The 56550-nt window shown below is 63.9% G+C and carries 51 protein-coding genes, 7 tRNA genes and 2 pseudogenes (1 of these 60 only partly in view); 44 read left to right on the top strand and 16 right to left on the bottom strand.

What is annotated here, in order from left to right; translation table 11 throughout:
• The 3 genes in view from rluC to ABE459_RS09630 are tightly spaced (at most 3 nt apart) and all read left to right on the top strand, a layout consistent with a single transcriptional unit that may run on beyond the window.
• Nucleotides 1-310, top strand: partial view of a 23S rRNA pseudouridine(955/2504/2580) synthase RluC gene (gene rluC / locus ABE459_RS09640; RefSeq protein WP_125463224.1) — the 3' portion only. The gene continues 647 nt to the left of window position 1, outside the view; only the last 310 of its 957 coding nucleotides appear in the window; its start codon lies beyond the left edge, outside the window; the stop codon is at nt 308-310.
• Nucleotides 311-313: 3 nt separating this feature from the next.
• Nucleotides 314-994 carry an HAD family hydrolase gene (locus tag ABE459_RS09635; RefSeq protein ID WP_125463225.1) on the top strand — a complete coding sequence of 227 codons (681 nt, stop codon included), beginning with the start codon at nt 314-316 and terminating at the stop codon, nt 992-994.
• 2 nt (nt 995-996) lie between these two features.
• Entirely contained in the window at nt 997-1980 is a 984-nt protein-coding gene (locus tag ABE459_RS09630; protein ID WP_323833285.1) for a S49 family peptidase, read from the top strand.
• Nucleotides 1981-2063: 83 nt separating this feature from the next.
• Here the strand turns inward: ABE459_RS09630 and ABE459_RS09625 are convergent, their stop codons facing one another.
• Nucleotides 2064-2642 carry a nucleoside triphosphate pyrophosphatase gene (locus tag ABE459_RS09625; RefSeq protein ID WP_323833287.1) on the bottom strand — a complete coding sequence of 193 codons (579 nt, stop codon included), beginning with the start codon at nt 2640-2642 and terminating at the stop codon, nt 2064-2066.
• A gap of 95 nt (nt 2643-2737) precedes the next feature.
• Between ABE459_RS09625 and ABE459_RS09620 the strand changes: the two genes are divergently transcribed.
• The 12 genes from ABE459_RS09620 to ABE459_RS09565 all read left to right on the top strand — a co-directional run bounded on the left by ABE459_RS09620 (nt 2738) and on the right by ABE459_RS09565 (nt 12639).
• Nucleotides 2738-3265 (top strand): YceD family protein, encoded by a 528-nt coding sequence (locus ABE459_RS09620; RefSeq protein ID WP_110995683.1) that lies wholly within the window; start codon nt 2738-2740, stop codon nt 3263-3265.
• 13 nt (nt 3266-3278) lie between these two features.
• A complete protein-coding gene (gene rpmF, locus ABE459_RS09615; protein WP_008096416.1) occupies nt 3279-3461 on the top strand; it encodes a 50S ribosomal protein L32 in 183 nt (60 codons plus the stop codon).
• Nucleotides 3462-3464: 3 nt separating this feature from the next.
• On the top strand, nt 3465-4475 hold the full coding sequence (gene plsX / locus ABE459_RS09610) for a phosphate acyltransferase PlsX (RefSeq protein WP_125463228.1): 1011 nt from the start codon (nt 3465-3467) through the stop codon (nt 4473-4475).
• Between the two features lie 186 nt (nt 4476-4661).
• Complete coding sequence (gene fabD / locus ABE459_RS09605; RefSeq protein ID WP_323833294.1) at nt 4662-5600, top strand: ACP S-malonyltransferase; 939 nt, start codon at nt 4662-4664, stop codon at nt 5598-5600.
• A gap of 16 nt (nt 5601-5616) precedes the next feature.
• Nucleotides 5617-6357 carry a 3-oxoacyl-ACP reductase FabG gene (gene fabG, locus ABE459_RS09600; protein WP_125463230.1) on the top strand — a complete coding sequence of 247 codons (741 nt, stop codon included), beginning with the start codon at nt 5617-5619 and terminating at the stop codon, nt 6355-6357.
• Between the two features lie 204 nt (nt 6358-6561).
• Nucleotides 6562-6798, top strand: a complete 237-nt coding sequence (gene acpP, locus ABE459_RS09595; protein WP_010223225.1) for an acyl carrier protein — start codon at nt 6562-6564, stop codon at nt 6796-6798.
• Between the two features lie 174 nt (nt 6799-6972).
• Nucleotides 6973-8217, top strand: a complete 1245-nt coding sequence (fabF, locus tag ABE459_RS09590) for a beta-ketoacyl-ACP synthase II (RefSeq protein WP_110995679.1) — start codon at nt 6973-6975, stop codon at nt 8215-8217.
• A complete protein-coding gene (gene pabC / locus ABE459_RS09585) occupies nt 8217-9032 on the top strand; it encodes an aminodeoxychorismate lyase (RefSeq protein WP_125463232.1) in 816 nt (271 codons plus the stop codon). Before fabF ends, pabC begins: the two co-directional genes overlap by 1 nt.
• A 3-nt stretch (nt 9033-9035) precedes the next feature.
• Nucleotides 9036-10205 (top strand): endolytic transglycosylase MltG, encoded by a 1170-nt coding sequence (gene mltG / locus ABE459_RS09580; protein WP_125463233.1) that lies wholly within the window; start codon nt 9036-9038, stop codon nt 10203-10205.
• A gap of 9 nt (nt 10206-10214) precedes the next feature.
• Entirely contained in the window at nt 10215-10847 is a 633-nt protein-coding gene (tmk, locus tag ABE459_RS09575) for a dTMP kinase (protein ID WP_125463234.1), read from the top strand.
• Complete coding sequence (locus ABE459_RS09570; protein ID WP_323833298.1) at nt 10840-11826, top strand: DNA polymerase III subunit delta'; 987 nt, start codon at nt 10840-10842, stop codon at nt 11824-11826. Before tmk ends, ABE459_RS09570 begins: the two co-directional genes overlap by 8 nt.
• A 30-nt stretch (nt 11827-11856) precedes the next feature.
• A complete protein-coding gene (locus tag ABE459_RS09565) occupies nt 11857-12639 on the top strand; it encodes a TatD family hydrolase (protein WP_323833299.1) in 783 nt (260 codons plus the stop codon).
• Between the two features lie 238 nt (nt 12640-12877).
• Here ABE459_RS09565 and ABE459_RS09560 read toward each other — a convergent pair whose 3' ends face one another.
• Nucleotides 12878-14011: an aminotransferase class V-fold PLP-dependent enzyme gene (locus ABE459_RS09560; RefSeq protein WP_323833301.1), complete on the bottom strand. Its 1134-nt coding sequence runs from the start codon at nt 14009-14011 to the stop codon at nt 12878-12880.
• Nucleotides 14012-14084: 73 nt separating this feature from the next.
• On the opposite strand from ABE459_RS09560, the gene ABE459_RS09555 reads away from it, so the two are divergent.
• The 5 genes from ABE459_RS09555 to ABE459_RS09535 all read left to right on the top strand — a co-directional run bounded on the left by ABE459_RS09555 (nt 14085) and on the right by ABE459_RS09535 (nt 17583).
• Nucleotides 14085-14720: a TetR/AcrR family transcriptional regulator gene (locus tag ABE459_RS09555; RefSeq protein WP_110995672.1), complete on the top strand. Its 636-nt coding sequence runs from the start codon at nt 14085-14087 to the stop codon at nt 14718-14720.
• Between the two features lie 129 nt (nt 14721-14849).
• Nucleotides 14850-15818: a radical SAM protein gene (locus tag ABE459_RS09550; protein ID WP_125463238.1), complete on the top strand. Its 969-nt coding sequence runs from the start codon at nt 14850-14852 to the stop codon at nt 15816-15818.
• A gap of 66 nt (nt 15819-15884) precedes the next feature.
• Nucleotides 15885-16490: a DUF4823 domain-containing protein gene (locus ABE459_RS09545; protein WP_125463239.1), complete on the top strand. Its 606-nt coding sequence runs from the start codon at nt 15885-15887 to the stop codon at nt 16488-16490.
• A gap of 11 nt (nt 16491-16501) precedes the next feature.
• Nucleotides 16502-17062, top strand: coding sequence for a DUF1285 domain-containing protein (locus ABE459_RS09540; RefSeq protein WP_125857906.1), 561 nt, complete (start codon nt 16502-16504; stop codon nt 17060-17062).
• Nucleotides 17063-17160: 98 nt separating this feature from the next.
• Nucleotides 17161-17583 carry a cupin domain-containing protein gene (locus ABE459_RS09535; protein WP_323833303.1) on the top strand — a complete coding sequence of 141 codons (423 nt, stop codon included), beginning with the start codon at nt 17161-17163 and terminating at the stop codon, nt 17581-17583.
• Nucleotides 17584-17605: 22 nt separating this feature from the next.
• Here ABE459_RS09535 and ABE459_RS09530 read toward each other — a convergent pair whose 3' ends face one another.
• From ABE459_RS09530 to ABE459_RS09520, 3 genes are all read right to left on the bottom strand, one after another.
• Complete coding sequence (locus tag ABE459_RS09530; protein WP_323833305.1) at nt 17606-18862, bottom strand: nucleoside deaminase; 1257 nt, start codon at nt 18860-18862, stop codon at nt 17606-17608.
• A gap of 266 nt (nt 18863-19128) precedes the next feature.
• A tRNA-Asn gene (locus tag ABE459_RS09525) sits at nt 19129-19204 on the bottom strand.
• Between the two features lie 61 nt (nt 19205-19265).
• Entirely contained in the window at nt 19266-20462 is a 1197-nt protein-coding gene (locus tag ABE459_RS09520) for an amino acid aminotransferase (RefSeq protein WP_125463243.1), read from the bottom strand.
• Nucleotides 20463-20751: 289 nt separating this feature from the next.
• Here ABE459_RS09520 and uvrB point away from each other — a divergent pair, with 289 nt between their 5' ends.
• Nucleotides 20752-22767: an excinuclease ABC subunit UvrB gene (gene uvrB, locus ABE459_RS09515; protein ID WP_125463244.1), complete on the top strand. Its 2016-nt coding sequence runs from the start codon at nt 20752-20754 to the stop codon at nt 22765-22767.
• 515 nt (nt 22768-23282) lie between these two features.
• Here uvrB and ABE459_RS09510 read toward each other — a convergent pair.
• The 3 genes from ABE459_RS09510 to ABE459_RS09500 all read right to left on the bottom strand — a co-directional run bounded on the left by ABE459_RS09510 (nt 23283) and on the right by ABE459_RS09500 (nt 27103).
• Nucleotides 23283-23972 (bottom strand): outer membrane beta-barrel protein, encoded by a 690-nt coding sequence (locus ABE459_RS09510; RefSeq protein WP_223277183.1) that lies wholly within the window; start codon nt 23970-23972, stop codon nt 23283-23285.
• A 535-nt stretch (nt 23973-24507) separates the two neighbouring features.
• Complete coding sequence (locus ABE459_RS09505; RefSeq protein ID WP_323833319.1) at nt 24508-25998, bottom strand: MDR family MFS transporter; 1491 nt, start codon at nt 25996-25998, stop codon at nt 24508-24510.
• A 49-nt stretch (nt 25999-26047) separates the two neighbouring features.
• Complete coding sequence (locus ABE459_RS09500; protein WP_125463247.1) at nt 26048-27103, bottom strand: HlyD family secretion protein; 1056 nt, start codon at nt 27101-27103, stop codon at nt 26048-26050.
• 143 nt (nt 27104-27246) lie between these two features.
• Here ABE459_RS09500 and gltX point away from each other — a divergent pair, with 143 nt between their 5' ends.
• From gltX to ABE459_RS09440, 12 genes are all read left to right on the top strand, one after another.
• Entirely contained in the window at nt 27247-28728 is a 1482-nt protein-coding gene (gene gltX, locus ABE459_RS09495) for a glutamate--tRNA ligase (protein ID WP_125857910.1), read from the top strand.
• Between the two features lie 324 nt (nt 28729-29052).
• A tRNA-Ala gene (locus ABE459_RS09490) sits at nt 29053-29128 on the top strand.
• A 71-nt stretch (nt 29129-29199) separates the two neighbouring features.
• Nucleotides 29200-29275 (top strand) — tRNA-Glu (locus ABE459_RS09485).
• Between the two features lie 53 nt (nt 29276-29328).
• Nucleotides 29329-29404 (top strand) — tRNA-Ala (locus tag ABE459_RS09480).
• Nucleotides 29405-29445: 41 nt separating this feature from the next.
• A tRNA-Glu gene (locus ABE459_RS09475) sits at nt 29446-29521 on the top strand.
• A gap of 66 nt (nt 29522-29587) precedes the next feature.
• Nucleotides 29588-29663 (top strand) — tRNA-Ala (locus ABE459_RS09470).
• 41 nt (nt 29664-29704) lie between these two features.
• Nucleotides 29705-29780 (top strand) — tRNA-Glu (locus tag ABE459_RS09465).
• Between the two features lie 170 nt (nt 29781-29950).
• Nucleotides 29951-30490: a TetR/AcrR family transcriptional regulator gene (locus tag ABE459_RS09460; RefSeq protein WP_323833309.1), complete on the top strand. Its 540-nt coding sequence runs from the start codon at nt 29951-29953 to the stop codon at nt 30488-30490.
• 25 nt (nt 30491-30515) lie between these two features.
• Nucleotides 30516-31349, top strand: a complete 834-nt coding sequence (locus ABE459_RS09455; protein WP_125463249.1) for an alpha/beta fold hydrolase — start codon at nt 30516-30518, stop codon at nt 31347-31349.
• 44 nt (nt 31350-31393) lie between these two features.
• A complete protein-coding gene (locus ABE459_RS09450) occupies nt 31394-31828 on the top strand; it encodes a thioesterase family protein (RefSeq protein WP_125463250.1) in 435 nt (144 codons plus the stop codon).
• Between the two features lie 52 nt (nt 31829-31880).
• Nucleotides 31881-32852 carry a tRNA-dihydrouridine synthase gene (locus tag ABE459_RS09445; protein ID WP_323833311.1) on the top strand — a complete coding sequence of 324 codons (972 nt, stop codon included), beginning with the start codon at nt 31881-31883 and terminating at the stop codon, nt 32850-32852.
• A gap of 184 nt (nt 32853-33036) precedes the next feature.
• A complete protein-coding gene (locus tag ABE459_RS09440; RefSeq protein WP_110996452.1) occupies nt 33037-33480 on the top strand; it encodes an Hsp20 family protein in 444 nt (147 codons plus the stop codon).
• 174 nt (nt 33481-33654) lie between these two features.
• On the opposite strand, the gene ABE459_RS09435 is transcribed toward ABE459_RS09440, so the two are convergent.
• On the bottom strand, nt 33655-36951 hold the full coding sequence (locus tag ABE459_RS09435) for a PAS domain S-box protein (RefSeq protein WP_125463252.1): 3297 nt from the start codon (nt 36949-36951) through the stop codon (nt 33655-33657).
• Nucleotides 36952-37013: 62 nt separating this feature from the next.
• Nucleotides 37014-37892, bottom strand: coding sequence for a LysR family transcriptional regulator (locus ABE459_RS09430; RefSeq protein ID WP_125857912.1), 879 nt, complete (start codon nt 37890-37892; stop codon nt 37014-37016).
• 130 nt (nt 37893-38022) lie between these two features.
• On the opposite strand from ABE459_RS09430, the gene leuC reads away from it, so the two are divergent.
• The 5 genes from leuC (at nt 38023) to asd (ending at nt 43319) form a co-directional block, all read left to right on the top strand.
• Nucleotides 38023-39456: a 3-isopropylmalate dehydratase large subunit gene (leuC, locus tag ABE459_RS09425; protein ID WP_125463254.1), complete on the top strand. Its 1434-nt coding sequence runs from the start codon at nt 38023-38025 to the stop codon at nt 39454-39456.
• Nucleotides 39453-40097, top strand: coding sequence for a 3-isopropylmalate dehydratase small subunit (leuD, locus tag ABE459_RS09420; protein WP_125463255.1), 645 nt, complete (start codon nt 39453-39455; stop codon nt 40095-40097). Before leuC ends, leuD begins: the two co-directional genes overlap by 4 nt.
• 148 nt (nt 40098-40245) lie before the next feature.
• A complete protein-coding gene (locus ABE459_RS09415) occupies nt 40246-41010 on the top strand; it encodes a class I SAM-dependent methyltransferase (protein WP_323833316.1) in 765 nt (254 codons plus the stop codon).
• Nucleotides 41011-41063: 53 nt separating this feature from the next.
• A complete protein-coding gene (gene leuB / locus ABE459_RS09410; RefSeq protein WP_110996458.1) occupies nt 41064-42146 on the top strand; it encodes a 3-isopropylmalate dehydrogenase in 1083 nt (360 codons plus the stop codon).
• A 60-nt stretch (nt 42147-42206) separates the two neighbouring features.
• On the top strand, nt 42207-43319 hold the full coding sequence (gene asd, locus ABE459_RS09405) for an aspartate-semialdehyde dehydrogenase (protein ID WP_125463257.1): 1113 nt from the start codon (nt 42207-42209) through the stop codon (nt 43317-43319).
• A gap of 1059 nt (nt 43320-44378) precedes the next feature.
• Here asd and ABE459_RS09400 read toward each other — a convergent pair.
• From ABE459_RS09400 to ABE459_RS09375, 6 genes are all read right to left on the bottom strand, one after another.
• On the bottom strand, nt 44379-45692 hold the full coding sequence (locus tag ABE459_RS09400; RefSeq protein ID WP_323831052.1) for a hypothetical protein: 1314 nt from the start codon (nt 45690-45692) through the stop codon (nt 44379-44381).
• Nucleotides 45693-45842: 150 nt separating this feature from the next.
• Entirely contained in the window at nt 45843-46610 is a 768-nt protein-coding gene (locus ABE459_RS09395; RefSeq protein WP_323831053.1) for an SDR family oxidoreductase, read from the bottom strand.
• Nucleotides 46607-47398, bottom strand: coding sequence for an SDR family oxidoreductase (locus tag ABE459_RS09390; RefSeq protein WP_323831054.1), 792 nt, complete (start codon nt 47396-47398; stop codon nt 46607-46609). The genes ABE459_RS09395 and ABE459_RS09390 overlap by 4 nt, the downstream gene beginning before the upstream one ends.
• Nucleotides 47395-48213, bottom strand: coding sequence for a molybdenum cofactor biosynthesis F family protein (locus tag ABE459_RS09385; RefSeq protein ID WP_323831055.1), 819 nt, complete (start codon nt 48211-48213; stop codon nt 47395-47397). Before ABE459_RS09385 ends, ABE459_RS09390 begins: the two co-directional genes overlap by 4 nt.
• A 76-nt stretch (nt 48214-48289) precedes the next feature.
• Nucleotides 48290-48946 carry a LuxR C-terminal-related transcriptional regulator gene (locus ABE459_RS09380; protein ID WP_323831056.1) on the bottom strand — a complete coding sequence of 219 codons (657 nt, stop codon included), beginning with the start codon at nt 48944-48946 and terminating at the stop codon, nt 48290-48292.
• The gene (locus ABE459_RS09375; RefSeq protein ID WP_323831057.1) at nt 48943-50430 is read right to left on the bottom strand and encodes an aldehyde dehydrogenase family protein; all 1488 of its coding nucleotides are present in this window, start codon (nt 50428-50430) and stop codon (nt 48943-48945) included. The genes ABE459_RS09380 and ABE459_RS09375 overlap by 4 nt, the downstream gene beginning before the upstream one ends.
• A gap of 326 nt (nt 50431-50756) precedes the next feature.
• On the opposite strand from ABE459_RS09375, the gene ABE459_RS09370 reads away from it, so the two are divergent.
• The 6 genes and pseudogenes from ABE459_RS09370 to ABE459_RS09345 all read left to right on the top strand — a co-directional run bounded on the left by ABE459_RS09370 (nt 50757) and on the right by ABE459_RS09345 (nt 56437).
• Nucleotides 50757-51926 (top strand): p-hydroxyphenylacetate 3-hydroxylase oxygenase component, encoded by a 1170-nt coding sequence (locus tag ABE459_RS09370; RefSeq protein WP_323831058.1) that lies wholly within the window; start codon nt 50757-50759, stop codon nt 51924-51926.
• 196 nt (nt 51927-52122) lie between these two features.
• Nucleotides 52123-53049: a p-hydroxyphenylacetate 3-hydroxylase reductase component gene (locus ABE459_RS09365; protein WP_323831059.1), complete on the top strand. Its 927-nt coding sequence runs from the start codon at nt 52123-52125 to the stop codon at nt 53047-53049.
• Nucleotides 53050-53151: 102 nt separating this feature from the next.
• Nucleotides 53152-53820, top strand: a pseudogene (locus ABE459_RS09360) (PAS domain-containing protein); the annotation flags it as partial.
• A pseudogene (locus ABE459_RS09355) lies at nt 53803-54111 on the top strand (methyl-accepting chemotaxis protein); the annotation flags it as partial. The pseudogenes ABE459_RS09360 and ABE459_RS09355, both read left to right, overlap by 18 nt.
• A gap of 264 nt (nt 54112-54375) precedes the next feature.
• Nucleotides 54376-55875, top strand: a complete 1500-nt coding sequence (locus ABE459_RS09350; protein ID WP_110993868.1) for an APC family permease — start codon at nt 54376-54378, stop codon at nt 55873-55875.
• Nucleotides 55856-56437 (top strand): DUF3156 family protein, encoded by a 582-nt coding sequence (locus tag ABE459_RS09345; protein WP_323831060.1) that lies wholly within the window; start codon nt 55856-55858, stop codon nt 56435-56437. The genes ABE459_RS09350 and ABE459_RS09345 overlap by 20 nt, the downstream gene beginning before the upstream one ends.
• Nucleotides 56438-56550 lie beyond the last annotated feature (113 nt).

Here is a 56550-nt window from a genome sequence, read left to right as displayed (position 1 = left end):
GGAGGCGTTGACGATGTTCCGCGTGCTGCGCCGTTTCGGCGAATTCGCCACCATCGTCGAGGCTCGGCCGATTACCGGTCGCACCCACCAGATTCGTGTGCACACCTTGCATGCCGGGCATATGATCGCCGGCGACAGCAAATACGGCGATGAAGATTTCAGTCGCGAGATTCGTGAGCTGGGCGGCAAGCGCCTGTTCCTGCATGCCTATCAACTCACGGTGCCGCTGCCTGACGGCGGTGAGCTCAAGCTCGAAGCGCCGGTGGATGAAGTGTGGGCCAAGACCGTGGAGCGCCTGAGCGCGACCTGACCTATGAGCAAGCGTTACGAGCTGCTGATCTTCGACTGGGATGGCACCTTGGCCGACTCCATCGGGCGTATCGTCGAGGCCATGAATGTGGCGGCCGGGCGCGCCGGTGAGGCGTCAAGCAGTGATGAGGCCATCAAGGGCATCATTGGCCTGGCATTGGACGAGGCGATCGCCACGCTGTACCCGCACCTGGATACTGTGCAGGTGCAAGCTTTCCGTCAGCATTACGCCGATGTCTACACGGCGCTGGATCAGCAGCCTTCGCCGCTGTTCGAGGGGGTGGTCGAATCCCTCGAGGCCTTCCGTGCCGAGGGTTATCGCCTGGCGGTGGCCACCGGCAAGGCGCGTCGCGGGCTGGATCGGGTGCTAAAGGCCAATGGCTGGGAAGGCTACTTCGATATCACTCGCGGCGCCGACGAGACCCGTGGCAAGCCGCACCCGTTGATGCTCGAAGAAATCCTCGCCCATTGCCGGGTCGAGCCAGGGCGGGCGCTGATGGTGGGCGATTCGGCATTCGACCTGCAGATGGCCAGCAATGCGGGCATGCACTCGGTGGCGGTCGGTTATGGCGCGATGCCGCTGCAGGCCTTGGCCGAGTTCGGGCCGCAAGTATGCATCGAGCATTTCTCTCAATTGCGCGAATGGCTGGCGAGTGGCGCGCAACTCAATTTCCAGGGTAGGTGAGCATGGTTGACGAGTGGAAAGCACCCGAGTCCGAAGACAACGAAGAGCGCAAGAGCTGGAAGCTGCTGGAGAAAACGCTGCTGGCAGGCGTCCAGGAGCAGCGTCGGGCGCGGCGTTGGGGCATCTTTTTCAAGCTGCTGACCTTCGTCTACCTGTTCGGCATGCTGGTCCTGTTCACGCCGCTGCTGGATGTGGACAAGGCCGCGTCACGCAGTGTCAGCCACACGGCGCTGGTCGAGGTGCGCGGGATGATCGCCGATCAGGAGCCTGCCGGCGCCGACAATATCGTCAAGGGCTTGCGTGAGGCATTCAAGGACTCGAAAACCAAAGGTGTGGTGCTGCGTATCAACAGTCCGGGCGGCAGCCCGGTGCAGTCGGGCTACATCTATGACGAAATTCGCCGCCTGCGCGCCGAATACCCGGCCATCAAGCTGTATGCGGTGATCACCGATCTGGGTGCCTCCGGTGCTTATTACATCGCCAGTGCCGCCGATGAGATCTACGCCGACAAGGCCAGCCTGGTCGGCTCCATTGGCGTGACGGCTGCCGGTTATGGCTTCGTCGGCACCATGGATAAGCTGGGCGTCGAGCGTCGCACCTACACCGCGGGTGAGCACAAAGCCTTCCTCGACCCGTTCTCGCCGCAGAAGCCGGAAGAGACCGCGTTCTGGCAGGGGGTGCTGGATACCACGCATCGCCAGTTCATCGCCATGGTCAAGCAGGGTAGGGGCGAGCGCCTGAAGGACAAGGAACATCCTGAGTTGTTCAGTGGTTTGATCTGGTCCGGCGAGCAGGCCAAGGAGTTGGGGCTGGTGGATGGGTTGGGCAGTGCCAGCTATGTGGCTCGCGAGATCATTGGTGAGAAGGAGTTGGTGGATTTCACCGTGCAGGAGTCGCCGTTCGATCGTTTCTCCAAGCGTATCGGTGCCAGTGTGGCCGAGCGGTTGGCCCTGTACATGGGCTTCCAGGGGCCTTCGCTGCGTTGATCTGAAATCGGCGTGACATTCATCGCGGGGCAAGCCTGCTCCCACGAGCAATTCGTGGGAGCGGGCTTGCCCCGCGATGCGTTTCAGGGTATCTGCACACCTTCTTTGTGCAGCATGTCCACCAGGCGAATCAGCGGCAGCCCGATCAGGCTCGTGGCGTCGCAGCCGTGGGTGCTCTGGAACAGGCTGACGCCCAATCCCTCGGCTTTGAAGCTGCCTGCACAATCCAGCGGCTGCTCGGCCTGCACGTATCGCTCCACGTGCGCCCGATCCAATTCGCGCATGGTGACCGTGAATGGCACGCAATCGACCTGGCACTGGCCGGTGGCGCTGTTGAGCAGTGCCAGGCCGGTGAGGAAGGTGACCTGCTGGCCGCTCGCTTCCAGCAGTTGCTCGCAGGCGCGTTCGAAGGTGTGAGGCTTGCCGAGAATCTGCTCGCCGAGCACCGCCACCTGGTCAGAGCCGATGATCAGATGCCCTGGGTGGCTGTTCGCGAGCGCTTCGGCTTTTTGCCGGGCCAGGCGGCGAACCAGTTCGACGGCGGGCTCATCGGCCAGTCGCTGCTCGTCTAGATCGGGGCTTGCCCAGCTGAAGGGCAGGCGCAGGCGGGCGAGCAGTTCACGCCGGTAGGGGGAGCTGGAAGCCAGTAACAGAGGAAGCATGATAGACTCCTGGTCAATTGCCCCGAATTCTAACATGCGAGATGTGCCGAATTTCCTTTGACAGGGAGGGGGTGCATCCCTAGAATGCTGCGCCTATGTTGAATGACCCGATTCCACCTCACGTTGACCCGCGCAAATTAGCCGATCGAGGCGTAACCCTGAGTGGTTCGCTGCAACTCGCTGATTTGGAAAGACTCTGCGACCCGCTTTCCGACACTGTCGGTATGGTGCAGGCGAAGTTCGATTTTGAACGAGACGAACAGAAAGTTGTGGTTATCCACAGCGAGCTGGATGTCGAAGTCAAAATGGTTTGCCAGCGTTGTCTTGAGCTGGTCACCCTTCCAATCCACAGCGAATCTACTTACGCCGTGGTGAAGGAGGGTGCGAATACCCAGTCGTTGCCGAAAGGCTATGACGTGCTGGAACTGGGCGAAGATCCTTTGGATCTGCAGGCCCTGGTCGAGGAAGAGCTGCTGCTTGCCCTGCCGATCGTGCCTGCTCATCATCCGGAAGAATGCCAGCAGCCGGCGGGCGCAGATGAGCCCGAACCGAGCAAGGACGAGGTAACGCGGTCCAACCCGTTCAGTGTATTGGCGCAGTTAAAGCGTGACCCAAACGTTTAGGAGTTAATCAATTATGGCTGTTCAGCAGAACAAAAAATCCCGCTCTGCCCGTGACATGCGCCGTTCGCACGACGCCCTGTCGGAAAACGCCCTGTCGGTAGAGAAGAGCACCGGTGAAGTACACCTGCGTCACCACGTTTCGCCAGAAGGCGTATACCGTGGTCGCAAAGTGATCGACAAGGGCGCTGACGAGTAATCCTTGTCCGCTCAGATCATCGCGATCGACGCAATGGGCGGGGACTTCGGTCCCCGCAGCATTGTCCAGGCTAGCCTAGCCTGCCTTTCGGCTACTCCCTCGCTGCACCTGACCCTCGTCGGTCAACCCTCCCTTCTTGAAGAGCTTGTCAGCGGTCAATCGGCTGCGGATCGCGCGCGCCTGCAGATTGTTGCGGCCAGTGAAGTGGTGGGCATGGACGAGCGGCCGTCGCAGGCGTTGCGCGGCAAGCCCGATTCGTCGATGCGCATCGCCCTCGAACTGGTGCGGGACGGCAAGGCCCAGGCCTGCGTCAGTGCCGGCAATACCGGCGCGCTCATGGCGTTGTCGCGTTTCGTGCTCAAGACCTTGCCCGGTATCGATCGCCCGGCGATGGTGGCGGCGATCCCTACCCAGGCAGGCTACTGCCAGTTGCTCGACCTGGGCGCCAATGTCGACTGCAGTGCCGAAAACCTCTACCAATTTGCGGTGATGGGTTCGGTGGCTGCCCAGGCTCTTGGGGTTCATCGCCCACGGGTGGCGCTGCTCAATATCGGCACCGAAGACATCAAGGGCAATCAGCAGGTCAAGCTGGCCGCCAGCTTGTTGCAGAATGCGCGAGGCCTGAACTACATCGGTTTCGTCGAGGGCGACGGCCTGTACCGCGGCGAGGCGGACGTAGTGGTGTGCGACGGTTTTGTCGGCAACATCCTGCTCAAGTCCAGCGAAGGCCTGGCGACCATGATCGCCGCGCGCATCGAGGCGTTGTTCCGTGGCGGTGTGCTGGCGCGGGCTGCCGGGGCCATGGCCATGCCATTGCTCAAGCGCCTGCAGGCCGACCTGGCGCCGGCGCGACACAATGGCGCAAGCTTCCTCGGGCTCCAGGGTATCGTCATCAAGAGCCATGGTTCGGCGGGCGTGCAGGGTTTCCAGAGCGCCATCCAGCGTGCGCTGATCGAGATCCAGGAGAACCTGCCGCAGCGCCTGCACGGGCGCCTCGAAGACCTGTTGCCCTGAGTGTCGTGGGGTGGGCTTGCCCTGCGATGAGGCGGGTGCTGGAAAAACAAAGACTTTGGGCATATCGCCCATGAAGTGCTTAAATGTGACCGCTTGGTCCGCCGTTCCATCCAAGCTTTCAGATTTCGCGCTCGGCCTGTGGCCCGGCGCACCCTATCCGACGACAAGATCATAAGGGCTTGTTCAATGTCTGCATCCCTCGCATTCGTCTTTCCTGGTCAAGGTTCCCAATCGCTGGGCATGCTCGCCGAGCTCGGCGCTGAAAAGCCGGTAATCGTCGAAACCTTCAAGGAAGCTTCCGAGGCTCTGGGCTACGACCTGTGGAAACTGGTCCAGGAAGGTCCGGAAGAACAACTCAATCAAACCGACAAGACTCAGCCGGCCATCCTGACCGCCTCCATCGCCCTGTGGCGCCTGTGGCTGGAAGAGGGCGGTGCGCACCCGGCCTTCGTTTCCGGCCACAGCCTGGGTGAGTACAGTGCCCTGGTCGCTGCCGGCAGCCTGTCGCTCAAGGACGCCGTCCGCCTGGTCGAGCGCCGTGGCCAGCTGATGCAGGAAGCCGTGCCGGCCGGCCATGGCGCCATGGCTGCCATCCTGGGCCTGGACGATGCAGTTGTGGTCGAGATCTGCGCCAAGGCCGCTGAAGATGAAGTGGTCAGTGCGGTGAACTTCAACTCGCCGGGCCAGGTGGTGATTGCCGGTAACAAGGCTGCGGTCGATCGCGCCATGGAGCTGTGCAAAGAGGCCGGCGCCAAGCGTGCTCTGCCGCTGGCGGTCAGCGTGCCGTCGCACTGTGCGCTGATGAAGCCCGCTGCCGAGCGCTTTGCCGTGTTCGTCAACGCCATCGAGTGGAAGGCCCCGCAGATTCCGGTGGTGCAGAACGTCACCGCCGCCATCGCCGCCGACCTCGATGCGCTCAAGCAGGACTTGCTGGCACAGCTGTACCAGCCTGTGCGCTGGGTTGAATGCGTGCAGGCCCTGGCCGAGCGCGGCGCGGTGAACCTGGTCGAGTGCGGGCCGGGCAAGGTGCTGGCTGGCCTGAACAAGCGTTGCGCCGACGGTGTGACCACTTACAACCTCAATACCCCTGACGCCGTCGCCGCCACCCGTGCGGCGCTGGCCTGAATCTGGAGACGCTTGCATGAGCCTGCAAGGTAAAGTTGCACTGGTTACCGGCGCCAGCCGTGGCATTGGCCAGGCCATCGCCCTTGAGCTTGGCCGCCAGGGCGCCATCGTCATCGGCACCGCCACTTCGGCCTCCGGTGCCGAGCGCATCGCCGCCACGCTCAAGGAGCATGGCGTTGCCGGTACCGGCATGGAATTGAACGTGACCAGCGCAGAATCCGTGAATGCGGTGCTGAGCGCCATCGGTGAGCAGTTCGGCGCTCCGGCTATCCTGGTCAACAACGCTGGCATCACTCGCGACAACCTCATGCTGCGCATGAAGGATGACGAGTGGTTCGACGTGATCGACACCAACCTCAACAGCCTCTACCGTCTGTCCAAGGGCGTGCTGCGCGGCATGACCAAGGCTCGTTGGGGTCGTATCATCAGCATCGGCTCGGTGGTTGGTGCCATGGGTAACGCCGGGCAGGCCAACTATGCGGCCGCCAAGGCTGGCCTGGAAGGCTTCAGCCGCGCGCTGGCCCGTGAAGTGGGTTCGCGTGGCATCACCGTCAACTCGGTCACCCCGGGCTTCATCGACACCGACATGACCCGTGAGCTGCCGGAAGCACAGCGCGAAGCCCTGCAGAAAGAAATTCCGCTGGGTCGCCTGGGCCAGGCCGACGAAATCGCCAAAGTGGTTTCGTTCCTGGCCTCCGACGGCGCAGCCTATGTCACTGGCGCCACCGTGCCGGTGAACGGCGGGATGTACATGTAAAAACCGCAACGCGATGTGACGGATTGCTTCAAAAAAGAGTCATACTCCGAGCTTAAAATCCGTTATAAAGCTGCAACCAGATTCCGGGCAGAGGGTTGGGTGACTTAGCTGAAGGCGTGTTCCGCTTGAAAAGCAGGCGTCTTTCTATAAACTTGGTCACCGGCCAGCTGCCTGACATATGTCCATTAGGAGTGAAAACTAGGTATGAGCACCATCGAAGAACGCGTCAAGAAAATCGTCGCCGAGCAACTGGGCGTCAAGGAAGAAGAAGTCAAAAACGAATCTTCCTTCGTTGAAGACCTGGGTGCCGACTCGCTTGACACCGTTGAGCTGGTGATGGCTCTGGAAGAGGAATTCGAGACCGAAATCCCTGACGAAGAAGCCGAGAAGATCACTACCGTTCAAGCTGCCATCGACTACGTCAACAGCCACCAGGCCTAAGACGCTTTAGTCGACGCTTCTTGTCGGGGAAAACCGCACTGCCTTTGCTGGCGTGCGGTTTTTTCTTTGCAAGGCGCCAGCGTCGAGCCACGAGCTTTCAGAGCTTGTTGCCATTTCATTCCATTGCCTTGAATGCAATGGCAAGAAACTCTGTTATTGGAAAAGGAGAGTACTGTGTCGCGTAGACGCGTCGTGGTCACCGGTATGGGTATGCTGTCGCCACTGGGTACCGATGTACCGAGCACCTGGCAGGGCATTCTGGCTGGCCGCAGTGGCATTGGTCCGATCGAACACACGGATCTGTCTGCCTACTCCACCCGTTTTGGCGGCTCGGTGAAGGGCTTCGAGGTCGAGCAGTACCTGTCGGCCAAGGAAGCTCGCAAGCTCGACCTGTTCATTCAGTACGGCCTGGCAGCCGGTTTCCAGGCGGTACGCAATGCCGGCCTGGAGGTCACCGACGCCAACCGTGAGCGCATTGGCGTGGCCATGGGCTCGGGGATCGGCGGCCTGACCAACATCGAAGAAACCAGCCGGACCCTGCACGAGCAGGGCCCGCGCCGCATTTCGCCGTTCTTCGTGCCGGGCTCGATCATCAACATGATCTCGGGCTTCCTGTCGATCCACTTGGGCCTGCAGGGGCCTAACTACGCGATCGCCACCGCCTGCACCACGGGTACCCATTGCATCGGCATGGCCGCGCGCAATATCGCCTACGGTGAAGCGGACGTGATGATTGCCGGTGGTGCCGAAATGGCCGCCTGCGGCCTGGGCATGGGGGGCTTCGGGGCCTCGCGCGCGCTGTCGACCCGCAACGATGAACCGACCCGCGCCAGCCGTCCGTGGGACAAAGGCCGTGACGGTTTCGTGCTGTCCGACGGTGCCGGTGCCCTGGTGCTCGAAGAACTGGAGCACGCCAAGGCGCGTGGTGCGACCATTTATGCCGAGCTGGTCGGTTTTGGCATGAGCGGCGACGCCTACCACATGACCTCGCCACCCGACTCGGGTGAAGGTGCTGCGCGCTGCATGGCCAACGCCCTGCGCGATGCCGGCATCGAGCCGCAAGCGGTCAGCTACATCAATGCCCACGGCACTTCGACCCCTGCTGGCGATATCGCCGAGGTGGCGGCGATCAAGCGCGTGTTTGGCGAGCACGCCTACAAGCTGGCAGTCAGCTCGACCAAGTCGATGACCGGTCACCTGCTGGGTGCCGCTGGCGCGGTGGAAGCAATCTTCAGCGTGCTGGCGATCAACAGCCAGATGGCGCCGCCGACCATCAACCTGGACGAGCCGGACGAAGGTTGCGACCTGGACTTCGTACCGCACCAGGCGCGCAGCATGCCGATCGACGTGGTGCTGTCCAACTCGTTCGGCTTCGGTGGAACCAACGGTTCGCTGGTGTTCCGCCGGTTCGCCGACTGATGCACTGCTGGATCGATGGCCAGGAAGCGACTGCGGTCAATTTGCAGAATCGCGGCCTGGCCTACGGTGATGGTCTGTTCGAGACCATTGCCGTGCGTGGCGGCAAGCCCAGCCTGCTAACCCGGCATCTCGACCGCCTGGCACTGGGTTGCCAGCGCCTGGCGATCGATGTTGACCTGATGCTGGTTCGCAATGAGCTGATGCAATTCGCTCAGTTGCTGGGGGAGGGCGTCGCCAAGCTGATCCTTACCCGCGGCGACAGCCAGCGTGGTTATGCCCCGGCGCCGGGCGCCCAGGCGCGACGTATTCTTCAGGGCAGCCCCTTGCCCGTCTATCCCGCACAGCACGCCGAGCTGGGTGTGCGCCTGTTCCCCTGTCAGACACGGCTGGCGGAACAACCGCTGCTGGCCGGACTCAAACACCTCAACCGCCTGGAGCAGGTGCTGGCCCGAGCCGAATGGCAGGACAGTGCGTATGCCGAAGGCTTGATGCGCGACAGCCAAGGGCGAGTGATCGAAGGGGTGTACAGCAACCTGTTCCTGGTGCGTGGCAAAGTGCTGTTGACCGCCGACCTGAGCCGTTGTGGCGTGGCTGGCGTGATGCGTGGCGCATTGCTCGAACAGGCGCCGTTGTCGGGCCTGGCCGTCGAGGTGCGTGACCTGACCCTGGAAGACCTGCAGCAGGCCGACGAGGTGTTTGTCTGCAACAGTGTCTACGGTATCTGGCCTGTACGTGAATTCGCTGCACTGAACTGGCCGCCGGGCCCGCTCACCCTTAAACTGCAGGCCGTTGCCCGTACGTTACTGGATACCTGATTCGTGAGACGCAAATTCCTGCTGCTGCTGGAAATGGGTTTGATCCTCGCCGGCCTGGCATTGGGTTGGGCTGCCTGGAAGGTCAACTCAGTCCTGGAGCAGCCCCTGCAAGTGGCGCAGGAGCGCCTGCTCGATGTGCCTGGCGGCACCACGCCCAATCGCATGTTCTACCGCATGGAGGGCGAGGGGCTGCTCGACGATGCGCTGTGGCTGCGCCTTTACTGGCGCTTCAACATGGCCGGCACCCCGCTGCATACCGGTGAATATCGCCTGACCCCCGGCATGACCGTGGGGCAGTTGTTCGATGCCTGGCAGCGCGGCGATGTGGTGCAGTACAACCTCACCCTGGTCGAGGGCTGGACCTTCCGCCAGGTGCGTGCCGCAGTGGCCAGGCACGACAAGATCAAGCACACCCTCGATGACCTGAGCGATGCGCAGGTGATGGACAAGCTCGGTCACACCGGCGTCTTCCCCGAGGGCCGCTTCTTCCCTGATACCTACCGCTTCGTGCGCGGCATGAGCGACGTCGAACTGTTGCAGCAGGCCTACATGCGCCTGGACGAAGTGCTGGCCAAGGAGTGGGCCGAGCGCAGCACCGGCTTGCCGTATCGCGACCCTTACCAGGCGCTGATCATGGCCTCGCTGGTGGAGAAGGAAACCGGCATCCCGCAGGAGCGTAACCAGATCGCCGGTGTGTTCGTGCGCCGGCTGCGCCTGGGGATGATGCTGCAGACCGACCCGACCGTGATCTACGGCATGGGCGAGCGCTACAACGGCAAGATCACCCGGGCCGACCTGCGTGAGCCGACGCCCTACAACACCTACACCATCAGCGGCCTGCCGCCGACGCCGATCGCCATGGTCGGCCGCGAGGCGATCCATGCCGCGCTCAACCCCAGCGATGGCAGCAGCCTGTATTTCGTCGCCCGTGGCGATGGCAGCCATGTGTTCTCCGATGACCTGGACGATCACAACAGCGCAGTGCGTGAGTTCCAGCTCAAGCGGCGGGCAGACTATCGCTCCAGCCCCGCACCTGCGGCGCAGCCGGGTGCAGGCGAGCAGCCGGCGCCCAGCCAGGAGGCCCCTGTCGAGGCAGCCCCGCCTGACAGTGACGCTGCTGCGCCTACCGATGAATCCGTGCCGGCCGAGGCGCCGGTACCCGAAAAACAGTAAGGAACACCCGTGAGCGGTTTGTTTATCACCCTGGAAGGCCCCGAAGGCGCGGGCAAGAGCACCAACCGCGACTACCTGGCGGCGCGCCTGCGTGAGCAGGGTGTCGATGTGGTGATGACCCGCGAACCCGGTGGCACGCCACTGGCCGAGCGCATCCGCGAGCTGCTGCTGGCGCCCAGCGACGAGCCCATGGCGGTCGATACCGAGTTGCTGCTGATGTTCGCTGCCCGTGCACAGCACCTGGCAGAAGTGATCCGCCCGGCCCTGGCGCGTGGCGCCGTGGTGCTCTGCGATCGCTTCACCGATGCTACCTACGCCTATCAGGGTGGTGGCCGTGGCTTGTCGGTGGAGCGCATCGCCATCCTTGAATCCTTCGTCCAGGGCGAACTGCGCCCGGACCTGACCCTGGTCTTCGACCTGCCCGTCGAGGTCGGCCTGGCCCGTGCTGCCGCCCGTGGCCGGCTGGACCGCTTCGAGCAAGAGGGCCAGGCCTTCTTCGAGGCGGTGCGACAGGCCTACCTGCAACGCGCCGCCCAGCAGCCGCAACGCTACAGCCTGCTGGATGCCGCTCAGCCGCTGGATGCGGTGCAACGGGCGATCGATGCGCTGCTGCCGGGCCTTGTGGAGCGTTGCCGTGGCTGAAGCCTACCCCTGGCAACAGGCGCTCTGGCAGCAACTGGCCGGGCGCAGTCAGCATGCCCATGCCTATCTGCTGCATGGCCCCCAGGGTATCGGCAAGCGTGCCCTGGCCGAGCGGTTGATGGCGCGGCTACTGTGCCAGACGCCCCAGGGGCTGGATGCCTGCGGGCAGTGCAAGGCGTGTCTGCTGCTCAAGGCCGGCAGCCATCCGGACAACTTCGTGCTGGAGCCAGAAGAAGCCGACAAGCCGATCAAGGTCGACCAGGTTCGCGAACTGGTGTCGTTCATCGTGCAGACGGCCCAGCAGGGCGGGCGCAAGGTGGTGCTGATCGAGCCGGTGGAGGCGATGAACGTCAACGCCTCCAATGCCTTGCTCAAGAGCCTTGAGGAGCCTTCCGGCGATACCGTGCTGCTGTTGGTCAGCCACCAGCCCAGCCGCTTGCTGCCCACCATCAAGAGCCGTTGCCAGCAGGTCACCTGCCCGCAGCCGAGCCTGGCCCAGAGCCGTGCGTGGCTGGCTGATGCCCTTGCCGATAGCGGCGAAGACGAGCGCGAGGAGCTGCTGACTCTGGCCGCCGGCTCGCCGCTGATGGCTGTCAGCCTGCAGGCGAAGGGTGTGCGCGAGCAGCGCGCGCTGGTCACCGAGGGCGTGAAGAAGCTGCTCAAGCAGCAGCAGTCGCCCAGCCAGCTGGCCGAAGCCTGGAACAACGTGCCGTTGCTGTTGTTGTTCGACTGGTTCTGCGACTGGTCGCACCTGATCCTGCGCTATCAGCTGACCCAGGACGAGGACGGGCTAGGCCTGGCCGACATGCGCAAGGTGCTGCAGTACCTGGCGCAGAAGAGCCGCCAGGCCAAGGTGCTGGAGGTCCAGGAGTGGATCCTCGAGCAGCGTCAGAAAGTGCTGGGCAAGGCCAACCTCAACCGTGTGCTGCTGCTCGAAGCCTTGCTCGCCCATTGGGTGCAGCTGCCGGGCATGCGCTGATCTCCATCGTTCATTCATGTGTGTGTTCCCATGCTCGTAGATTCCCATTGCCACCTCGACCGTCTTGATCTCAGCGCCCATCAGGGTTCCCTCGATGCCGCCCTGCAGGCCGCGCGTGAGCGTGGCGTCGGGCATTTCCTGTGCATCGGCGTCAGCGCCGACAACGCCGGCGCGGTCAAGGCGCTCAGCGAGCAGTACGCCGACGTCGATTGTTCGGTGGGGGTGCATCCGCTGGACCTGGCGCCGGGTGAAACCCCGGCCCTGGAGTGGCTGCTGCGCGAGCTGGCCCATCCGCATGTGGTGGCCATCGGCGAGACCGGCCTGGATTACCACTACGAGCCCGAAGCCGCCGAGCTGCAGCAAGCCTCCTTCCGCCTGCACCTGGAAGCCTCGCGCCAGACCGGCAAGCCGGTGATCGTGCATACCCGTGCGGCCCGCGAGGACACCCTGGCCCTGCTGCGTGAAGCCAACCTGCCCCAGGCCGGGGTGCTGCACTGCTTCACCGAAGATTGGCCGATGGCCAAGGCTGCGCTGGACTTGGGTTATTACATCTCGTTGTCCGGCATCGTGACTTTCCGCAACGCCGATGCCCTGCGCGAGGTAGCCCGGCAGGTGCCGGTCGATCGCCTGCTGGTGGAGACCGATTCGCCGTACCTGGCGCCGATCCCGTACCGCGGCAAGCCGAACCTGCCGCAGTACGTGCGGGAAGTGGCCGAATATGTCGCCTCGCTGCGCGGCGCCAGCTATGAGCAGCTGGCCGAGCAGACCACCGCCAACTTCAAGCGCCTGTTCCCGCTGGCACGGGTGGCCTGATCCGCAGTTCGCCGCTGGCGCCCGGGCAAAAAAAACCCGGGTTCTGGGGGGGGAATCCGGGTTAAGACCATTAGGAGTAAAACAAAGGTACGCGGTCCCTGGGCACCTTTATCGGCGCGCCACTTGGGGGGGATGCGCCGCGCCAACACTTCAAGTATTGGCCAGGATTGGCGCCCTGCCAGCGCTCGCTGATCGTTTTTTAAACAGATTTGGAATACGTCGGCGGTCCCTTGGGCGATCAGTGCATGGCGATTTGCCTGACCAGCCGCAGTGCTTCGTCGATCAGGCGCTCATCGGTATAGAAGTGTGGGGAAAAACGCACGCCGGGCCCGCGCAGGGCGCAGATCACTTGCTGGCTGCTTAGCGCCCGATAAATGTCGGCATTGGCGCGGCCAGCCACAGTGAAATTGACGATGCCTGCGCGGCGCCTTGGGTGTGCCGGGCTGTGCAGCTGCACCCCCGGGATCGCCGCCAGCCCCTGGTGCAGTTGCTCGATGCGCTGCCCGAGTTGCTCTGCAACCACGTGCATGCCGACATCTTCCAGCAATGACAGGCTGGCCTCCAGCGCACAGGCGCCGAGCATGTTCGGGCTGCCCGGCTCGAAGCGTCGGGCGCTGCGTGCCGGTTGCCAGCTGCGGCGCTCGAAATCGCCCAGCTGTTCGAGCATGTGCCAGCCGTAGGCGTGCAGTTTCAACTGGCTGCGCAGGGCGCCGCGGCAGTAGAACACCCCCAGTCCCTCGGGGCCGAGCATCCACTTGTGGCCGTCGGCCATGGCGAAATCGCACTGGTAGTGCTGCACGTCGAAGGGCAGGGCGCCAATCTGCTGGATGGCATCGACGCAGAACAGCACGCCCCGTTCGCGACACCCCTGGCCGAGGCGGGCAAGGTCCAGGCGCAGGCCGCTGGCGAACTGCACGGCACTGATCGCCAGCAGCCGGGCGCGCGGGCCACAGGCCTTAAGCAGTGCGGCCTCTGGGTCATCCCCGGCCAGGCTGGTCTCGATCACATCGACGCCTTGATCCGCCAGTGCCTGCCAGACCACGCGATTGGAGGGGAACTCTTCGTCGGTGATGATCACCTGGTCGCCGCGTTGCCAGTCGAGGCCGAAGGCCACCAGTGACAAGGCTTGCGAGGTATTGCCCAGCAAGGCGATGTCGCCTGTGGACGGCGCGTTGAGCAGGCGCGCCAGGCGTTCGCGCAGGCGTCGCTCGGTGGCCAGCCAGGCCGGGTAGTCGCTGGCGCCCCGCTGCAGGTTGTCACGGGCGAAGCGCGCCACGGCATCAGTGGCCCGGCGCGGCCACGGAGCGATGGCCGCGTGGTTCAGGTAGCACAGGCCCGGAGCCTGCTCGAACTCATCAAGAAACACAGACATGCTTGGAAGATCCGTGCAATTTGCCGCCAGTTAGGCATAATAATCCGCTTCGATTGTCATCCTAGTCCTACCTATGCACAAAGAACCTCGTAAGGTCCGTGAATTTCGCCGCCGCGAGCAGGAAATCCTCGATACGGCGCTCAAGCTGTTTCTCGAACAGGGTGAAGACAGTGTCACCGTCGAGATGATCGCCGACGCCGTCGGCATCGGCAAAGGCACGATCTACAAGCACTTCAAGTCCAAGGCGGAGATCTACCTGCGCCTGATGCTCGACTATGAGCGTGACCTGAACGAGCTGCTGCATTCCGCTGACGTCGACCGTGACAAAGAGGCGCTGTCGCGCGCCTACTTCGAGTTCCGCATGCGCGACCCGCAGCGCTACCGGCTGTTCGACCGCCTGGAAGAAAAGGTGGTCAAGGGCAACCAGGTGCCGGAAATGGTCGAGCAGTTGCACAGCATCCGCGCCTCCAACTTCGACCGCCTGACGCAGCTGATCAAGGGCCGCATCAGCGAAGGCAAGCTCGAGGACGTGCCGCCGTACTTTCACTATTGCGCGGCGTGGGCGCTGGTCCACGGTGCGGTGGCGCTGTACCACTCGCCGTTCTGGAGCAACGTGCTGGAAGATCAGGAAGGCTTCTTCCAGTTCCTCATGGACATCGGCGTGCGCATGGGCAACAAACGCAAGCGCGACCCAGAAACCGCGAACTGAAGCGGCCCGGGCGGTGCTTGCCGGCCCTCGGTGAGCATTGCGCGATTCAGCCTTCGACAGGAAGACTTGCAAAAACCTGATTTATGAGTCAGGTTTTGCCGGTCCGATTCTTCCATGCCGGAGTCACCCATGATCGTCGATCGTCAAGGCAGGCGCTTTCGCAACCTGCGCGTCAGCCTGACTGCTGCCTGCAACTACGCCTGTACCTACTGCGTGCCCGATGGCAAGCGCCTGGTTGCGGCGCAGGACGAACTGGGGGCCGAGGCGCTGGGGCGCGGCGTGGCCTATCTGGTCGAGGCCGCAGGTGTCGAGCGCTTGCGCATCACCGGCGGCGAGCCGCTGATCAGCCCGCGGCTCGAGGGCTTCCTGACGGCGGTGGCAGGGCTCGGGCTGGAGGACATCAGCCTCACCACCAATGGCCAACTGCTCGCCCGCAAACTGCCGTTGCTGCGTGCTGCCGGCATCCGCAGGCTGAATGTCTCGCTCGATACCCTCGACCCCCTGGCGTTTCGCCGCATCGCCCGTGGCGGCGACCTGGCCAGCGTGCTCGACGGCATGGCCCAGGCCAGCGCTGCCGGCATGGCGATCAAAGTCAACATGGTGCCCATGCGTGGGCAAAACCTCGATCAGGTACTGCCGCTGCTCGACTACTGTCTGCAGAAAGGTTACGAGCTGCGCTTCATCGAGCTGATGCGCATGGGCCACCTGGCCCGAGACAGCAATGCCTTCGGGCAGCAGTTCGTGGGGCTGGAGCAGTTGCTCGCGCTGATCGGCGAAGCCTATGAGTTCGAGCAGGCGCAGCGCCCGGTGGATGCTACCGCGCTACGTTATCGCATACCCGGCAAAGGGCACTTCGGAGTGATCGCCAACGAGAGCGTACCCTTCTGTCGCGCCTGCTCGCGGCTGCGCTTGTCGTCCACCGGCTGGCTGCATGGTTGCCTCTCTTCAGGCAACCGTCACTTTGTCGGCGACCTGCTGGACAAGCCGCGCCACCAGGCGCTGCCGGCGTTGCAGCGGTTGCTGGTGAAGGCGCTGGCGGACAAGCAGGACCTGGCGTTCTCCGGCGATGTGATGGTGATGAAGGTGATCGGCGGCTGACTCTGGCGCAAAAGCTGCATCTGGCGGCTATTCGCCGGTTTTTCGTCACCGGCCTTTGGAGGAAAGATGCGTAGCCTGGTCTTGCTGCTGGCGCTGATGGCGTTGGGCGGTTGCATGAAAGTCAGCGACATGGGGGAAGAGGTCCGTTACCAGATGAGCGACGTGGGCCTGCTGGACCACAGCAACACCACCCGTACCCTGTCCATCCGCTTGCAGCCCGATTCGTTCATCTTCATTGGTCAGGGCGCGTTCATGCCGCCGGGCAAGGGGCCGCAGCCGCGCCAGAACGCCGTGGCCGAGGAAGCCTTCAAGAGCTTCATCGAATACTTCCCGCTGGTGCGCCGCGCCCAGGGCCCGCTCGGCCTGGAAGACGCGATTGCCGAAGCCCGTTCGGTCGGCGCCGACTACGTGCTGTACACCCGCTTCGCCCGCACCGACGACCGTATCGGCAATGGCGATGAATGGTATGACGAACAGGCCGTCGACCGCCTGGGCTGGGACACTGGCGTGGTGCAGATGATGTTGATCGAGACCAGCACCCGCTACCTGATCGACACCGCCCGCATCAAGAGCCGTGGCGGTTTGTTGACGTTCCATGACAACAGCCCCCAGGATTTGCTTGCCGCGCCCATGCGCGAGTACGCTCGTAGCCTCTTGGGCATGAGCAAGTAAGCGAGCGTGATATGACCGACACCGGCAAAGCCAACGATCTCCTGGCGCAGATCCCCGCACACAAGGGCCTGCCACCGGTGCATCTGTGGAACCCGGATTTCTGCGGCGACATCGACATGCGCATCGCCCGTGACGGCACCTGGTACTACCTGGGTACGCCGATCGGGCGCAAACCGATGGTCCGGCTGTTTTCCACCATCATCCGCCGCGATGGCGACGACTACTTCCTGGTCACGCCGGTGGAAAAAGTCGGTATTCGCGTTGATGACGCGCCCTTCGTTGCGGTGCTGCTGGATGTGCAGGGGAGTGGCGAGCAGCAGGTGCTGCGCTTCACCAGCAACGTCGACGATCAGGTCGAAGCCGGCCCGGCCAACCCACTGCGGGTAGTGATCGACCCGATCACCCAGGAGCCTGCGCCCTATGTGCTCATGCGTGGCAACCTCGAGGCGCTGATTCACCGCAATGTGTTCTATCAGTTGGTGGAGCTGGCGGTGCCGCAGACCATCGAGGGTGAGCAGTGGCTCGGGGTTTGGAGCCATGGCCAGTTCTACCCGATCGGGCGCGACGCCTGAGTGAAAATCGGCCTCCCGCTTTTTCCGCGGATTGGCCGTTTCCCCTATATTGGGCGGGGCATAACCTGAGGGCCACAGCCAATCAGGAGATCCCCTTCATGAACATTCCCCGTCTTTCCCTCAGCGTATTTGTCGCCCTCGGCCTGTTGGGCACCAAGGTGCCTGCCTGGGCCCATGGTGACGCGCAGCATCCCGACCAGGTGAAGATTCTCCAGGAGCAGTTGCCCAGCAATGCCCCGGGCAAGAAAGCGGTGATGCTCACCGTCAGCTACGCACCGGGCCAGGCATCGCCCGCCCATCAGCACCCAGGCGCGGTCATGGCTTATGTATTGGAAGGCGCGGTCGTCTCGAAGCTCAACGACGAGCCGCAGAAAACCTACAAGGCCGGCGAGTTCTGGTACGAAGCGCCCGGCACCGTGCACAGTGTATCGAGCAACGCCAGCAAGACCGCGCCGGCCAAGCTGCTGGTGTGGAGCCTGGTGGACGAGGGGCGGCCAGTGACCGAACCCCTGTCCCAATGAGTCGCCCGTCAGGGCGTCGTGGCTACAGTTCGCGCTGCACGGCGCTGATCAGGGCCGTGTCCAGCACTTGGCTGGGTGCCACCTGGACGCTCTGGGTATAGAAGGGCGGCAGGTTCTGCGCCAGTTGCGCCACGGCCTGGGCACTGACGCCGGCAGGCAGTAGCACATACTGCAAGTTGGAGGGGAATGACTGCGGCACCGGCCCTTCCATGGTTGAGCCGTAAGCGCCAAATGTCATCACCGCCTGGCTGGTCGCCGGGTCAGGGATGTACAGGAACACGAAGGTGCCGTATTTGGGGTGCGTGAGGCATTGCTTCGCCTGGGCGCGTACAGCAGGGTCGTTGTCGTTCATCAGCTTCCAGCGCAGTTCGGCATAGCCACGCGTGGTCTCCATGAACGCGGTGCGGATTGGCGACTGCTTCTCCACGCCTCCCAGGCAAGCCAACAGGTTGCCGAACGGGTCGAGCAAGGCCACGGCGTTCATGGTGTCGGCCTGCCGGGCGGTTTCGATCAATGGGCGGGCCAGTTCCTGCCCAGGCATGCGCGGGTTGGCGCTGCTGACCTTGAGGCTCCAGGGGCTCAGGGCGGCCAGGGCCTGCCGGACTTTGCTGTCGGCGGGCAGCGAACTTGGGTTGCGCAACTGGTCAGGTGGCAGGCCGCTGTTGTTGCTGGCGTCACGCACGTTGGACACGCTGGCGTCGAAGATCGAACCGGTGAGGCTGAAGGCTGCCGCATCAATACCGCAGCCGGCATAGACCGGCCCGCTGCCTGCGCCTTGATAGGATCGGTTGATCGGCGCGGCAACCGCATAGTAGCCCCAACTGGCCTGCGCCTTCTGGCGTACGGCGGGCGGCAGGCTGGGGAAATCGAACTGGCTGTTGAAGTTGATCCCCGCGTAAGTATCGATGGCACTGACCGCCACGTTGAAGCCGGCAGTCAGCAGCGAGCCGGCGCACATGGCGCAGGGGTCGAGGGTGGTCACCACGGTCAGTTTTTCCGGCGCTGGCAGGCCCAGGCGTTCGCGATTGGCGAAGTACCAGTCCACCAGCTGTCGTTCACCGTGGGCGGTCGGGTCGTGGGGCAGGAACGGCGGCTGCGCGGTGCTGCCGGGGTAGGGCATCAGCACATTGTTGTGCAGGGCGGCGAGCACGTTGCCGGTGGCGTTTTCGATGATGCAGCCACCAACTGCGAAGGTGCCTTGTTGGCTGGCCAGAATGGCCTGGTTGGCAACGAGTTCCACCGCTTGCTGGGCATTTTGGGCGGTCTGCTTGGTGTCCATCTTGACTCCCTGTCGTTGAGGCGCCGGATGCGCATGCAGACGATAGTTCAGGGCAATTGGAAAACAAGGGGCGTGTGCAAAAGAACCTGTAGTGCCTGCCTGGTGGGCGAGACAGCGCAGGCGTTGTCACGGGCAAGCTGAATTGGGTCGGCCATCGAGAACGTTCACACGGTGGCAGGCAGCTACACGCCAAAACGAAAAAAACCGCCAGGAGGCGGGTTCTTCGGGTGTTCAAAGACTGTGGAGACAATCTCTGCAACGCTGTTTGGCTCCGCGACCTGGACTCGAACCAGGGACCCAATGATTAACAGTCATTTGCTCTACCGACTGAGCTATCGCGGAATTTCGGCGTATCTTACCGGTTGCCAGGGGGAAGTCAAGCTTCCCCTTGGCAATCAAGGAGTTACAGTACTTCTACGATGGCCTTGGTGACCACGTGGATGTTGCTCTGGTTCAGGGCAGCAACAGCGATGCGGCCGGTGTCCAGGGCATAGATGCCGAACTCGTTCTTCAGGCGTGCCACTTGCTCCACGCTCAGGCCGGAGTAGGAGAACATGCCGGCCTGACGACCAACGAAGCTGAAGTCGCGCTTGGCACCGTACTCGGCCAGCAGCTCGACCATCTGCTTGCGCATGCCATGGATGCGGGTGCGCATCTCGGCCAGTTCGGCTTCCCACATCTGGCACAGCTCAGGGCTGTTCAGCACGGTGGCGACGATGGTCGCGCCGTGGGTCGGCGGGTTGGAGTAGGTGGTGCGGATCACCCGTTTGACCTGCGACAGCACGCGGGTGCTCTCGTCTTTCGAGGCGGTGACGATCGACAGCGCGCCGACGCGCTCGCCGTACAGCGAGAACGACTTGGAGAACGAGCTGGACACGAAGAACTCCAGGCCCGACTCGGCGAACAGGCGCACGGCGAAGGCGTCTTCGGCGATGCCGTCACCAAAGCCCTGGTAGGCCATGTCGAGGAACGGCACGTGGCCTTTGGCCTTGACCACTTCCAGCACGTTCTTCCAGTCGTCCAGCGACAGGTCGACGCCGGTCGGGTTGTGGCAGCAGGCGTGCAGCACGATGATCGAGCCGGAGGGCAGGTTGTTCAGGTCTTCGAGCATGCCGGCACGGTTGACGTCATGGCTGGCGGCGTCGTAGTAACGGTAGTTCTTGACCGGGAAACCTGCGGTTTCGAACAGAGCGCGGTGGTTTTCCCAGCTCGGGTCGCTGATGGCAACCACGGCGCCCGGCGCCAGGCGCTTGAGGAAGTCGGCACCGATCTTGAGCGCGCCGGTACCGCCGACAGCCTGCACGGTCACTACACGGCCGGCGGCCAGCAGTGGCGATTGGGCACCGAAAATCAGCTTTTGCACGGCCTGGTCGTACTGCGCGATGCCATCGATCGGCAGGTAGCCGCGGGAAGCGTGCTGGGCGGCACGCTGGGTCTCTGCTTCGATCACTGCGCGCAGCAGCGGAATGCGGCCTTCCTCATTGCAGTAGACGCCTACGCCCAGGTTGACCTTGTCGGTACGTGGGTCAGCGTTGAATGCTTCGTTGAGGCCCAGGATGGGGTCGCGGGGTGCCAGCTCGACAGCGGAAAACAGGCTCATTGTTACCTTGGCTCGGATAGGAGAGTGAAAGGGGTTGCCACGCTCCAGCCGAATGCACTGAAGCGGTGCACAAACGGGGAGTCAGTATAGTGATACCGACCGGTCACTGCGACAGTCTGGCGCAGCTTTTCCGGCTGTTTGCGCAAATATTTTTCGACCATTGGTCGAATTGCCCGGTCCATTGCCATAGGTGCTGCCGGGCCAGGCTTGAAAGCCGCGCCCGGCGGGCGCATTTGCGTATAGACTACTGGCTAAATTTACAGTTGCCGCGACATTCACGAGGTCCGTCATGTCCGAGTTCCAGCTCGTCACCCGATTCCAGCCGGCCGGCGACCAGCCCGAGGCCATCCGCCAGATGGTCGAAGGCATCGAGGCCGGGCTTTCGCACCAGACGCTGCTGGGCGTGACCGGCTCGGGCAAGACCTTCAGCATCGCCAACGTGATCCAGCAGGTGCAGCGCCCGACCTTGGTGCTGGCGCCGAACAAGACCCTGGCGGCGCAGCTTTACGGCGAGTTCAAGGCGTTCTTCCCGAACAACGCGGTCGAGTACTTCGTCTCCTACTACGACTACTACCAGCCCGAGGCCTACGTGCCGTCGTCGGACACCTTCATCGAGAAGGACGCCTCGATCAACGACCATATCGAGCAGATGCGTCTGTCGGCGACCAAGGCGCTGCTGGAGCGGCGCGACGCGATCATCGTCACCACCGTATCGTGCATCTATGGCCTGGGCAGCCCCGAGGCGTACCTGAAGATGGTCCTGCACGTCGATCGTGGCGACCAACTCGACCAGCGTGCGTTGCTGCGCCGCCTGACCGAACTGCAGTACACCCGCAACGAGATGGACTTCGCCCGCGCCACCTTCCGTGTGCGCGGCGATGTGATCGACGTGTTCCCGGCCGAATCGGACCTGGAGGCCATCCGCATCGAACTGTTCGATGACGAGGTGGAGAACATCGCCGCCTTCGACCCGCTGACCGGCGAGGTGATCCGCAAGCTGCCGCGCTTCACCTTCTACCCCAAGTCGCACTACGTCACGCCGCGCGAAACGCTGCTCGAAGCGGTGGAGGGCATCAAGGAAGAGCTCAAGGAGCGCCTGGAGTACCTGCACAAGCACAACAAGCTGGTCGAGGCCCAGCGCCTGGAGCAGCGCACCCGCTTCGACCTGGAGATGATCCTCGAACTGGGCTACTGCAACGGCATCGAAAACTACTCGCGCTACCTTTCCGGGCGCCCGGCTGGTGCGCCGCCACCCACGCTGTACGACTACCTGCCGGCGGATGCACTGCTGGTGATCGACGAATCCCACGTTTCCGTACCCCAGGTCGGCGCCATGTACAAAGGCGACCGCTCGCGCAAGGAAACGCTGGTGGAGTATGGCTTCCGCATGCCATCGGCATTGGACAACCGCCCCATGCGCTTCGACGAGTGGGAGGCGGTCAGCCCGCAGACCATCTTCGTGTCCGCAACGCCCGGCCCTTACGAAGCCGAGCACGCCGGGCGCGTGGTCGAGCAGGTGGTGCGCCCCACCGGCCTGGTCGACCCGCAGGTCGAAGTGCGTCCCGCGCTGACCCAGGTCGACGACCTGCTGTCGGAAATCGGCAAGCGCGTCGCCTTGGGCGAGCGGGTGCTGGCCACCACCCTGACCAAGCGTATGGCCGAAGACCTCACCGACTACCTGGCCGATCACGATGTGCGAGTGCGTTACCTGCACTCGGACATCGATACCGTCGAGCGGGTGGAGATCATCCGCGACCTGCGCCTGGGCACCTTCGACGTATTGGTGGGCATCAACCTGCTGCGCGAAGGCCTGGACATGCCGGAAGTGTCGCTGGTGGCCATCCTCGATGCCGACAAGGAAGGCTTCCTGCGTTCCGAGCGTTCGCTGATCCAGACCATTGGCCGTGCGGCGCGCAACCTCAACGGCAAGGCAATCCTCTACGCCGACAACATCACCGGTTCCATGCAGCGCGCCATCGACGAGACCGAGCGGCGTCGGGCCAAGCAGGTGGCGTTCAACGCCGCCAACGGCATCGTGCCCAAGGGTGTGGTCAAGGACATCACCGACATCATGGAAGGTGCCACCGTGCCCGGTGCGCGCAGCAAGAAGCGCAAGGGCATGGCCAAGGCGGCGGAGGAGGCCGGGCGTTACGAAGTCGAGTTGCAGACCCCGGCCGAGATCACCAAGCGCATCAAGCAGTTGGAAGAGAAAATGTTCCAGTTCGCCCGCGACCTGGAGTTCGAGGCTGCCGCGCAGTTGCGCGACGAGATCGGCAAGCTGCGCGAGCGCCTGATCGCCAGTTGAAGGCCAGGGTTTGTATGAAAAGTCGCCGAGCGGCGATCAGGCAAGGCGAAAACAGGCGAGGAACGGTCGGAGTCGCGCTCGACTTTACGGGTTGTAAATGAGCATTCCGAGCCTGTTTTCAACGCAGCATGATCGTCGCGCAGGCACTCTTCGTACAAAGCCTAGTGTCGGCACGCTCTCTGTAGGATCGGCCTCGTGTCGCGAAAGGGCTGCGTAGCGCGGGATGACGACAAGTAGACCGGCCAAATGGCCGGTTACTACAACATGCTGACCACACGCTTCACAAATCTGGCAGCGAGGTTGATGCGAGAAATACGCGAACAACCATCGCCCTTAAAGCTGAAGTTCGAAAGGTGAGTTCGTCGGACGCTTACCGTAAAGGAACGACGTTAATTGGTCATCGGACACCTCTCCCTGGCGAGCATTCTCGTCTAAATGGGTGTCAAGTTTTATTGGACCACTACAAGCATTCCTGGCTGGTAAGCGCTGTGTAAAAGGGGAGCGGTTCCACGCAACTAGAAAGCCCAGCGAGCACCCAGCACGAACTCACTGGACACCAGATTGGCCTTCATTTTTTCGTCCTGCAGGCGTCGGGCGTTGTTGAAGCTGTTCCAACCGCTTTCGGTATCGCCCATATCGATGTAGCGATAGCCCAAGTCCAGGGCCAGACGGTCGGTGACGTCATACGCCACACCCGCACCCAGCGACCACGCTAGATTGGTCTGCTTTTGCGACTCATACTGGCGCGACTCGTTGCCCTGCCAGCCCGAAGACTTCAAATGAGCCAAGCCCAACCCGGCCGAACCGTACAGCGAGATTTTGTCGCTGATACGGAAATCCCGGTAAGCATTGAGCATTACACGACGGGACTCGATGTGATGAACATTGAGGCTGCTGGGGAAGTTGCTCGAGCCGCTGGTGAATTTGTCTTTTTGCGGCAGCGACAGCTCCCCTTCCAAACGCCAGCCATTGCCAAACCGATAACCCATCCCGATAGAGCCGCTGATGTCGTTGGTGCTGTTGTCGCCCGCAACGAACGAACCGATACCGGGGCGTGCGCTTGAGGACATATTGCGAGCCTTGTGCTCGGCGCTAATTACCCGGGCGACACCGTAATAGCCCTCTTGTTCAACAGGCGCGGCGGATGCCAACGAAGTTTGAGCCGCCAAAGTCGCCAGCAGTGAAAGAGACAGTTTCTCAGTCATTTTCATTTCTATTATTTCTCTTGAGGATCTTCAGTGCGTTGTTTTTGTCGCTCGGCCAACTAACTCCGCCAACGGAAGTGGGCATTCAGTTAGTAGGTCAGAAACCCAGGGCAAGGCCATGCCGGCTTCGTGGCCGACAGAGACTGGATTGAGCACCACATCGAAACTATGGGTGCGTAGGGCCTGGCAAGCGGCCTCGAGAGTAGGAACTACCGTGGGTTTTCCCCAAGGATTGCAAGCGGTGCAGTCCGTGCACTTTTCCCCCACAAGCAGTACCTGTGGTGGTTTCAATCCGTTGTAGCTCTGGCATCCTTTTGATGATGTCTCTCTCGTTTGTCTCTGTGGCGACATGGCGACCACTGTACGGAGCGAAACAAAGAGGGAATGTAGGACAAAGACTAAAAAGCGTTTAGGCAGTGAAAAAAGTGCTGCTTCGCTACCCCTGATCCATGCATGCATAAATCCTGGGGCCGCTTTACGCGCCTTTCCGAGCGGTCCGGCGCCTCGGCAAGGCAGCTCTTGCAGGCCGGCTACCTCAATGAGCTTCCCCGGCCTTCAATCCCAGCGGCAACTTGCGCGTCAACAACACCGCCAGCATGCTCACCGCCAGCCCGATCCCGACGAAGTGGAAGGCATCGTTGTAGGCCATGATCATCGCCTGCTGGTGGGTGATCTCACTGAGCTTGCCCAGCGCCGCGGTGTCGTTGCCCAACCGCTCGGTGAGTTGCGCCAGGCGCTCGGCCACTTGCGGGTTGCTCGGCACCAGTGCTTCACGCAGGTAGTCGAAGTACACCTTGGCCCGCGCATCCAGCAAGGTCGCCAGCAAGGCGATGCCAATTGCGCCGCCGAGGTTGCGCAAGATGTTGAACAGGCTCGACGCCGAACCCGCATCCTGGGGTTGGATGTAGGCCGTGGCGATCAGCGAGATGGTCACCATGATCATTGGCTGGCCAATGGCGCGGATCACCTGGATCTGGTTGAACTGCGGCCCGGCGAAGTCCGGGTTGAGCACCCCCGAACTCAAACTGGCCACGCCAAACAGGCAAAAGCCCAAGGCGCACAGCAGCTTCGGCGAGATCACCTTCATCAGCAGCGGCACCAGTGGAATCAGGAACAATTGCGGCACCCCCATCCACATGATCACCTCGCCGATCTGCAGGGCGTTGTAGCCCTGGATCTGGGCCAGATACAGCGGCAGCAGGTAGATCGAACCGTACAGCCCCACACCCATGCCCAGGCTGGCGATGCTGGATAAACCGAAGTTGCGGTTGCCGAGGATGCGCAGGTTGATCAGCGGGTGCGGGCGGGACAGCTGCAGGATCACGAACAGGATCAGGCTGACCAGGGCGACACTGCCCAGGCCGACGATCAGGCTGGATTCCAGCCAGTCCTTGCGGTGGCCCTCTTCAAGGAACACCTGCAGGCAGCCCAGGCCCAGGCCGAGGCTCACGATGCCGGAGTAGTCCGTGCTTTTCAGCAGCTCCCAGTGGGCTTCTTTCTTTTCCAGCCCGTACATCAGCCCGGCAATCATCAGCAGCCCTGGCGGGATGTTGATGTAGAAGATGTACTCCCAACCCCAGTTCTCGGTCAGCCAGCCACCCAGGGTCGGGCCGATCGACGGGGCGAAGGTGGCGGTCATGGCGAACATGGCCATGCCCTTGGCGCGGTGGTGTTCCGGCAGTTTGATCAACGTCAGGGTGAACGCCAGCGGGATCAGCGCGCCGCCGGTGAAGCCCTGCAGGGCGCGGAACACGATCATGCTTTCCAGGTTCCAGGCCATCGAGCACAGCAGCGACGAGGCCAGGAAACCCAGCGACACCCACACCGCCAGGCGCCGGGCCGACAGCAGCTGCACCAGCCAGGCGGTCAGCGGGATCATGATGATCTCGGCCACCAGGTAGGAGGTGGAAATCCACGAGCCTTCCTCCAGGGTGGCTGACAGCGCGCCCTGGATGTCCTTGAGCGAGGAGTTGGTGATCTGGATGTCCAGCACTGCCATGAAGGCACCGAGCATCACGCTCATCACCGCGATCCAGTCGCGCCGGCTGGGTTCTGCGCTGGGCCGCAGCAGTTGGTCACCGGCCATCGCGGCTGTCGTCCTGGCTGCGCAGGTCGACGGTGGCCGTCACCGACATGCCCGGGCGGATGCGGCCATGCAGCGGGTTGTCGGCGGCGAAGGTCAGCTTGACCGGGATGCGCTGCACCACCTTGGTGAAGTTGCCGGTGGCGTTGTCTGGCGGCAGCAGGCTGAACTGTGCCCCGGACGCGGCGAACAGGCTGTCGACGCGGCCTTCGATCGGGGTGTCGGGGTAGCTGTCGAACAGCAGTTCGGCACGCTGGCCGGGGTGCATCTTGCCGATCTGGGTTTCCTTGAAGTTGGCCTGCACCCAGATGTCCTGGTCCGGAACGATCGACAGCAGGTAGGCGCCGGCCTGCACCACCTGGCCGTTGCGCGCGCTGCGCTGGCCGATTGTGCCGCTGATCGGCGCGTGGATCTCGCAGCGGGTCAGGTTGATCTCGGCCTGCGCCAGGTCGGCGCGGGCATTGGCAATCTGCGCATCGAGGCGCTTGAGTTCGGCGCTCAGGGCATCGACCTGCTGGCGCTGGCCCTTGAGGTCGGCCTGGGCCTTGTCCACTTGGGAACGGGCGACATGGCTTTCCGCCGAGAGGGTGGTGACACGCTCTTCGGAAACGAAGCCGGGCTTGCGCAGGGCCTGGGCGCGGTTGAGGTCGAGCTGCGAGCGGTCGAGGGTGGCCTGGTTGGCGGCCACCTGGGCCTGGCCGGCGGCAATCAGGCTGCCTTGCTGGGCGAGCCGGCTCTGCGCCTGCACCAGTTCCGCTTCGCGGGTGGCCAATGCGGCGCGGGCGCGGGCCACGGCCAGTTCGAAATCAGCGACTTCCAGGCGCACCAGCAGGTCGCCCTTGTCGACGTGCTGGTTGTCTTCCACCTTCACTTCATCGATGCGCGCGCCGAGCTGGCTGGATACGCGGGTGATCTCGCCCTGTACATAAGCGTTGTCGGTGCTCTCGAAGAAGCGCCCCTTGAAGTACCAGTGGGCGAGGAAGGCGAGGGCGATCAGTGCGACCAGGGTGATGAAGATCAGCAGGCGACGTTTGAGTTGGGCGGGCATGAGGACTATGGTTCCAGAAGTGTAAGCAAATTTAACAGCCGCAACCGGCATCGTCACAAGTGACGAAAGCGCCATTGCTGGAGCCCAGTGCCCGCTCCCTGCTAACATCCCGCCTTTGTTTGAATCTTCGTTCGAGACTCTCCATGACCACCGTTCGCACGCGTATCGCGCCATCGCCCACTGGCGACCCCCATGTCGGCACTGCCTACATCGCCCTGTTCAACTACTGCTTTGCCAAGCAGCACGGCGGTGAGTTCATCCTGCGTATCGAAGACACCGACCAGTTGCGCTCCACCCGCGAGTCGGAACAGCAGATCTTCGACGCCCTGCGCTGGCTCGGCATCGAATGGAACGAAGGCCCGGACGTCGGCGGCCCGCACGGCCCGTACCGGCAGAGCGAGCGTGGCGAAATCTACGCCAAGTACGCCAAGGAGCTGGTCGATGCAGGCCACGCCTTCTACTGCTTCTGCACCGCCGAAGAGCTGGAGCAGATGCGTGCCGAGCAGATGGCCCGCGGCGAGACCCCGCGCTACGACGGTCGCGCCCTGCTGCTGAGCGATGAGGAAGTGCAGCGCCGCCTGGCGGCCGGCGAGCCGCACGTGATCCGCATGAAGGTGCCGAGCGAAGGCATCTGCGTGGTGCCGGACATGCTGCGTGGCGATGTCGAGATCCCGTGGGACCGCATGGACATGCAGGTGCTGATGAAGAACGACGGCCTGCCGACGTACTTCCTGGCCAACGTGGTCGACGATCACCTGATGGGCATCACCCATGTACTGCGTGGCGAAGAGTGGCTGCCCTCGGCGCCCAAGCTGATCAAGCTGTACGAGTACTTCGGCTGGGAGCAGCCCAAGCTTTGCTACATGCCGCTGCTGCGCAACCCGGACAAGAGCAAGCTGTCCAAGCGCAAGAACCCGACCTCGGTCACCTTCTACGAGCGCATGGGCTTCATGCCCGAAGCGATGCTCAACTACCTGGGCCGCATGGGCTGGTCGATGCCGGACGAGCGCGAGAAGTTCTCGCTGGCAGAGATGGTCGAGCACTTCGACCTGTCGCGCATCTCGCTGGGCGGCCCGATCTTCGACATCGAGAAGCTGTCCTGGCTCAACGGCCAGTGGCTGCGTGAACTGCCGGTGGAAGAGTTCGCCGCGCGCCTGCAGAAGTGGGCCTTCAACAGCGACTACATGATGAAGATCGCCCCGCACGTGCAGGGCAGGGTTGAAACCTTCAGCCAGGTTGCCCCGCTGGGTGGTTTCTTCTTCGAAGGCGCGTTGAAGCTTGACGCCAAGCTGTTCGAGAGCAAGAAACTGTCGTCTGACCAGGTGCGCCAGGTGATGCAGCTGATCCTGTGGAAGCTGGAAAGCCTGCGCCAGTGGGAGAAAGACCGCATCACCGCCTGCATCCAGGCAGTGGTCGAGTCGTTGGAGCTCAAGTTGCGCGATGCCATGCCACTGATGTTCGCCGCCATCACTGGCCAGGCCAGCTCGGTGTCGGTATTGGACGCCATGGAAATCCTCGGCCCAGACCTGACTCGTTACCGCCTGCGCCAGGCCCTGGACCTGCTGGGCGGCGTGTCGAAGAAAGAAAACAAAGAGTGGGAAAAGCTGCTGGCGAATATCGCCTGAGCTAGCTATCGCTGCCCCCTGTAGGAGCGGCCTTGTGTCGCGAAAGGGCCGCAAAGCGGCCCCGGCGATTCTGCATCAACGCACAGATTGTGGGACCGCGCTGCGGTCCTTTCGCGGCACAAGGCCGCTCCTACAAGGGCGCAGCGTTCCGAGTCAGCAGGGCAGGGCGGTAAGTGATTGTTATCTGTGAAAAATTTTTTGAATAATTTCAAAAATTCGTTTGACAGCCCTGCAATCGGAACTTAATATGCGCCCCGTCCACAGCGATGAACGAAAACGAAACGCCAGGCACCCAGCCAGCGCTTCGGTTCAAAGCGACATTGTGGGGCTATAGCTCAGCTGGGAGAGCGCCTGCATGGCATGCAGGAGGTCAGCGGTTCGATCCCGCTTAGCTCCACCAAATTCCGCTTAACGGCAATGCCGGTAAGCAAGACCGGGTCCAGCAACCGGGTCTTGAAGGTAAGAAGGTTCGTCCCCTTCGTCTAGTGGCCTAGGACACCGCCCTTTCACGGCGGTAACAGGGGTTCGAGTCCCCTAGGGGACGCCAGTTTTGCACAAGCGATGTTTGATCATGTCGCTGGGCCGAGAGGCTATAAATCTGGGGCTATAGCTCAGCTGGGAGAGCGCCTGCATGGCATGCAGGAGGTCAGCGGTTCGATCCCGCTTAGCTCCACCAATTTGCCGCGGTTCGTGAAAACGGATCGGCACGAAGGTTACGTCCCCTTCGTCTAGTGGCCTAGGACACCGCCCTTTCACGGCGGTAACAGGGGTTCGAGTCCCCTAGGGGACGCCACTTTTACCCGCGTTTTGCGGGAGTTGAAAGGCTCATCATAATTGGGTGAGCCTTTTGTTTTACCTCGGGGCTATAGCTCAGCTGGGAGAGCGCCTGCATGGCATGCAGGAGGTCAGCGGTTCGATCCCGCTTAGCTCCACCAATTCGCCGCGATTCGTAAATACGGATCGGCACGAAGGTTACGTCCCCTTCGTCTAGTGGCCTAGGACACCGCCCTTTCACGGCGGTAACAGGGGTTCGAGTCCCCTAGGGGACGCCATTTTTTACCCGCGTTTTGCGGGACTTATAAGGCTCATTCGATTATTGAATGGGCCTTTTGTTTTTGCTGCTCCCTGAGAATTTGCTGCCGGCCGCTTGCTCGCCGCAGATTTTGCTTGCCTTGAAATATGATAGGCATAATATGTCGATCATAATATTTTGAGGTGAGCCATGAGCGACAAGAAGAGCAAGACACGCGAACGCATTCTTGAAGCGGCGCGTGGCGCGTTGATCCAGCACGGGCCGGCCGAGCCCAGTGTGAGCCAGGTCATGGGCGCCGCCGGGCTGACCGTGGGTGGCTTCTACGCCCATTTCGACAGCAAGGATGAGCTCATGCTGGAGGCCTTCAGCCAGTTGCTGGCCGAGCGCCGGGCCTTGCTCGCCGGGGTCGACCTGAGCCTGGACGGTGCTGGCCGTCGTGCGCTGGTTGCCGCTTTCTATCTTTCGCGCAAGCACCGTGACGCAGAAGTGGCGGCCTGCCCGCTACCCAATGCACTCAGCGAAATGCAGCGCCTGCCAGACGCTTTCCGTGAGGTTCTGGTGGAGCACATCGAGCTGATGACCGCGCAGATGGTCGACCGCCCCGAAGACATGGACAAGGCCCTGGCCGACTTCGCCCTGATGGTGGGTGGCCTGGCAGTGGCGCGGGCCTTGGGCACTGGCGAGCTGTCCGATCGTATCCTGCGTGCCGCCAAATCGGCGGTGATCTGAGCACGTTCATTCCTGGAGCATGGCGATGAATACCCTGAGCTGGATTCGTGGTGTCAACGGCACCCTCGGCCACCTGGCCCCTGAGCACGTTGCCGGCAAGATGCGCCGCGCCTTCATGAGCCCACGCACCCTGCCACCGAGGGACTGGGAACTGCCGCTGCTGGCTCGCGCCGAGCGCATCACTCTGCGCTTCGGGCTGTCGGCACTGCGCTGGGGGCAAGGGCCGACCGTGTTGCTGATGCACGGTTGGGAAGGGCGGCCAACCCAGTTCGCCGCACTGATCGAAACCCTGGTCGCTGCCGGGCATACCGTGGTGTCGCTGGAGGGCCCGGGCCATGGACGCTCGCCAGGGCATCAGGCCCACGTGGTGCTGTTCGCCCGCGCCTTGCTGGAGGCCGCAGCCGAGTTGCCGCCGCTGCGCGCGGTGATTGGGCATTCCATGGGTGGCGCCAGCGTGCTGCTGGCGCTGCAGTGGGGGTTGCGTGCCGAAGCGGCGGTGAGTATTGCCGCGCCAGCCCGGTTGCTGGGGGTGATGCGCGGCTTCGCCCGGCATCTGGGGTTGCCGGCACGGGCCAGGGCGGCCTTCATTCGCCAGGTCGAGCGTGATATCGGCGTGCAGATTGCGCGCCTGGATGTCACCGGTTATCAGTTGGACCTGCCGGGCCTGGTGGTGCATGCCAGTGATGATGTGCTGGTGCCGGCTGGTGAATCGCAGGTCATTCACAAGGCCTGGTTCGACAGCCGCCTGCTTTTGCTCGAAGAAGGTGGCCACGTGCGCGTGCTGGCCGACCCGCGGCTGGGTGAAGCGGTACTCGAACTGCTGGCGCGCACCAATGAGCGAGCCCGACAAAGCGCCTGAGCATCCGTTACACTCTGCCCGTTCACGAACAACCAGGAGCGGGCATGAGCTGGGATCTGGCGGCACCATTCACCATCGACCTTCGCGTCGGCAATGAGGACATCGATGGCCTCGGCCACGCCAACAATGCGGTCTACGTCACTTGGCTCGAACGCTGCGCCTGGCGCCATTCCCAGCGGCTGGGGCTGGACCTGGCCGAATACCGTCGCCTGGACCGGGCCATGGCCGTGGTGCGCCACGAGATCGACTACCTCGCTGCCGCCTACGAGGATGACGAGCTGCAACTGGCCACCTGGATCGTCGACTGGGACCAGCGCCTGCGCATGACCCGGCGTTTCCAGCTCAAGCGCCCGAGCGACGGCGTCACTCTGTTACGCGCGCACACCACCTTCGCCTGCATCGAGCTGTCCACTGGCAAACCCAGGCGCATGCCGGCGGAGTTCCTCGACGGCTATGGCGCGGCGCTGATCGGCAACTGAAAAGCGGCGGATTTTTGCTAGACTGCCGCCTTTTGCGCCCTGAGACCCTCACATGCAAATTGCCCTGGCCCCGATGGAGGGGCTGGTCGACAACATCCTGCGCGACGTCCTGACCCGGGTGGGTGGCATCGATTGGTGCGTCACCGAGTTCATCCGCGTCTGCGACCGCCTGTTGCCGGAATCCTCGTTCGACAAACTGGCCCCGGAACTGCGCCAGGGAGCGCGCACCGCGGCCGGCGTGCCGATGCGTGTGCAACTGCTCGGTTCGGACCCGGTGTGCCTGGCCGAGAACGCGGCGCTGGCCTGCGAGCTGGGGGCGCCGGTGATCGACCTGAACTTCGGCTGCCCGGCCAAGACCGTCAACAAATCGCGTGGCGGGGCGGTGCTGCTCAAGGAGCCGGAGCTGCTGCATGCCATCGTGCGTGAGGTGCGCCGCGCCGTGCCGGCGCATATCCCGGTGACCTCCAAGATGCGCCTGGGCTTCGACAGCCCGGATGGCGCGCTGGAGTGCGCCACGGCGTTGGCCGAAGGCGGCTCGGCGCACCTGGTGGTGCATGCGCGGACCAAGGTCGAGGGCTACAAGCCGCCGGCCCACTGGGAGTGGGTGGCGCGGGTGCAGGATGTGGTCAAGGTGCCGGTGTTCGCCAATGGCGAGATCTGGACCGTCGACGACTGGCGACGCTGCCGTGAAGTGAGCGGCGCCGAGGACATCATGCTCGGTCGCGGCCTGGTGTCGCGCCCGGACCTGGCCCTGCAGATCGCGGCCGCCCGCGATGGCCGTGACTACCAGCCGATGAGCTGGGACGAGCTGCTGCCGTTGCTGCGCGAGTTCTGGCGACAGGCGCAGGCCAAGCTGTCGCCGCGCTATGCGCCGGGGCGCATGAAACAGTGGCTGGCGATGCTGACCCGGGGTTATCCCGAGGCGGTGCTGCTGTTCGCCGAGTTGCGGCGTGAGGATGATTGCCAGCGGATCAGCAGATTGCTGGGCGTGGAGTCGCAGGTGTTCGAGGAGTGCGTTGCCTGATCTGGCCCTATCGCCGGCAAGCCGGCTCCCACAGGGTTCGCGCCATCCTTGCCGGCGATGAATGGCAAGCAAATTTTTAGTCGAGCCCTTGAAAGCGTTTTGCCCGGCCATATCTCTTTGAGTACGCGATGCCGAAGTCGGGTCGCGTAGTGACTTACTTGCTGAATCTCAGGAGTTTATGACCATGACTACCGCTTTCTCTCTCGCACCCCTTTTCCGCAACTCCGTCGGCTTCGACCGTTTCAACGACCTGTTTGAAGCTGCAGCACGCAACGAGGCCGGTAGCAGCTACCCGCCCTACAACGTGGAAAAGCATGGTGAAGACCACTATCGCATCGTGGTTGCCGCTGCCGGTTTCCAGGAACAGGACCTCGACCTGCAGGTCGAAAAAGGCGTCCTGACCGTGTCCGGTGGCAAACGCGATAACGGCAATGAAGGCGTCACCTTCCTGCATCAGGGCATCGCCCAGCGCGCCTTCAAGCTGTCGTTCCGCCTGGCCGACCACATCGAGGTCAAGGGCGCAGGCCTTGCCAACGGCCTGCTCAGCATCGAACTGCTGCGCGTGGTGCCGGAAGAAGCCAAGGCCAAGCGCATCCCGATCAATGGCGACAAGCCTGCGCTGAACTGAGTTCGGACGGGATGAACGAAAGGGCACCTTCGGGTGCCCTTTTTTTGTGCCCTGCATAGCGCAATCAACAGACCCTGTGGGAGCGGGTTTACCCGCGAATGCGGTGTTGAGGCAGCGGACGCATTCGCGGGTAAACCCGCTCCCACAGCGCTCGATAAACCCTAGGCACACCCCTCAATAATCCGCCGGCGCCTCCAGCAGCATCTGCCGGAATTCCGGCAGCGGCAGCGGCCGGCTGTGCAGGTAGCCCTGGTACAGATGGCAGCCGAGCCGTTCCAGAAACTCCAGTTGCTCGGTCAATTCGACACCTTCGGCGATAACCGCCAGGCCCAGGCTGCGCGCCATGGCGACGATGGCGCGAACGATCTCGGCGTCATTCGGGTCAACCGGCGCGTCGCGCACGAAGGTCTGGTCGATCTTCAGTGCGTCCACCGGCAGGCGCTTGAGGTAGGTGAGTGACGAGTAGCCCGTGCCGAAGTCGTCCATGGCGAAGCTGACGCCAAAGCGTTTGAGCTCGCGCATCTTGCTGATGGTGTCTTCCAGGTTCTGGATGACGATGCCTTCGGTGATCTCCAGCTTGAGCATGTGCCGCGGCAGGCGGTAGTCGTCGAGGCTGCGCAGCACCCGTGCGACAAAGTCGTTCTGGCGGAACTGACGGGGGCTGATGTTGACGCACAGGCTGAAATCGTCGGCGTCGATCAGCCCGTCCTCGAGCATGCGCGCGCAGGCGTCGCAGGCTTCGTCGAGGATCCAGCTGCCCACTTCCAGGATCAGCCCGCTCTCCTCGAGCACCTGGATGAACTGTGCCGGCGGCTGCTGGCCCAGTTGCGGGTGGTGCCAGCGCAACAGCACTTCAGCGCCGACGATGTGGTTGTCACGGGCATCGACCTGGGGCTGGAAATGCAGGGCCAGCTCGCCGCGGGCCAGCGCCAGGCGCAGGTCGTTCTCCATGCGCAGGCGCTCGCTGGCGGCCTTCTGCATGGTGGTGTGAAACAGCTGGGTGGTATTGCGCCCGGAATCCTTGGCCCGGTACAGGGCGATGTCGGCGCGCTTGAGCAGGTCGGCGGGGGTGGCGCCGTGGTCCGGGATCAGCGCCACGCCGATGCTGGGTGTCACCTGCAGGCGCTGGCCATCCAGCGACATGGGTTCGGCCAGCAGTTCGCGCAGGGTGTCGGCCAGCTCGCGGACCTTGCTTTCCACCAGTTCGCGGCTGCCTTCCAGGCCGCTGATCAATACCACGAACTCATCGCCGCCCAGGCGTGCCACGGTGTCCTCGAGGCGCACGCTGGCCTCCAGGCGGGCCGTGATGATCTTCAGCACGGCGTCGCCCACCGGGTGGCCGAGCGAATCGTTGATGTGCTTGAAATGGTCGAGGTCGAGGAACAGCAATGCGCCGCGCAGGTTGTGGCGCTTGAGCAGGGCAATCTGCTGGCTCAGGCGGTCCATCAGCAGGGCGCGGTTGGGCAGGTTGGTCAGCGGGTCGTGGTAGGCCAGGTGGCGAATCTGCGCCTGGGCGTTCTTCAGCAGGCTGACATCCCGTGCAGTGAGCAACAGGCAGTCGACTTCGTTGAGGCTGATAGGCTCCACCGACACTTCCACGGTGAGAATGTCGCCGCGCTTGTTGCGCCCGAGCATCTCGCGGTGATGGACCCGGCCGCGTGCCTTGAGCTCGTTGAGCAGGGCGCTGCGTTGCTTGTCGTCGGCCCAGATGCCCAGTTCATAGACCGTGCGGCCCACCACCTCGCTGGCGCTGTAGCCGGTCAGCCGGCAGAACCCATCGTTTACTTCCAGGTAGCGGCCGCTGCGCCGCTCGGTGATGGTGATGGCGTCGGGGCTGGAATGGAACGCCTTGGCGAATTTCTCCTCGCTGGCCTTGAGCGCCGCCTCGGCGCGCTGCTGCTGAGTGATGTCGCGCAGGGTGGTGACGCTGCAGGCCTGGCCGTCGACGCTGATCAGGCGGCTGGAAATGACGCAGGTCAAGGGCCCGCCGTTGCGGTGGTTGACCCCGATCGCCACATTGCTCAGGGCCTGGTCGCGGATCACCCGTTCGATGCGCTGGGCGCGCTCGGCCGACTCGGCCCATAGCCCCAACTGTTCGGCGGTACGGCCCAGCACCTGCTCGGCGCTCCAGCCGAAGGTCTGGCTGAAGGCCGGGTTGATCTCGATGAACTGGCCAGTGTCCTGGCGGGTCACGCAGATCGGGTCCGGGCTGACCTGGAACAGGCTGGCGAATTTTTCTTCCGAGGCCGTGAGGCGTTGTTCGCGCTCTACCTGGTCGGTGATGTCCAGCAGGGTGCCGGCCATGCGCAGCGGTTTGCCCTGCTCGTCACGGTACAGCCGCGCGCGGCTTTCGATAAAGCGCGTGGCGCCGTTATCCAGCTGCACCTGGTAGGTGATCTGGTAGTTGCCGGCCGGCCCCTCGCGCAGGCTGCGGTAAGCCTGGCGCATGGAGTTGCGTTCGTGTTCGGGCACCCCTTCGAAGAACGCATCGAAGGACTCGTGGAATGGCACCGGGTCGAGCCCGTGCAGTTGGGCGGCGCGGGCCGAGCCATAGAGCATGCCGCTGGGAATGTGCCAGTCCCAGGTGCCCAGCTGGGCCGAGTCCAGCGCCAGGTCGAGGCGCTCCTGGCTGTCCTTGAGCGCCTGCTCGGCGCGTTTGCGCTCGGTGGTGTCGACAAAGGTACTGATCAGGTAGGTGATGCCTTCCAGTTCTATGCCCTGGGTGCAGAGGATGCCGTCATGGACCTTGCCGCTGGTGGCGCGGAACTGCACCTCCATGGTCAGCGGGCCGCTGCCGGCGCGGGTGGCCTCCAGCACCTGGTGGCGCTGCTCGGGGTTGACCCACAGGCCCAGCTCGACACTGGTCTTGCCGACCACGTGGGCGCCGGGCCAGCCGAACATGTCTTCGAAGTGCTGGTTGACCTCGATGATCAGGCCGTCATGGCGGCGGGTGAGCAGGATGGCGTTGGGGCTGAGGTGGAAGAGGGTGGCGAAGCGCTTTTCCGAGTTGATCAGTGCGGTTTCCCGCTCGCGCTGGCGGGTGATTTCGCGGATCACCCCGATCATCTGCCGCCGACCGTGGACGTCGTGGGTCAGGCTGCCGTTGATCTCCAGCCAGTGCACGCTGCCGTCCGGCCAGCGGATGCGGTGGCGCATGGCCTGCTCGATGGGTTCGCCATTGACCACGGCCTGGAACGCCTGGCGCGTGCGGGCACGGTCTTCATCGGGCAGCAGGTCGAGGTAGTCGACATCGTTGGGCAGTGGGCGCTGGGGGTCGAAACCGAACAGTGCCTGGGTGCCCCGTGACCAGCTGACCCGGCCGCTCTCGATATCCCAAAGCCAGGCGCCCAGCTTCGCGCCGTTGAGTGCGGCCAGCAGTTGCGGGGCATTCTGCCAGGCCTGCTCCGATTCCTGGGGATCGACCGCAGGGATGCGCGGCAGGCGCGGAAAGCGGTTTGCTGATTTGGGCATCGGTACCAGACCTTTGGCGGATGTCGCGTCCTTGGGAAGTGTACTGCCGTACTGACGACCGGTCAGGCGGGCCCCGCGTGGCTGTCGAGCAGGGCCATGAAGGCCCTGGCCGCGTTCGATAGCGTGCGTTCTGTGTGCAAAATGTAGCCTAGCTGGCGCGACAGCTGTATGCCGGGCAGGGCGATGGACGCCACCTGCTCATCCAGCATAGTACGCGGCAGCACACTCCACGCCAGGCCGATGGAAACCATCATCTTGATGGTTTCCAGGTAGTTGGTGCTCATGGCGATATTCGGCGTCAGGCCCTGGCTTTCGAACAGGCGCTGGACGATGTGATGGGTGAAGGTGTTACCGCCGGGGAAAACCGCCGGGTGTCGGGCCACGTCGGCCAGGCTGACCTGGCCGCTGCTGGCCAGCGGGTGTTCGGGCGCGGCGACGAAGTCCAGGGCGTCCTCCCAGACCGGGGTCGCCCTGACCAGGTGATGCGGCTCGGGAGCCAGGGTTATCACGGCAATTTCGGCGCGGCCATGGAGAATTTCATCGTAGGCGGCTTCCGAATCCATGAACTGGATATCCAGCGCCACTGCCGGGTGTAGCCGAGTGAACGCCCGCAGCACCGGTGGCAAGCGGTGCAGGCCAATATGGTGGCTGGTGGCCAGGGTCAGGCGACCGCTCACCTCCCCGGTCAGGTTGGTCAGCGCGCGGCGAGTATCATCGAGCACGTTGAGGATCTGATAGGCACGGGGCAGCAGGGCGCGGCCGGCTTCGGTCAGGCTCACTTCCCGCCCCAGCCGGTCGAACAGGCGTACGTCCAGTTGCTGCTCGAGCCCGGCGATGCGTTTGCTGATGGCCGGCTGGGTCAGGAACAGGCGTTCAGCCGCGCCAGAGAAGCTGCCGGTTTCGGCAATCGCGATAAAAGCGCTGAGGTTGGCCAGGTCCACGATTCAGATTCCTGATGGTTATGCAAAGCATGAAAATTATGAATTTGAGTTATTCAATCTATCGCCATAGCATCGTCCGTACAAGCCAAGGGGTCTTTGGCATAGAAAGACGCTGATGAGGAACAGTCTGATGGCTGGCAAAACGCTCTACGACAAACTCTGGGAAGCCCATGAGGTCAAGCGCCGCGATGACGGCTCGTCCTTGATCTACATCGACCGCCACATCATCCACGAAGTGACGTCGCCCCAGGCCTTCGAAGGCCTGCGCCTGGCCAATCGCAAGCCGTGGCGCATCGATGCCAACATCGCCACGCCCGACCACAACGTGCCGACCACGCCAGAGCGCAAGGGCGGTATCGAGGCCATCGTCGACCAGGTGTCGCGCCTGCAGGTGCAGACCCTCGATGAGAACTGTGACGAATACGGCATCGTCGAATTCAAGATGAACGACGAACGCCAGGGCATCGTCCACGTCATCAGCCCCGAGCAGGGCGCGACCTTGCCGGGCATGACCGTGGTCTGCGGCGACTCGCACACCTCCACCCACGGCGCCTTTGGTGCCCTGGCCCACGGCATCGGTACCTCCGAGGTCGAGCACGTGCTCGCCACCCAGTGCCTGGTCGCCAAGAAAATGAAGAACATGCTGGTGCGCGTCGAGGGCCAATTGCCTGTCGGCGTCACCGCCAAGGACATCGTCCTTGCCGTGATCGGCAAGATCGGTACCGCCGGCGGCAACGGCCATGCCATGGAGTTCGCCGGCAGCGCCATCCGCGAGCTGTCGATGGAAGGCCGCATGACCATCTGCAACATGTCCATCGAAGCCGGCGCCCGTGTGGGCCTGGTGGCCACCGATGCGACCACCGTCGCCTATGTCGAAGGCCGCCCGTACGCACCGAAAGGCGAGCAGTGGAAGCAAGCGGTCGAGTCGTGGAAAGACCTGGTATCGGATGAAGACGCCGTGTTCGACACCGTGGTCGAGCTGGATGCCAGCCAGATCAAACCGCAAGTCAGCTGGGGCACCTCGCCCGAGATGGTCCTGGCCGTCGATCAGCGCGTGCCGGACCCGGCCGCCGAGGCCGACCTGATCAAGCGTGGCTCGATCGAGCGTGCCTTGAAGTACATGGGGCTCAGCGCTAACCAGGCGATCACCGATATCCAGCTGGATCGCGTGTTCATCGGCTCGTGCACCAACTCGCGCATCGAAGACCTGCGCGCCGCGGCCGAAATCGCCAAGGGGCGCAAGGTTGCCTCCAGCGTCAAGCAGGCGATCGTTGTGCCGGGCTCGGGCCTGGTCAAGGCCCAGGCCGAGCGTGAAGGCCTGGACAAGATCTTCCTCGAAGCCGGCTTTGAATGGCGTGAGCCTGGCTGCTCGATGTGCCTGGCGATGAACCCGGATCGCCTGGAGAGCGGCGAGCACTGCGCGTCCACCTCCAACCGCAACTTCGAAGGCCGCCAGGGCGCCGGTGGTCGTACCCACCTGGTCAGCCCGGCCATGGCCGCCGCCGCCGCGGTGACCGGCCACTTCATCGATGTCCGCGAGTTGATCCAAGGGAGCGCAGCATGAAAGCCTTTACCCAGCACACTGGCCTCGTTGCGCCGTTGGACCGTGCCAACGTCGATACCGACCAGATCATCCCCAAGCAGTTCCTGAAGTCGATCAAGCGCACCGGCTTTGGCCCCAACCTGTTCGACGAGTGGCGCTACCTGGACGTGGGCCAGCCCTACCAGGACAACAGCAAGCGCCCGGTCAACGAAGAGTTCGTGCTCAACCACAAGCGCTACCAAGGTGCCAGCGTGCTGCTGGCGCGTGAGAACTTCGGTTGCGGCTCCAGCCGCGAGCACGCGCCATGGGCGCTGGATGAGTACGGCTTCCGCAGCGTGATCGCGCCGAGCTTTGCCGACATCTTCTTCAACAACAGCTTCAAGAACGGCCTGCTGCCGATCATTCTCGATGCCGCTGAAGTCGACGAGCTGTTCAAGCAGGTCGAAGCCAACCCAGGCTACCAGCTGACCATCGACCTCGATGCCCAGGCCGTGACCCGTCCGGATGGCAAGGTGCTGAAGTTCGAGATCGACGCGTTCCGCAAGCACTGCCTGCTCAATGGCCTCGACGACATCGGCCTGACCCTGCAGGACAGCGACGCGATCAAGGCATTCGAAGGCAAGCACCGCGCCAGCCAGCCTTGGCTGTTCCGCGATGCCTGAAGTTTGTAGGTGACAGTACCGGCCTCTTCGCGGGTAAACCCGCTCCCACAGGAGCAACGCAGTCCTCGCGACCTGTGATTTCTCTGTGGGAGCGGCTTCAGCCGCGAAGAGGCCGGAACAGGCAGTAAAAAACCAAAAGGATTGACCCATGACCAGCACCACCCACACCGACGTGGTTCAGCGCCAGTTCGGCGAACAGGCCAGCGCCTACCTCAGCAGCGCCGTGCACGCCCAGGGCAGCGAATTTGCCCTGCTGCAGGCCGAGCTGGCGGGGCAGGGCCATGCCCGTGTGCTGGACCTGGGCTGTGGTGCCGGTCATGTCAGTTTCCACGTCGCACCGCTGGTCGGTGAAGTGGTGGCCTACGACCTCTCGCAGTCGATGCTCGACGTGGTGGCCGTTGCGGCAGCCGAGCGCCGCCTGGGCAACATCACCACCGCGCGTGGCGCCGCCGAACGCCTGCCGTTCGCCGATGCCAGCTTCGACCATGTGTTCAGCCGTTATTCGGCGCACCACTGGAGCGACCTGGGCCTGGCCCTGCGTGAAGTGCGCCGGGTGCTGAAACCGGGCGGGGTGGCGGCCTTCATCGATGTCATGTCGCCAGGCAGCCCGCTGCTCGATACCTACCTGCAGACGGTCGAAGTGCTGCGCGACACCAGCCACGTACGCGACTACAGCGCCGCCGAATGGCAGCGCCAGGTCAGCGAGGCCGGCCTGCATGTGCGCAGCCACACTCGTCAGCGCCTGCGCCTGGAATGGCACTCCTGGGTCGAGCGCATGCGTACCCCCGACCCACTGCGCGTGGCTATCCGCCAGTTGCAGCAAGCCATGGGCGAGGAAGTGCGGCAGTATTACCAGATTGAGGCCGATGGCTCGTTCAGCACCGATGTGCTGGTACTCTGGGCCGAACGCTGATTATTCACGACGGGGCCGAGGCGGCCGCGTCGCTTTGATGGATAGAGGAAAGCATGAGCAAGCAGATTCTGATTCTCCCAGGTGATGGCATCGGCCCGGAAATCATGGCCGAGGCGGTCAAGGTGCTGGAGCTGGCCAACGACAAGTTCCAGCTCGGCTTCAGCCTCGCCCACGACGTGATCGGCGGCGCTGCCATCGACAAGCACGGTGTGCCGCTGGCCGACGAGACCCTGGAGCGTGCACGCCAGGCCGACGCCGTGCTGCTGGGCGCCGTGGGTGGCCCGAAGTGGGACAAGATCGAGCGTGACATCCGTCCTGAGCGCGGCTTGCTGAAGATCCGTTCGCAACTGGGCCTGTTCGCCAACCTGCGCCCGGCCATCCTCTACCCGCAACTGGCCGATGCCTCGTCGCTGAAGCCGGAAATCGTCTCCGGCCTGGACATCCTCATCGTCCGCGAACTGACCGGCGGCATCTACTTCGGTGCTCCGCGCGGCCAGCGCGAACTGGAGGGTGGCGAGCGCCAGGCCTACGACACCCTGCCATACAGCGAAAGCGAAGTGCGCCGCATCGCCCGCGTCGGTTTCGACATGGCCCGCGTGCGTGGCAAGAAGCTGTGCTCGGTGGACAAGGCCAACGTCCTGGCTTCCAGCCAACTGTGGCGTGAAGTGGTCGAGGACGTGGCCAAGGGGTACCCGGACGTCGAACTGAGCCACATGTACGTCGACAACGCCGCCATGCAGCTGGTGCGCGCGCCCAAGCAGTTCGACGTGATGGTCACCGACAACATGTTCGGCGACATCCTGTCGGATGAAGCTTCCATGCTCACCGGTTCTATCGGCATGCTGCCTTCGGCATCGCTGGATGCCAATAACAAGGGCATGTACGAGCCGTGCCACGGTTCGGCCCCGGACATCGCCGGGCAGGGCATCGCCAACCCGCTGGCAACCATCCTCTCGGTGTCGATGATGCTGCGCTACAGCTTCAATCAGCAGGCGGCGGCCGAGGCCATCGAGCAGGCGGTCAGCCTGGTCCTGGACCAGGGCCTGCGCACCGGTGACATCTGGTCTGCCGGTTGCACCAAAGTCGGTACGCAGGAAATGGGCGACGCAGTAGTCGCAGCGCTGCGGAATCTGTAATCTCTCTGGCCCGCCACCAAAACCTGGTGGCGGCCCACTTTTAGCAAAGGTGTAGTTGCGATGAAACGTGTAGGTCTGATCGGTTGGCGTGGAATGGTCGGTTCCGTGCTCATGCAGCGGATGCTCGAAGAGCAGGACTTCGACCTGATCGAGCCAGTGTTCTTCACCACCTCCAATGTGGGTGGCCAGGGTCCGAACGTGGGCAAGGATATTGCCCCGCTGAAGGACGCCTACAACATTGAAGAGCTCAAGACCCTCGATGTCATCCTGACCTGCCAGGGCGGCGACTACACCAACGAAGTCTTCCCCAAGCTGCGTGAAGCGGGCTGGCAGGGCTACTGGATCGACGCCGCCTCGTCGCTGCGCATGCAGGACGACGCCGTGATCATCCTCGATCCGGTCAACCGCAAGGTTATCGACCAGCAGCTGGATGCCGGCACCAAGAACTACATCGGCGGCAACTGCACCGTCAGCCTGATGCTGATGGGGCTGGGCGGCCTGTTCGAAGCCGGCCTGGTCGAGTGGATGAGCGCGATGACCTACCAGGCGGCCTCGGGTGCCGGCGCGCAGAACATGCGTGAACTGATCAAGCAGATGGGCGCCACCCATGCGGCCGTTGCCGATGACCTGGCCAACCCGGCCAGCGCCATCCTCGACATCGACCGCAAGGTTGCCGAAGCCATGCGTGGCGAAGGCTACCCGACCGAGAACTTTGGCGTGCCGCTGGCCGGCAGCCTGATCCCGTGGATCGACAAGGAACTGCCGAACGGCCAGAGCCGCGAAGAGTGGAAGGCCCAGGCCGAGACCAACAAGATCCTCGGTCGCTTCAAGAGCCCGATCCCGGTCGACGGTATCTGCGTGCGCATTGGCGCCATGCGTTGCCACAGCCAGGCGCTGACCATCAAGCTGAACAAGGATGTGCCGCTGGCCGATATCGAAGGCATGATCAGCCAGCACAACCCTTGGGTGAAGCTGGTGCCGAATCAGCGTGAGATCAGCATGCAGGAGCTGAGCCCTACCAAGGTGACTGGCACGCTGAATATTCCGGTTGGGCGTCTGCGCAAGCTGAACATGGGGTCGCAGTATCTGGGGGCCTTCACTGTGGGTGACCAGCTGCTGTGGGGCGCGGCTGAGCCGCTGCGTCGTATGCTGCGGATTTTGCTGGAGCGTTGATCGTTCTGGGTTGATTTGTGGTTTGAAAGAGCCCGTGCCATGAGAGTGGTGCGGGTTTTTTTATGGGGCTGGGTTAGTTGTTGGTTTATTGGTTTGTTGGTTTGTTTTGGAAGTTTTATGCGCATTCATTTGCGATGTCGACGCATAGTCACCTTTCCGCCCTTACGGCGGGTTACTTTGGTCTTGGCCAAAGTAACCAAAGCCGCTCGCTCCCATCATACGGCCCCTACGCTGCGCTTCGGGGTCCCTTCGCTCCGGCGTCCTCCGGGCCCGCGCGGCCTCCGACTTGCTGCGCAAGTCTACATCTCGCGCCTTCGGCTGCGCCGAAGGGTGCTGCGCACCAGGGCCCTCCAGACGCCTACGCTCAGCCTCCTGAAGTCGCGAAGTTAGGGGCGGCGCCTGGGCTGGCGTTAGCTGTCGCTAGTAGGGTTAGTTGGAATCTCAGGATTGCAATCGCTGGCAAGCCAGCTCCCACAGGTTAGTGCGAACTTTCAGCCTTGCGCTGTACCTGTGGGAGCCGGCTTGCCGGCGATAGGGCCCGAACAAACAACACAGAAACAACAGCCAAACCTAGATAGCCGCATTACTGCTCTTGATCTGCTCTTGATCTGCTCTTGATCTGCTCTTGATCTGTTTTTGATCTGTTTTTGCTTTTGCTTCTAAGCGCGCAATAGTCCAGGCAACACAAATTGCGACTTCAGGAGGCCGAGTGGAGGTGACTGTAGGGCCCTGGTGCGCAGCACCCTTCGGCGTAGCCGAAGGCGCGAGATGTAGACTTGCGCAGCAAGTCGTAGGCCGCGCGGGCCCGGAAGGCACCGGAGCGAGGGGACCCCGGAGCGAAGCGCAGGGGCCGTATGATGGGAGCAGGCGGCTTTGCCTACTTTGGCCAAGACCAAAGTAGGCCGCCGTAAGGGCGGAAAGGTGACTAAAAGTCGCCATCGCCGCTGAATGTGCATACATCTATCAAAACAAGCACTCTGAAAGCCGAAGCCGAAGCCGAAGCCGAAGCCGAAGCCGAAGCCGAAGCCGAAGCCGAAGCCGAAGCACCCACCTACACCCTCAAAACGGCACAGCCACCGTCAACTGGCTATAAACATTGGTCCCACTCCCCACCTGATTTCCCCCATTGCTCTCATCCTTGCGCGGCTTGAACAACCCCACCAGCGGCGTAACGATCAGGTGCTCATTCACCGCCCACTCCACATACACATCCAGCTCCTGGGCATCGAGATCGAGCGTGTCCCGCGTTCGCACCGTATTGAAGTCAAAGAACAACGCCCCGACCGTGACGTTGTCCCGCGGCGTGGCCTTGAGCCCGATATGGTGAATCCCGCTATTGGTATTGAACGGCCCGGCATAGTTGCCCGCCACTTCACCCTGTATCCAGGTGCCATAACCACTGGAAAGCCCGGTAAACAGCAAATCCCAGCCTGCTGAATAACGCGTGTAGCGGTAGGTCAGTTGCGGCGCCCAGGGCGCCTCGGCGAAGGTGTAGCCCGCCTCGGCGTACCAGGCCGTTTCGTGGCCGCCGCGCTTGTCCTGCCAGGCGTACTCAAAGGCAAGCCGGGTGTTCTCAAGCCCGGCACTGCCTTCGCCACGCAAGCTGTAAACGTCCATGCCTTCGCGGGCCTTCTGGAACTCGCTGGCCCACTGGTCGGCAACGTCGATCCCGTGGATGTAGGTCAAACCCAGGGTGCCGAGCTCATTGGTGTAGTCCAGGGTCCCGGCAGCCAACTCGGTCTCGGCCTGCGCTCGGTTATCGGACTTCAACCACAACACACTGCCGTGCAGCCCCTCGTTACCGCCCAGGCGCAACATGGCCGTGCGATCGAACGCGTGACGGGCACCCAGATAGAAGCCGCCACCGCGGTTGAGCTGGCCATCGGCCGGGCCCTTGCCGAGGTTGGGGCCGTCATCATTGATCAGGAAACCGTTGCCCAGCCTGATTACCTGGCGGCCACCGGAGACATCCACGCCATCCTTGCCCAACAGCGGGAACAGGTCGCCCGAGCGCCAACCCAGGTAGGCATCCTCGATCTTGGTGGTGCGTTCGCTGCCATCCTGGTTGCCGCCGGCATCGCCATCGCCCCAGGCACCGGAGCTGACCCAGTTCAGCGCGCCATACAGGCTGCCATTGCCGGCCAGGCCCTGGTCGCCGCTCAGGCCGTACTTGATGAACCCTTCGCGCCAGGTCGAGCCGCCGGGGGTGCCGTCGTAGTTGTGGCGGCTGTTGAACATGCCCCACACCGCCAGCATGTCGGCGTTCAGGTGGGTGTCGTCGTCGGCATACAGCTCGTAGGCCGAGCTGGCCTGGCTGTTGACCAGCAGCGCCAGGGCGGTGGCCAGCGCGGTGCGACGTGGAGTGAGACGCATGGATCGTTCCTCGTTTGTTGTGTGCGGTCTTGAGTGCCGCGTTGTTGTGGAGGCAGAGGTGTCTGAAGCGACGGACCATTAGCGCGTGGATCGCCGGGGCGGGTCTTGCCCGTGGCTGCCAGCGCACTTGCACGTCGCCGCCAGGGCGGTTCAGGGGCTGGCCAGGGTTTCGGGCAGGGTGGCGCCGCCATCGACGATCAGGGTCTGGCCGGTGATGTAGCCAGCCGCATCTGAAGCGAGGAACAGCATCGCCGCCGCGATATCGCTGGGTTCGCCCAGGCGGCCGAGGGGTACCCCGGCCGCGATCCGCGCATTGAGGGCCGGGTCGCCGAGGTTGCCCATGGCCGGGGTACGCACCATGCCCGGCTCGACGCCGTTGACCCGCACGTTCAGGGGGGCGAGCTCCAGCGCGGCATTGCGGATGAAACCATTGACCCCGGCCTTGGACGCGGCGTAATGGCTCAGGCCTGGGTAGGCCACTCGCGGGCCGGTCACCGATGAGGTGGCCAGCACGCAGCCGCCGCCCTGGCGACGGAACAACGGCAGCGCCGCCTGGGTCAGCCAGAACAGCGCGCCCAGGTTGACCGCCAGCGTGCGTTGCAGCAGAGCCGGGGTGATGTCGGCGAAGGGTGTGAGCGGAAAATACGCCGCGTTGTGTACCAGCACGTCCAGGCGTTCCAGCCCGGCCAGCAGGGTTGCGATTGCCTGCTCGTCAGCGAGGTCCACGGCCAGCCCCTCGACCTCATGGCCCAGGGCGAGCTGCACCTTGACCACCTGGCGCAGTGCCGCCGGGTCGAGGTCCACTGCAATCACCCGCGCTCCAGCATGGGCAAACCCCTCGACGATGGCCTGGCCGATGCCACCCGCAGCACCGGTCACCAGTACCGTGCGCCCTTGAAAATCGAAGCGGGCGCTCATGGCTGTGGCGCCAGGCGGGTGTAGGGCAGGGTGGGCACATCGACCACGGTCGCGCCGCCGTCGGCGGTGAGTACCGCGCCGGTGACGATGCTCGCCGCCGGGCTGACCAGGAACTCGCACACGGCGGCGATCTCGTCGCTGCTGGCCGGGCGACGCAGCGGCACGTCGGCCGTGACCCTGCGATAGGCCGCGTCGAGGTCTTCCTGGTGATGGGCCATCAGCACCTGCATTTCCTCATCGGCCATGGGCGTGCGCACCCAGCCTGGGCATACACAGTTCACCCGTACGCCGGCCGGGCCGTAGTCGCGGGCCAGCGAACGGTTCAGGCCGACCAGTGCGTGCTTGGCCGTGGTGTAGCCGCACACCTCGGGCCCGGCGGCCAACGACGCGATGGACCCCAGCAGCACCAGGCTGCCGCGCCGGCGCATCAGCAGCGCCAAGCAAGCGCGGGCGGTGTGGAAGGCGCTGTCGAGGTTGCTGCGCAGTGCCGTCTGCCAGGCTTCGTCACTGGTTTCGGTGGCCCGACCCAGGCCATGGCCACCGGCGCAGGCGATCACGGCGTCCAGCCCGCCGAAACGCGCGTCCAGTTGTTCGATGAAGCCGCGCCAGGTGGCGCTGTCGGCCGCATCCCCCGCCAGCACCAGGCCGCCAGTAGCCTGGGCGACACGCTCCAGCGCCTCGCGGCGACGGCCCACCAGCGCCACCTGCCAGCCCTGGGCTGCCAGGCGAAGGGCGCAGGCTTCACCGATGCCGCTGCCAGCCCCGGTGATCAGCACGCTGCGGCTCACTGCGGGTACTCCGTGCGGTTGAGCACCCGGCAATACGACGACACCGGGAAGTTGGCCAGGGCATCGAAGCTGCCGCCCTCGTAGCCGAAGATCTTGCCGTCGCTGCGATGCTGCTGCAGGTCGATCATCACAAGACCCAGGGTCGGCACGATCTTCTCGCACCAGACGAACAGATACAGCTGTTCGGCGATCTTGTAGTAGTGGGCGCGGTCGGTGTCGCACAGCCCCTGCTCGACGCCCTTCAGGCACTGCCAGCTGTAGTAGTCGGGGTTGAGGTAGATGTGTTCGTACTCCTCGGTCGGGCTGTAGCGGTAGTGATTGCGCAGGCCTACCAGCTCGCGGGTCGGCGCGTGTGGGCAGGCGCCGTCCTGCCAGGGGCGGTCGAGGGTGCCGTGCAGGAACGTGGCTTCGACACCGGTCAGTGCCTCACCGGCCAGGGCCAGGTCGTACAGGCCACGCTGGGTGCGGGCCTGGCCCGGCAGGCGGCCAAGCACGGCAGTGAAGGATTGGCTGAGGGTGTCGAGCACCAGCGATACCGACCAGGCCTGGCCGCCTTCGTGCTTGATGAAATCCACCAGGTAGATGCCGTCGCGCACCGAGGTGGCGCGGTAGCTGGCCGAGCCCTGGCTGTGGCCGTCGGCGGCGTGCCAGTGCAGTTGATCGGCGTCGAAACGGTGCTCGATCAGCCAGCCATTGGCGAAGTACAGGGTGAGGCTGCGCCCGCTCAGGTCGGCGCGTTGCGGCAGGATGAAGGCTTGCGGGGCGAAGCCCTCGGCAAGGGCGCCTACGGTGATCCAGTCGGAGGGTTTGGACATGTGCGTGACTCCTGGGGTTTAGGTGCCCACAGGGTGCAACGCGGCGCTGCGGCCCGGTATCAACCGGAAGGTTGAGTCACAGGAACAGCAACGCCACCAGCTCGGTACGGTTGCTCACCCCGAGCTTGCGGAACAGGTTGATCAGGTGGGTTTTGACGGTGGGCAGGCCGACCTCCAGCGCCCGGGCGATCAGCTTGTTGCTGTGGCCTTGGCGCAGTAGTTCGGCGATCTGCCGTTCGCGGGGGGTGAGTTCGACCGCTGCCGGCCTTGGCGCCAGGGGCTGGCTGGCCACCGCCAGTTGCATCAGCCCGTGCAATGGCAGCAGGCGCTGCAGCTCGTCAGGGCGAAACTCGCCCTGGCTTGCGCAGCGCAACAGCGACACTCCGGCCAGCGGCCGGCCGCCGACCTGGGCGATGATCTCCACCACATCCACCACCTGGTGCCGGGCCAGGAAACCCCGGTAGGTGTTGCCCTGGGCTTCGGGCAGGTGGGCCAGGCCCTGGCGCAGCGATACCACCGGCGTGCCGATGGCCAGGCAGCGCGCCGGTTGCAGCGGGTCGTAGGCGCGGTAGTGCTGCAAGTAGCGCGCATGCATGGGCGCCTGCAGGTCCTGCAACAGGAAATCGCAGGCCTGCTGCCCGGCATCGATGCGGTAGAACGCCGCCAGCGCCGCCGGCACCTGCTGGCTGAACGCCTGCAGGCAGTATCGGCCCAGGTTGTCGTGCGGGTTCAATAGCGGATCATCACGGACTTGAGTTCGGTGAAGTCGTCGATGAACGCCGAGCCGAACTCACGGCCGATGCCGGAGGCCTTGATGCCGCCGAAGGGCACCGCCGGGTCGAGCAGGGTGTGCATGTTCACCCATAGGGTGCCGGCCTGGATCTCCGGGATCAGGCGCATGGCCTTGCCCAGGTCGTTGCTCCACAGGCTGGCGGAAAGGCCGTAGGGCGTCGCGTTCATCAGGTGCAGCAGTTGCTCTTCGTCGTCGTACGGCAGGAAGGTCGCCACCGGGCCGAAGGTTTCCTGGTTTAGCAGGGTGTCGGCGGCACTGTTGGCGAGGATCACCGTAGGCTCGACAAAGCAGCCCGGGCCGTCGCCGATACGCCCGCCGTGGATGATCTGGCTGCCTTCGGCGCGGGCGGTGGCGAACAGCTCGGCCAATTTGAGCTGGTGTGGCTTGTTGGCGACAGGGCCGAACTGGGTGCTCTCATCCAGTGGCGAGCCGGTTTTCAACTGCCCCAAACGGTGCGAGAGCGCTTCGAGCATCGGCTGGATCCGCGAGCGATGGACAAAGAAGCGCTCGCCGGCCGCGCAGATTTGCCCGGAATGCAGAAAGCCCGCCTCGATGATGCCGTCCACCGCCTTGTCGATGCCGACATCGGGCAGGAACGCCACCGAGTTCTTGCCGCCCAGCTCCAGGGTTGCGCGGGTCAGCTTGGCGCCCATGGCTGCCTGGCCGACGGCGATGCCGGTGGGCACGGAGCCGGTGAACGACACCTTGTCGGTGCCCGGGTGCTCGACCAGCGCCTTGCCCACCAGGCCGCCGCCGGTCAGCACGTTGAGCGCGCCCGCTGGCAGGCCGGCATCGGTGGCCAGTTCAGCGATACGCAGCAAGGTCAGCGGGGTGAACTCGCTGGGCTTGAGCACGATGCTGCAGCCGGTGGTCAGGGCCGAGGCGAGCTTCCAGATGGCGATCATGGTGGCGAAGTTCCACGGCACGATCCCCACCACCACGCCGATCGGCTCGCGCAGGGTGAAGGCGCTGTAGCGCTCGCCGGCAAACGAAGGCAGCGACGGGGTGATGGTCTGGCCGGTGATCTTGGTCGCCCAGCCGGCGTAGTAGCGCAAGAAGTGCGCGGCCTGTTCCACCTCGAAGGCACGGGCGATGTTGATCAGCTTGCCCGATTGCAGGGTTTCCAGCTGGGCCAGCTCTTCGCGGTTGGCTTCGAGCAGGTCAGCCAGCTTGAACAGCACCGCGGCGCGGGCGGCGGGGCTGGTTCGCGACCAGGCGTTGAAGCCTTGGCGGGCGGAGTCGACAGCCAGCTCGACATCGGCCTGGCAGGCGTCGGCCACTTCGGCGATGGCCTCGCCATTGGCCGGGTTGACCACCTTGATCCTGGCGCTCGACTGGCTGGCGATGGCCTGGCCGTGGATGTAAAGGCCGTGGTGGCGGGCGAGGAACGCGGTAACGCTGGGGAGGAGGGGGATGTCGCTCATGCGTGGTGCTCCGGGCAATGAATGGCTTGCGGTACACGCCGAACCCCGTGTAGGAGCGGCCTTACGTCGCGAAAGGGCCGCGCAGCGGCCCCGGCAATCTTCAATACCCCCCAGATTAAAGGCCGATCCCCCTCGATTCTTGCCTGCCCCTGCCACCCCCATGATCCTGCCTGCCAGTCACAAAGCCACCCCATGAAAAATACAATCCGAGGTGCGGAAGTTGCATTTTCCACTGTGCCCCAGGCTCCCATACTGACCCGGCATTCATCAGCGAGCAGCCATCACCAGGCAGCGCTCGCCAGGGTCCAATAACAATGAGCCAGACCATGAAAAAGCCAAACTCCCTGCTCGAAGACCTCAAGCCCCTGCTGCCGGCCATCGCCGCCCGCGCCGACCAGGCCGAGCGCGAGCGTACCGTGCCCGCCGAAAACATTGCCCTGCTCAAAGGCATCGGCCTGCACCAGGCCTTCCTACCCAAGCCCTACGGCGGCCTGGAAATCAGCCTGCCGCAGTTCGCCGAATGCATCGCCGCCCTGGCCGGCGCATGCGCCAGCACCGCCTGGGCCATGAGCCTGCTGTGCACCCACAGCCACCAACTGGCGATGTTCCCCAAGCAACTGCAGGACGAAGTCTGGGGCGACAACCCGCACGCCACCGCCAGCAGCAGCATCGCCCCGTTCGGCCGCACCGAAGAGGTCGAGGGCGGCGTGCTGTTCAGCGGCGAGATGGGCTGGAGCAGCGGCTGCGATCATGCCGAGTGGGCGATCATGGGCTTTCGCCGCGCCAACCCGCAGGGCGGCCAGGACTACTGCTTCGCCGTGCTGCCGCGCAGCGACTACCAGATCCGCGACGACTGGTTCGCCGCCGGCATGCGAGCCAGTGGCAGCCGCACCCTGGTGGTCGAGCGCGCCTTCGTGCCCGAGCACCGCATCCAGAAGGCCAAGGACATGATGGAGGGCACCTCGGCGGGCTTCGGCCTGTACCCGGACAGCGCGATCTACTTCAACCCGTACCGCCCGTACTTCGCCAGTGGCTTCTCCACCGTCAGCCTAGGCATCGCCGAGCGCATGCTCGAAGCGTTCAAGGACAAGACCCGCAACCGCGTGCGGGCCTACACCGGCGCGGCGGTCGGCGCGGCCACCCCGGCGCTGATGCGCCTGGCCGAGTCGACCCACCAGGTCGCCGCGGCCCGCGCGCTGCTGGAGAAGAGCTGGGAGCAGATCGCCGATTTCAGCGCACGCCACCAATACCCGACCCGTACCGAGCTGGCCTACTGGCGCACCAACCAGGGCTATGCGGTAAAGCTGTGCATCCAGGCCGTGGACCGGCTGATGGAAGCTGCCGGTGGCGGCGCCTGGTTCGACAGCAGCGAGATGCAGCGGCTGTTCCGCGATGCGCACATGACCGGTGCCCACGCCTACACCGACTACGACGTCTGCGCGCAGATACTCGGCCGTGAGCTGATGGGGCTGGATCCGGATCCGGCGATGACCTGATCACCAGGCCGCCACGCCCCCTGTAGGAGCGGCCTTGTGCCGCGAAAGGGCCGCAGCGCGGCCCCAGTTTCTTGGCATTCATTCAAAGATTGCTGGGGCTGCTGCGCAGCCCTTTCGCGGCACAAGGCCGCTCCTACAACGACCGCGATACATGGGCCTGCCACGGCCCCCTCAATAACAAGAACTGGAGCCTTGCATGTCCACCCCCTTCGATACCCGTGCCTTCCGCCGCGCCTTGGGCAACTTCGCCACCGGCGTCACCGTGATCACCGCCGCCGACGCCTCCGGCAACAAGGTCGGCGTCACTGCCAACAGCTTCAACTCGGTGTCCCTCGACCCGCCGTTGATTCTCTGGAGCATCGACAAACGCTCCAGCAGCCACGCCGTGTTCGACGCCGCCGAGCACTTCGCCGTCAACGTGCTGGCCGCTGACCAGATCGACCTGTCCAATACCTTCGCCCGTCCCAGTGACGACCGCTTTGCCGGTATCGACTACGAGGCAGGTGAGGGCGGCGCGCCCTTGCTGCCCGACTGCGCGGCGCGCTTTCGCTGCCAGAAGTTCCAGCAGCTGGATGGCGGCGACCACTGGATCCTGGTCGGCAAGGTGCTGGCCTTCGACGACCTCGGCCGCTCGCCGCTGCTGTACCACCAGGGCGCCTATTCCATGGTTCTGCCGCACACGCGGATGACCCGCCGTACGGAAGGCGCGCCGGCCAGCAGCCACTTCCAGGGCCGTTTGCAGCACAACCTGTACTACCTGATGACCCAAGCCCTGCGCGCCTACCAGGCTAGCTACCAGCCGCGCCAGCTGGCCACCGGCCTGCGCACCAGCGAGGCACGCATGCTGATGGTGCTGGAGCACGACGCCGGGCTGGCCCAGGCCGAACTGCTGGGCGAAGTGGCGATGCCCGAGCGCGAGGTGAGCGAGGCCATCGCCAACCTGACCCGCAAGGGGCTGGTCACCGACGACAACGGCCGGGTGTGCCTGACCGAGGCCGGGCGTATCGAGACCGAAGGGCTGTGGAGCATTGCCAAGGCCCAGCAGGATCAGGTGTTCGGCCAGTTCAGCGAGGAACAGCTTCAAACCTTCAAGACCGTGCTCAAGGCGATCATCAGCCGCTGAACCCTGGCAGCCAAGGTCAAGCCAACGGCAGGCCGGCGCAAGACGGCGGCCGCCGACTTGGGTTGAACTCGCGCTTTTGTTCGATGGTTCAAGGGGGCGTGAATGCTGTTTCGCAATGAACGTTGGGTGGCCACGCTGGCCGAGGCGCTGACCCGCTTTGGCCGTGGCGAGATTGCCGAAAGCCTGGTGCAGGTGCGCCGCCACCCGCCCTTGTTGCAGGCCCTGCAAACGCTGGAGCAGCAGCGCCAAGGCCAGGCGCGGGAGCTGCAAGCGCAGGCACAAGAGCTGCAGTTGTTGGGCGAAACGCTGGCCAGCCAGCAACGGATGCACGCGCAGCAGCAAGCGGCACAACAGCAGTTGCAGGGCGAATGCGCGCTGCTGCGTGAACAACTGGATCAACAGCTGCAGGCCAGCGAAGGGCACCAGCGCCAGGCGCATTTCTGGAGCCTGCTGCAAACCACCTTGACCGAGGGCACCTGGGATATCGAGGTCGCCCAGGGTGACGTGCACCATCCGCACAGTCGCATGCGCCTGTCCGATGCCTTTCGCGCGGTGATGGGCTACGGCCCTAAGGAGCTGGCCGATGGCTGGGATGCCCAGGTCGGCATTACCCACCCTGACGACCTGGCGCAGATCATGGCCATCTTCGAGCGCGAGATCCTGGGCGTGCATGCCAGCGGCGAATACGTGTTCGAGTACCGCATGCGCCACAAACAGCGCGGCTACATCTGGTGCCGCGAACGCGGCCGTGCGGTGCGTGACCCGCAAGGGGTGCTGGTACGCGTGCTGGGCGCTGTGCGCGACATCAGCGACGAACGCAATGCCCAGGCCAGCCACCAGCAGTTGCAGGCGCACAACGAGGCCACCTATGCCCGGATCGCCACCGCCGTGGGGGTGATCCGCAGTATTGCCGAACAGACCAACCTGCTGGCCCTGAACGCGGCCATCGAGGCCGCCAGGGCCGGGGAGGTGGGGCGTGGTTTCTCGGTAGTGGCCGACGAAGTGAAGAAACTCGCCGAAAGCACCCGCCAGGCCACCCAGCAGATCCAGGCGATGTTGCAGGGCTGAACTGGCAGCCAGCAACAAGCAAGGCGGCAGGCAGTGGCAAGACCGCTGTGGTGGGGAAAGTCAAAGTGATCGCGCTAGAACAGCAACATGGTGTTGCCTGCATCGCTGGCAAGCCAGCTCCCACAGGTGTTTTGCATGACCTCTGTGGGAGCCGGCTTGCCGGCGATGCGGTCGCAAACCTTGCACCGCCGGATCGCCAGCACTTGCGGCGCGCCCGGCAAGCCGTCATCTTTCCCTCGTCCAGCCAGGGCCCACCCCATGACAATCAACAATAAGCTCACCGAGCACCTCAACCGCGGCAGCGTCGGTTTCCCCACCGCGCTGGCCAGCACCGTCGGCCTGATCATGGCCAGCCCCGTGATCCTCACCGCCACCATGGGCTTCGGCATCGGCGGCAGCGCCTTCGCCGTGGCCATGGTGATTGCGGCCGTGATGATGCTCGCGCAGTCGACCACCTTCGCCGAAGCGGCGGCGATCCTGCCGACCACCGGCTCCGTGTACGACTACATCAACTGCGGCCTGGGCCGCTTCTTCGCCATCACCGGCACCTTGTCGGCCTACCTGATCGTGCATGTGTTCGCCGGCACCGCCGAGACCATCCTTTCGGGGGTGATGGCGCTGGTGAACTTCGAGCACCTCAATACCCTCGCCGAATCCGCCGGCGGCTCCTGGCTGCTGGGGGTGGGCTTCGTGCTGGCGTTCGGCGTGCTCAACGCCTTTGGCGTGAGCGCCTTCGGCCGCGCCGAGGTGGTGCTGACCTTCGGCATGTGGACCACGCTGATGGTGTTCGGCGTACTCGGCCTGCTGGCGGCGCCGGCGGTGCAGTTGGAAGGGCCGTTCGGCGTATCGATGGTCGGCACCGACCTGATGACCATCCTCTCGCTGGTGGGCATGGCCATGTTCATGTTCGTCGGCTGCGAGTTCGTCACGCCGCTGGCCCCGGAGCTGCGCCGTTCGGCCTGGGTGATGCCCAAGGCCATGGCCCTGGGCCTGTTCGGCGTGGCCAGTTGCATGTTCATCTACGGCGCAGCGATGAAGCGCCAGGTGGAGAACGTGCTGCTCGACGCCGCCAGCGGCGTGCACCTGCTGGACACCCCCATGGCCATCCCGCGCTTCGCCGAGCAGGTGATGGGCGATATCGGCCCGGTGTGGCTGGGCATCGGCTTCCTGTTCGCCGGTGCGGCCACCATCAACACACTGATGGCCGGGGTGCCGCGGATTCTCTACGGCATGGCCGTGGATGGGGCGCTGCCCAAGGTGTTCACCTACCTGCACCCGCGCTTCAAGACGCCGCTGCTGTGCATCCTGGTGGTGGCGCTGATCCCGTGCCTGCACGCCTGGTACCTGGGCGGCAACACCGACAACATCCTGCACCTGGTGCTGGCGGCGGTGTGCGCCTGGAGCACGGCCTACCTGCTGGTGACGCTGTCGGTGGTGATCCTGCGCATTCGCCGCCCGGACCTGCCGCGCGCCTATCGCTCGCCGCTGTTCCCGCTGCCGCAGATTGTCTCCAGCATCGGCATCTTGCTGGGCATGTGGTTCATCACCCCGCCAGGCATGAACCCCGCCGATGTGTATGTGCCGTTTGCCGTGATGCTGGGCGCTACGGCGGCCTATGCGCTGTTCTGGACCCTCTGCGTGCAGAAGGTCAACCCGTTTCAGCCGGCGCGGGTCGAGGATGTGCTGGAGAAAGAGTTCGGCGCCGAACCTGGCCACTTCCACAGCGAGCAGGTGCAGCATGTCGGCAAGCTGGCTTGAACGCCTGACTGGCCCCCGCGCCCCGGCCGGCTACCGGCCGGGGGCGACCCTGGCGCGGCTGCAGCGCAACCTCGGTTTGACGGATTTGCAATCCGGGGCAGCTCCGCTCACCTTTACCTACCGGCAGGATGGCCCAGTGGTCGAGGTGCGTGAACGCACCGAAAGCCACCTGCTGATGCACCTGGTGATGTGCGAGTTCCGCCTGTGCCTGCCTGCCTCGGGGCAGGGCACGGTGCAGCTGGACATGCATCACCGCGGGGCATTGCGCCGTACGGGCCTGGCCTGTCGGCAGCGGGGTGGTGACAAGGCTTTGTTCGACCTGCTGCAGGCGCGTATCGGCGGCGACAGTGCCTTGCAGGCAGCGCTGATGCCGCTGGACTTCAAGCGCCTGAGCATTGGCTGCGCGGGTGGCCAGTGGCAGGTCACCCTGGAGCATATGGGGGCCAGTGAAGTGGTCAACCGGGTGCCCGCGTTTCGCCGCTATATCCCGCTCAGCGCTGATCAGCGCAGGCATCTCTGGCAGGTCTTCGAGGCGCTGCAGCGTATCCTTCGCGAGTTTTGAAATTGGGGGGCGCTGCGCGCCCCTTTCGCGACACAAGGCCGCTCCTACAGGCGATCGCATACCCCGGTAGGAGCGGCCTTGTGTCGCGATAGGGCGGCAAAGCAGCCCCAGTA

It is taken from the genome of Pseudomonas sp. TWI923, assembly GCF_039673365.1.
Lineage (GTDB): Bacteria > Pseudomonadota > Gammaproteobacteria > Pseudomonadales > Pseudomonadaceae > Aquipseudomonas > Aquipseudomonas sichuanensis.
The sequence above is the reverse complement of the archived record's forward strand: the minus strand, read 5'-3'. Positions and strand labels throughout refer to the sequence as shown.

What these genes read in the sequence shown, in the direction of transcription:
- ABE459_RS09635 (WP_125463225.1), top strand. Translation starts at nt 314, where the DNA reads ATGAGCAAGCGTTACGAGCTGCTGATCTTCGACTGGGATGGCACCTTG.
- ABE459_RS09630 (WP_323833285.1), top strand. Translation starts at nt 997, where the DNA reads ATGGTTGACGAGTGGAAAGCACCCGAGTCCGAAGACAACGAAGAGCGC.
- ABE459_RS09625 (WP_323833287.1), bottom strand. Translation starts at nt 2,642, where the DNA reads ATGCTTCCTCTGTTACTGGCTTCCAGCTCCCCCTACCGGCGTGAACTG.
- ABE459_RS09620 (WP_110995683.1), top strand. Translation starts at nt 2,738, where the DNA reads ATGTTGAATGACCCGATTCCACCTCACGTTGACCCGCGCAAATTAGCC.
- rpmF (WP_008096416.1), top strand. Translation starts at nt 3,279, where the DNA reads ATGGCTGTTCAGCAGAACAAAAAATCCCGCTCTGCCCGTGACATGCGC.
- fabD (WP_323833294.1), top strand. Translation starts at nt 4,662, where the DNA reads ATGTCTGCATCCCTCGCATTCGTCTTTCCTGGTCAAGGTTCCCAATCG.
- fabG (WP_125463230.1), top strand. Translation starts at nt 5,617, where the DNA reads ATGAGCCTGCAAGGTAAAGTTGCACTGGTTACCGGCGCCAGCCGTGGC.
- acpP (WP_010223225.1), top strand. Translation starts at nt 6,562, where the DNA reads ATGAGCACCATCGAAGAACGCGTCAAGAAAATCGTCGCCGAGCAACTG.
- pabC (WP_125463232.1), top strand. Translation starts at nt 8,217, where the DNA reads ATGCACTGCTGGATCGATGGCCAGGAAGCGACTGCGGTCAATTTGCAG.
- ABE459_RS09565 (WP_323833299.1), top strand. Translation starts at nt 11,857, where the DNA reads ATGCTCGTAGATTCCCATTGCCACCTCGACCGTCTTGATCTCAGCGCC.
- ABE459_RS09560 (WP_323833301.1), bottom strand. Translation starts at nt 14,011, where the DNA reads ATGTCTGTGTTTCTTGATGAGTTCGAGCAGGCTCCGGGCCTGTGCTAC.
- ABE459_RS09555 (WP_110995672.1), top strand. Translation starts at nt 14,085, where the DNA reads ATGCACAAAGAACCTCGTAAGGTCCGTGAATTTCGCCGCCGCGAGCAG.
- ABE459_RS09550 (WP_125463238.1), top strand. Translation starts at nt 14,850, where the DNA reads ATGATCGTCGATCGTCAAGGCAGGCGCTTTCGCAACCTGCGCGTCAGC.
- ABE459_RS09545 (WP_125463239.1), top strand. Translation starts at nt 15,885, where the DNA reads ATGCGTAGCCTGGTCTTGCTGCTGGCGCTGATGGCGTTGGGCGGTTGC.
- ABE459_RS09540 (WP_125857906.1), top strand. Translation starts at nt 16,502, where the DNA reads ATGACCGACACCGGCAAAGCCAACGATCTCCTGGCGCAGATCCCCGCA.
- ABE459_RS09535 (WP_323833303.1), top strand. Translation starts at nt 17,161, where the DNA reads ATGAACATTCCCCGTCTTTCCCTCAGCGTATTTGTCGCCCTCGGCCTG.
- ABE459_RS09530 (WP_323833305.1), bottom strand. Translation starts at nt 18,862, where the DNA reads ATGGACACCAAGCAGACCGCCCAAAATGCCCAGCAAGCGGTGGAACTC.
- ABE459_RS09520 (WP_125463243.1), bottom strand. Translation starts at nt 20,462, where the DNA reads ATGAGCCTGTTTTCCGCTGTCGAGCTGGCACCCCGCGACCCCATCCTG.
- uvrB (WP_125463244.1), top strand. Translation starts at nt 20,752, where the DNA reads ATGTCCGAGTTCCAGCTCGTCACCCGATTCCAGCCGGCCGGCGACCAG.
- ABE459_RS09510 (WP_223277183.1), bottom strand. Translation starts at nt 23,972, where the DNA reads ATGACTGAGAAACTGTCTCTTTCACTGCTGGCGACTTTGGCGGCTCAA.
- ABE459_RS09500 (WP_125463247.1), bottom strand. Translation starts at nt 27,103, where the DNA reads ATGCCCGCCCAACTCAAACGTCGCCTGCTGATCTTCATCACCCTGGTC.
- gltX (WP_125857910.1), top strand. Translation starts at nt 27,247, where the DNA reads ATGACCACCGTTCGCACGCGTATCGCGCCATCGCCCACTGGCGACCCC.
- ABE459_RS09460 (WP_323833309.1), top strand. Translation starts at nt 29,951, where the DNA reads ATGAGCGACAAGAAGAGCAAGACACGCGAACGCATTCTTGAAGCGGCG.
- ABE459_RS09455 (WP_125463249.1), top strand. Translation starts at nt 30,516, where the DNA reads ATGAATACCCTGAGCTGGATTCGTGGTGTCAACGGCACCCTCGGCCAC.
- ABE459_RS09450 (WP_125463250.1), top strand. Translation starts at nt 31,394, where the DNA reads ATGAGCTGGGATCTGGCGGCACCATTCACCATCGACCTTCGCGTCGGC.
- ABE459_RS09445 (WP_323833311.1), top strand. Translation starts at nt 31,881, where the DNA reads ATGCAAATTGCCCTGGCCCCGATGGAGGGGCTGGTCGACAACATCCTG.
- ABE459_RS09440 (WP_110996452.1), top strand. Translation starts at nt 33,037, where the DNA reads ATGACTACCGCTTTCTCTCTCGCACCCCTTTTCCGCAACTCCGTCGGC.
- ABE459_RS09435 (WP_125463252.1), bottom strand. Translation starts at nt 36,951, where the DNA reads ATGCCCAAATCAGCAAACCGCTTTCCGCGCCTGCCGCGCATCCCTGCG.
- leuC (WP_125463254.1), top strand. Translation starts at nt 38,023, where the DNA reads ATGGCTGGCAAAACGCTCTACGACAAACTCTGGGAAGCCCATGAGGTC.
- leuD (WP_125463255.1), top strand. Translation starts at nt 39,453, where the DNA reads ATGAAAGCCTTTACCCAGCACACTGGCCTCGTTGCGCCGTTGGACCGT.
- ABE459_RS09415 (WP_323833316.1), top strand. Translation starts at nt 40,246, where the DNA reads ATGACCAGCACCACCCACACCGACGTGGTTCAGCGCCAGTTCGGCGAA.
- leuB (WP_110996458.1), top strand. Translation starts at nt 41,064, where the DNA reads ATGAGCAAGCAGATTCTGATTCTCCCAGGTGATGGCATCGGCCCGGAA.
- asd (WP_125463257.1), top strand. Translation starts at nt 42,207, where the DNA reads ATGAAACGTGTAGGTCTGATCGGTTGGCGTGGAATGGTCGGTTCCGTG.
- ABE459_RS09400 (WP_323831052.1), bottom strand. Translation starts at nt 45,692, where the DNA reads ATGCGTCTCACTCCACGTCGCACCGCGCTGGCCACCGCCCTGGCGCTG.
- ABE459_RS09395 (WP_323831053.1), bottom strand. Translation starts at nt 46,610, where the DNA reads ATGAGCGCCCGCTTCGATTTTCAAGGGCGCACGGTACTGGTGACCGGT.
- ABE459_RS09385 (WP_323831055.1), bottom strand. Translation starts at nt 48,213, where the DNA reads ATGTCCAAACCCTCCGACTGGATCACCGTAGGCGCCCTTGCCGAGGGC.
- ABE459_RS09375 (WP_323831057.1), bottom strand. Translation starts at nt 50,430, where the DNA reads ATGAGCGACATCCCCCTCCTCCCCAGCGTTACCGCGTTCCTCGCCCGC.
- ABE459_RS09370 (WP_323831058.1), top strand. Translation starts at nt 50,757, where the DNA reads ATGAAAAAGCCAAACTCCCTGCTCGAAGACCTCAAGCCCCTGCTGCCG.
- ABE459_RS09365 (WP_323831059.1), top strand. Translation starts at nt 52,123, where the DNA reads ATGTCCACCCCCTTCGATACCCGTGCCTTCCGCCGCGCCTTGGGCAAC.
- ABE459_RS09350 (WP_110993868.1), top strand. Translation starts at nt 54,376, where the DNA reads ATGACAATCAACAATAAGCTCACCGAGCACCTCAACCGCGGCAGCGTC.
- ABE459_RS09345 (WP_323831060.1), top strand. Translation starts at nt 55,856, where the DNA reads ATGTCGGCAAGCTGGCTTGAACGCCTGACTGGCCCCCGCGCCCCGGCC.